Source organism: Marivivens donghaensis (assembly GCF_011806565.1).
Lineage (GTDB): Bacteria > Pseudomonadota > Alphaproteobacteria > Rhodobacterales > Rhodobacteraceae > Marivivens > Marivivens donghaensis_A.
On record NZ_JAATOP010000005.1, the window covers coordinates 223,762 to 281,432 of the forward strand.

Annotated in this window: 47 protein-coding genes (2 of these 47 only partly in view); 20 read left to right on the forward strand and 27 right to left on the reverse strand. The window is 62.8% G+C overall.

Annotation, left to right across the window (positions count from 1 at the left end):
• A protein-coding gene (bcp, locus tag HCZ30_RS09645; RefSeq protein WP_167638071.1) for a thioredoxin-dependent thiol peroxidase crosses the window boundary here: on the reverse strand, positions 1–280 show its 5' portion. The gene continues 194 nt to the left of window position 1, outside the view; the window shows 280 of its 474 coding nt (coding positions 1–280); it begins with the start codon at positions 278–280; its stop codon lies beyond the left edge, outside the window.
• Between the two features lie 93 nt (positions 281–373).
• Between bcp and HCZ30_RS09650 the strand changes: the two genes are divergently transcribed.
• The 5 genes from HCZ30_RS09650 to lpdA all read left to right on the forward strand — a co-directional run bounded on the left by HCZ30_RS09650 (position 374) and on the right by lpdA (position 8,201).
• Positions 374–3,682 (forward strand): DUF3971 domain-containing protein, encoded by a 3,309-nt coding sequence (locus tag HCZ30_RS09650; protein WP_167638072.1) that lies wholly within the window; start codon positions 374–376, stop codon positions 3,680–3,682.
• 9 nt (positions 3,683–3,691) lie between these two features.
• Positions 3,692–4,744, forward strand: a complete 1,053-nt coding sequence (gene queA, locus HCZ30_RS09655) for a tRNA preQ1(34) S-adenosylmethionine ribosyltransferase-isomerase QueA (RefSeq protein WP_167638073.1) — start codon at positions 3,692–3,694, stop codon at positions 4,742–4,744.
• A 115-nt stretch (positions 4,745–4,859) separates the two neighbouring features.
• Positions 4,860–6,116, forward strand: coding sequence for an MFS transporter (locus HCZ30_RS09660; protein ID WP_167638074.1), 1,257 nt, complete (start codon positions 4,860–4,862; stop codon positions 6,114–6,116).
• The gene (locus HCZ30_RS09665) at positions 6,113–6,679 is read left to right on the forward strand and encodes a DUF924 family protein (protein WP_167638075.1); all 567 of its coding nucleotides are present in this window, start codon (positions 6,113–6,115) and stop codon (positions 6,677–6,679) included. The genes HCZ30_RS09660 and HCZ30_RS09665 overlap by 4 nt, the downstream gene beginning before the upstream one ends.
• A gap of 124 nt (positions 6,680–6,803) precedes the next feature.
• Positions 6,804–8,201 (forward strand): dihydrolipoyl dehydrogenase, encoded by a 1,398-nt coding sequence (lpdA, locus tag HCZ30_RS09670; protein ID WP_167638076.1) that lies wholly within the window; start codon positions 6,804–6,806, stop codon positions 8,199–8,201.
• Between the two features lie 151 nt (positions 8,202–8,352).
• On the opposite strand, the gene HCZ30_RS09675 is transcribed toward lpdA, so the two are convergent.
• Positions 8,353–8,724 (reverse strand): rhodanese-like domain-containing protein, encoded by a 372-nt coding sequence (locus HCZ30_RS09675; protein WP_246212709.1) that lies wholly within the window; start codon positions 8,722–8,724, stop codon positions 8,353–8,355.
• Between the two features lie 182 nt (positions 8,725–8,906).
• Between HCZ30_RS09675 and uvrA the strand changes: the two genes are divergently transcribed.
• Together uvrA and HCZ30_RS09685 are read left to right on the forward strand one after the other, a co-directional pair.
• A complete protein-coding gene (uvrA, locus tag HCZ30_RS09680; protein ID WP_167638077.1) occupies positions 8,907–11,765 on the forward strand; it encodes an excinuclease ABC subunit UvrA in 2,859 nt (952 codons plus the stop codon).
• Positions 11,762–12,142: a DUF4260 family protein gene (locus tag HCZ30_RS09685; protein WP_167638078.1), complete on the forward strand. Its 381-nt coding sequence runs from the start codon at positions 11,762–11,764 to the stop codon at positions 12,140–12,142. Before uvrA ends, HCZ30_RS09685 begins: the two co-directional genes overlap by 4 nt.
• Positions 12,143–12,187: 45 nt before the next feature.
• Here the strand turns inward: HCZ30_RS09685 and HCZ30_RS16490 are convergent, their stop codons facing one another.
• The 6 genes from HCZ30_RS16490 to HCZ30_RS09715 all read right to left on the reverse strand — a co-directional run bounded on the left by HCZ30_RS16490 (position 12,188) and on the right by HCZ30_RS09715 (position 17,677).
• Complete coding sequence (locus HCZ30_RS16490) at positions 12,188–12,607, reverse strand: hypothetical protein (RefSeq protein ID WP_175581003.1); 420 nt, start codon at positions 12,605–12,607, stop codon at positions 12,188–12,190.
• A gap of 88 nt (positions 12,608–12,695) precedes the next feature.
• Positions 12,696–12,899, reverse strand: coding sequence for a YgaP family membrane protein (locus HCZ30_RS09695; protein ID WP_167638079.1), 204 nt, complete (start codon positions 12,897–12,899; stop codon positions 12,696–12,698).
• 65 nt (positions 12,900–12,964) lie between these two features.
• Positions 12,965–13,834 (reverse strand): 3-hydroxyisobutyrate dehydrogenase, encoded by an 870-nt coding sequence (mmsB, locus tag HCZ30_RS09700; protein ID WP_167638080.1) that lies wholly within the window; start codon positions 13,832–13,834, stop codon positions 12,965–12,967.
• 13 nt (positions 13,835–13,847) lie between these two features.
• On the reverse strand, positions 13,848–14,882 hold the full coding sequence (locus HCZ30_RS09705) for an enoyl-CoA hydratase/isomerase family protein (RefSeq protein WP_167638081.1): 1,035 nt from the start codon (positions 14,880–14,882) through the stop codon (positions 13,848–13,850).
• Complete coding sequence (locus HCZ30_RS09710) at positions 14,879–16,018, reverse strand: acyl-CoA dehydrogenase family protein (protein ID WP_167638082.1); 1,140 nt, start codon at positions 16,016–16,018, stop codon at positions 14,879–14,881. Before HCZ30_RS09710 ends, HCZ30_RS09705 begins: the two co-directional genes overlap by 4 nt.
• A gap of 159 nt (positions 16,019–16,177) precedes the next feature.
• Positions 16,178–17,677, reverse strand: a complete 1,500-nt coding sequence (locus tag HCZ30_RS09715; RefSeq protein ID WP_167638083.1) for a CoA-acylating methylmalonate-semialdehyde dehydrogenase — start codon at positions 17,675–17,677, stop codon at positions 16,178–16,180.
• Between the two features lie 111 nt (positions 17,678–17,788).
• Between HCZ30_RS09715 and HCZ30_RS09720 the strand changes: the two genes are divergently transcribed.
• The 3 genes from HCZ30_RS09720 (at position 17,789) to coaD (ending at position 19,712) form a co-directional block, all read left to right on the forward strand.
• Positions 17,789–18,667, forward strand: a complete 879-nt coding sequence (locus HCZ30_RS09720; protein WP_167638084.1) for a LysR family transcriptional regulator — start codon at positions 17,789–17,791, stop codon at positions 18,665–18,667.
• Between the two features lie 56 nt (positions 18,668–18,723).
• Entirely contained in the window at positions 18,724–19,158 is a 435-nt protein-coding gene (locus HCZ30_RS09725; protein ID WP_167638085.1) for a CBS domain-containing protein, read from the forward strand.
• 62 nt (positions 19,159–19,220) lie between these two features.
• Positions 19,221–19,712 (forward strand): pantetheine-phosphate adenylyltransferase, encoded by a 492-nt coding sequence (gene coaD / locus HCZ30_RS09730; RefSeq protein ID WP_167638086.1) that lies wholly within the window; start codon positions 19,221–19,223, stop codon positions 19,710–19,712.
• Here coaD and HCZ30_RS09735 read toward each other — a convergent pair.
• Complete coding sequence (locus HCZ30_RS09735; protein ID WP_348640371.1) at positions 19,709–20,341, reverse strand: MarC family protein; 633 nt, start codon at positions 20,339–20,341, stop codon at positions 19,709–19,711. The genes coaD and HCZ30_RS09735 overlap by 4 nt on opposite strands.
• A 158-nt stretch (positions 20,342–20,499) precedes the next feature.
• Here HCZ30_RS09735 and HCZ30_RS09740 point away from each other — a divergent pair, with 158 nt between their 5' ends.
• Positions 20,500–20,940 carry a GNAT family N-acetyltransferase gene (locus HCZ30_RS09740; protein ID WP_167638087.1) on the forward strand — a complete coding sequence of 147 codons (441 nt, stop codon included), beginning with the start codon at positions 20,500–20,502 and terminating at the stop codon, positions 20,938–20,940.
• 82 nt (positions 20,941–21,022) lie between these two features.
• Here the strand turns inward: HCZ30_RS09740 and HCZ30_RS09745 are convergent, their stop codons facing one another.
• The 3 genes from HCZ30_RS09745 to HCZ30_RS09755 form a co-directional block, all read right to left on the reverse strand.
• Positions 21,023–21,994 carry a formylglycine-generating enzyme family protein gene (locus tag HCZ30_RS09745; RefSeq protein WP_167638088.1) on the reverse strand — a complete coding sequence of 324 codons (972 nt, stop codon included), beginning with the start codon at positions 21,992–21,994 and terminating at the stop codon, positions 21,023–21,025.
• Between the two features lie 86 nt (positions 21,995–22,080).
• Complete coding sequence (locus HCZ30_RS09750; RefSeq protein WP_167638089.1) at positions 22,081–24,537, reverse strand: beta-glucosidase; 2,457 nt, start codon at positions 24,535–24,537, stop codon at positions 22,081–22,083.
• A 166-nt stretch (positions 24,538–24,703) separates the two neighbouring features.
• Entirely contained in the window at positions 24,704–27,010 is a 2,307-nt protein-coding gene (locus HCZ30_RS09755; protein WP_167638090.1) for an FdhF/YdeP family oxidoreductase, read from the reverse strand.
• A gap of 131 nt (positions 27,011–27,141) precedes the next feature.
• On the opposite strand from HCZ30_RS09755, the gene HCZ30_RS09760 reads away from it, so the two are divergent.
• From HCZ30_RS09760 to chrA, 8 genes are all read left to right on the forward strand, one after another.
• Positions 27,142–28,368: a putative DNA modification/repair radical SAM protein gene (locus HCZ30_RS09760; RefSeq protein WP_167638091.1), complete on the forward strand. Its 1,227-nt coding sequence runs from the start codon at positions 27,142–27,144 to the stop codon at positions 28,366–28,368.
• A complete protein-coding gene (locus HCZ30_RS09765) occupies positions 28,368–29,795 on the forward strand; it encodes a UdgX family uracil-DNA binding protein (protein ID WP_167638092.1) in 1,428 nt (475 codons plus the stop codon). The genes HCZ30_RS09760 and HCZ30_RS09765 overlap by 1 nt, the downstream gene beginning before the upstream one ends.
• A 105-nt stretch (positions 29,796–29,900) precedes the next feature.
• Positions 29,901–30,413: a 2Fe-2S iron-sulfur cluster-binding protein gene (locus HCZ30_RS09770; RefSeq protein ID WP_167638093.1), complete on the forward strand. Its 513-nt coding sequence runs from the start codon at positions 29,901–29,903 to the stop codon at positions 30,411–30,413.
• The gene (locus HCZ30_RS09775; RefSeq protein WP_167638094.1) at positions 30,410–31,429 is read left to right on the forward strand and encodes an FAD binding domain-containing protein; all 1,020 of its coding nucleotides are present in this window, start codon (positions 30,410–30,412) and stop codon (positions 31,427–31,429) included. The genes HCZ30_RS09770 and HCZ30_RS09775 overlap by 4 nt, the downstream gene beginning before the upstream one ends.
• Entirely contained in the window at positions 31,426–33,603 is a 2,178-nt protein-coding gene (locus HCZ30_RS09780; protein WP_167638095.1) for a xanthine dehydrogenase family protein molybdopterin-binding subunit, read from the forward strand. Before HCZ30_RS09775 ends, HCZ30_RS09780 begins: the two co-directional genes overlap by 4 nt.
• 77 nt (positions 33,604–33,680) lie before the next feature.
• A complete protein-coding gene (locus tag HCZ30_RS09785) occupies positions 33,681–34,181 on the forward strand; it encodes an MbcA/ParS/Xre antitoxin family protein (RefSeq protein ID WP_167638096.1) in 501 nt (166 codons plus the stop codon).
• Positions 34,181–34,855 (forward strand): RES family NAD+ phosphorylase, encoded by a 675-nt coding sequence (locus HCZ30_RS09790; RefSeq protein WP_167638097.1) that lies wholly within the window; start codon positions 34,181–34,183, stop codon positions 34,853–34,855. Before HCZ30_RS09785 ends, HCZ30_RS09790 begins: the two co-directional genes overlap by 1 nt.
• 63 nt (positions 34,856–34,918) lie before the next feature.
• Positions 34,919–36,205: a chromate efflux transporter gene (chrA, locus tag HCZ30_RS09795; RefSeq protein WP_175581008.1), complete on the forward strand. Its 1,287-nt coding sequence runs from the start codon at positions 34,919–34,921 to the stop codon at positions 36,203–36,205.
• A gap of 32 nt (positions 36,206–36,237) precedes the next feature.
• Here chrA and HCZ30_RS09800 read toward each other — a convergent pair whose 3' ends face one another.
• From HCZ30_RS09800 to HCZ30_RS09870, 15 genes are all read right to left on the reverse strand, one after another.
• A complete protein-coding gene (locus HCZ30_RS09800) occupies positions 36,238–38,304 on the reverse strand; it encodes a catalase (RefSeq protein ID WP_167638098.1) in 2,067 nt (688 codons plus the stop codon).
• Between the two features lie 98 nt (positions 38,305–38,402).
• On the reverse strand, positions 38,403–39,176 hold the full coding sequence (locus HCZ30_RS09805; protein WP_167638099.1) for an inositol monophosphatase family protein: 774 nt from the start codon (positions 39,174–39,176) through the stop codon (positions 38,403–38,405).
• Positions 39,176–40,180: a LacI family DNA-binding transcriptional regulator gene (locus tag HCZ30_RS09810; protein ID WP_167638100.1), complete on the reverse strand. Its 1,005-nt coding sequence runs from the start codon at positions 40,178–40,180 to the stop codon at positions 39,176–39,178. The genes HCZ30_RS09805 and HCZ30_RS09810 overlap by 1 nt, the downstream gene beginning before the upstream one ends.
• Complete coding sequence (locus HCZ30_RS09815; protein WP_167638101.1) at positions 40,177–41,616, reverse strand: glycerophosphodiester phosphodiesterase; 1,440 nt, start codon at positions 41,614–41,616, stop codon at positions 40,177–40,179. Before HCZ30_RS09815 ends, HCZ30_RS09810 begins: the two co-directional genes overlap by 4 nt.
• Positions 41,613–42,677, reverse strand: a complete 1,065-nt coding sequence (locus HCZ30_RS09820) for an ABC transporter ATP-binding protein (RefSeq protein ID WP_167638102.1) — start codon at positions 42,675–42,677, stop codon at positions 41,613–41,615. Before HCZ30_RS09820 ends, HCZ30_RS09815 begins: the two co-directional genes overlap by 4 nt.
• The gene (locus tag HCZ30_RS09825; RefSeq protein ID WP_167638103.1) at positions 42,677–43,501 is read right to left on the reverse strand and encodes a carbohydrate ABC transporter permease; all 825 of its coding nucleotides are present in this window, start codon (positions 43,499–43,501) and stop codon (positions 42,677–42,679) included. Before HCZ30_RS09825 ends, HCZ30_RS09820 begins: the two co-directional genes overlap by 1 nt.
• Position 43,502: 1 nt before the next feature.
• A complete protein-coding gene (locus tag HCZ30_RS09830) occupies positions 43,503–44,876 on the reverse strand; it encodes a carbohydrate ABC transporter permease (RefSeq protein WP_167638104.1) in 1,374 nt (457 codons plus the stop codon).
• The gene (locus tag HCZ30_RS09835; RefSeq protein ID WP_167638105.1) at positions 44,860–46,209 is read right to left on the reverse strand and encodes an extracellular solute-binding protein; all 1,350 of its coding nucleotides are present in this window, start codon (positions 46,207–46,209) and stop codon (positions 44,860–44,862) included. The genes HCZ30_RS09830 and HCZ30_RS09835 overlap by 17 nt, the downstream gene beginning before the upstream one ends.
• Positions 46,210–46,549: 340 nt before the next feature.
• Complete coding sequence (locus HCZ30_RS09840; protein ID WP_167638106.1) at positions 46,550–48,448, reverse strand: beta-galactosidase; 1,899 nt, start codon at positions 48,446–48,448, stop codon at positions 46,550–46,552.
• 11 nt (positions 48,449–48,459) lie between these two features.
• The gene (locus HCZ30_RS09845) at positions 48,460–50,037 is read right to left on the reverse strand and encodes a tryptophan 7-halogenase (RefSeq protein WP_167638107.1); all 1,578 of its coding nucleotides are present in this window, start codon (positions 50,035–50,037) and stop codon (positions 48,460–48,462) included.
• On the reverse strand, positions 50,013–51,377 hold the full coding sequence (locus HCZ30_RS09850) for an alpha-glucosidase/alpha-galactosidase (RefSeq protein WP_167638108.1): 1,365 nt from the start codon (positions 51,375–51,377) through the stop codon (positions 50,013–50,015). The genes HCZ30_RS09845 and HCZ30_RS09850 overlap by 25 nt, the downstream gene beginning before the upstream one ends.
• Positions 51,378–51,402: 25 nt before the next feature.
• Complete coding sequence (locus HCZ30_RS09855; RefSeq protein WP_167638109.1) at positions 51,403–53,019, reverse strand: ABC transporter ATP-binding protein; 1,617 nt, start codon at positions 53,017–53,019, stop codon at positions 51,403–51,405.
• Entirely contained in the window at positions 53,012–54,127 is a 1,116-nt protein-coding gene (locus HCZ30_RS09860; RefSeq protein WP_167638110.1) for an ABC transporter permease, read from the reverse strand. Before HCZ30_RS09860 ends, HCZ30_RS09855 begins: the two co-directional genes overlap by 8 nt.
• 10 nt (positions 54,128–54,137) lie before the next feature.
• A complete protein-coding gene (locus HCZ30_RS09865; RefSeq protein ID WP_167638111.1) occupies positions 54,138–55,160 on the reverse strand; it encodes an ABC transporter permease in 1,023 nt (340 codons plus the stop codon).
• Between the two features lie 78 nt (positions 55,161–55,238).
• Positions 55,239–57,263, reverse strand: a complete 2,025-nt coding sequence (locus HCZ30_RS09870) for an ABC transporter substrate-binding protein (RefSeq protein WP_167638112.1) — start codon at positions 57,261–57,263, stop codon at positions 55,239–55,241.
• A 124-nt stretch (positions 57,264–57,387) separates the two neighbouring features.
• Between HCZ30_RS09870 and HCZ30_RS09875 the strand changes: the two genes are divergently transcribed.
• Positions 57,388–57,671 carry the 5' portion of a helix-turn-helix domain-containing protein gene (locus HCZ30_RS09875; protein WP_167638113.1) on the forward strand. It continues 613 nt past the right edge of the window, so the window shows 284 of its 897 coding nt (coding positions 1–284); the start codon lies at positions 57,388–57,390; its stop codon lies off the right edge, out of view.

The following is a 57,671-nucleotide window of genomic DNA, read 5'->3' on the forward strand; positions in this document are numbered from 1 at the left end:
GCAGCGCGATTTTCAGCTCGTGCTTGGCGATGAACTTGTCGTGCTTTTTCACGGGGTCTTTCGACACGCCAAGGATGACGGCTCCGGCAGCGGCGAAATCATCCACCATGTCCGTAAAAGCGATGGCTTCCTTGGTGCAGCCGGGGGTGTCGTCCTTGGGGTAGAAATAGAGAACGACGGGTTTGCCTTGGTAGTCCGACAGGCTGACCGAACCGCCGCCGTCACGGGGCAGGGTGAAGTCGGGTGCCTGTTCGCCTTCGGCGGGGCGTTGATGGCTCATGGTAACCTCCGATTGCTTTTGATATTCGGCCACTTGCATGACAAAGTGCAGTTTAGGACAGGTCCGGCAAAGATAAAGGGGCCAAGGGGCAGGATGACAGGGAAAGACGTGGACGATGACATCGCGCCAGCGGCGGATGCTGTGTCCGAACCTGTGCGTCCCAAGTTCCGTAAGCTGCGGTTCGCCGTCCGTTCGTTTCTGATCATCCTCGCCATTCCCGTGGTATTTGCGCTGGTCGCCAGTGTCACGCTCGTGGGCCGCGAAGTGACCGCGCCGTCTTGGCTGCAAGCACGGCTGGAGAGCACGGCGGCAGAGATCCTCAGCGGCGGCACCCTGAAATTCGGCCAGATCAGGCTGGTGATCAGCGACGATCTGCACCCCCGTGTCCGGATGCGGAACGTGGTGCTGCGCGATGCGCAATCGACGGTGATTGCCCGCGTGCCTTCGGCGGATATCCTGATTTCCCCGCGCGGGCTGGTGCTGAAACGCGAGGTGCTGGTGCAGGAGGTCGTTCTGCGCTCCACCCAGATCGGGCTGCGGCGGCGCTCTGACGGTTCGGTGGCGCTGGCATTCGATGCGAGTGCGGAGCCTGCGGGCGAGGCGGCATCATTTATCGAATTGGTGGATCAGGCCGACGCGCTGCTGGCCCATCCGCTGCTCGAAGCGCTGGAGACCGTCCGCGCCGAGGGCGTCATCGTCAACTATGCCGACGCGCGGGCAGGGCGGAGCTGGACGCTCGACGGCGGCTCGGCGCTCTTGGACATGCGGGGCGAAGTGGCATCGCTGCGGGCGTCTGCATTCCTGCTGTCGGGGCGGTCCTATGCGACCCGCGTGGATATCAACGTCGACAGTCCGAAAAGCGGGCGGGCGGCGTCCATGGGCTTTACCGTGGTCGACGGCATGGCAGCGGACCTCGCCAGCCAGTCGCCCGCGCTGGGGTGGCTGTCGGTGCTGGATGCGCCCATCACCGCGTCCCTGAGGGGCAGCATCGACGATGACGGCAATCTGGGGCCTCTGTTCGCTTCAATCTCGGTCGAAGACGGCGCGATCCAGCCGTCTCCCGACACGAACCCGATCCCAATCGGCGCGGCAAAGACCTATCTGACATACGATCCCAAGGGCCAAGCTGTCCGCTTTACCCGTGTGGAGGCCGAAACGGGCTGGGGGGCGTTCACCGCCAGCGGGCAGGCGTATTTGCGCGGCGCGGATGCCGACGGCTGGCCGCAGGTGTTCGAAAGCCAGTTCACCGTCAACAACCTCAGCTTCAATCCCGGTGAGACCTACGACGAGCCGCTGACGTTCGAGCGTGCCTCTGCCGACTTCCGCCTGTCGCTGGAGCCGTTCCGCATCGACGTGGGGAATTATGCGCTGACGGTCCAAGGGCAGAACGTCTACGGGCGCGGACAGGTGCGGACGGGGCCGGACGGCTGGGAGGTGGACGCGGACCTCATGGGCGATAACGTCGACCCGATGCCGCTGCTGTCCTACTGGCCGGAGACGTTCAAACCCAACAACAAACGCTGGTTTACCGAGAACCTGCGCCAAGCGACCCTGCACGATATAGTCGTCGCGATGCGGTTCCACGCGGGAAAGAAGCCCGAGATCAGCACCAGCGGCAGTTTCTCGGACGCGGTGTTCACGCCGATGCCGTTTCTGCCCGTGATCGAGGACGCCACAGGGTTCTCGACGCTTTACGACCACTCGATGACACTGCGGCTGGACAAAGGCACCATGCGCGCGCCTCAGGGCGGCGATGTGGATGTGGCGGGGGCGGGGGTCACGATCCTCGACACCCGCGAACGTGTCCCGAACGCGCATATGGAGCTGTTCACAGAGAGCACCGTGACCGCCGCGCTGTCCGTCATCGACCTGCCGCCGATGCAGTTCCTGACCAAAGCGAACCAGCCCGTGACGATGGCGGACGGGCGTGCGCGGGTGAAGACGATCCTCGATATGCCGCTCATGCCGAACGTGCCGCCCGAGCTGGTGCGCTATTCGACGGACGCGGTGATCACCAACATGCGTTCGACCCACTTTGTCCCCGATCACACTGTGACGGCGGGGCGGGTGGATGTGCACGTCGATAACTCCGTGCTGCGGGTGTCGGGCGATGCCCGCGTGGGCGATGCACCGATGAGCGTGACGTGGAGCCGCGAACTCGGCCCAGATGCGCCGCGCCGCAGCCGTCTGGATGCTGACGTGACGCTGACGCGAGAGTCGCTGGCCGAGTTCAATATCGCGCTGCCCGATGATGCGGTGAGCGGGGAGGCGCGGGGGCGGCTCGGGATCGACCTGATCGACGGCGAGGCGCCGCGCTTTACGCTCGATACCAACATGGAAGGCGCGCGGGTCGCGATTGCGGGGATCGACTGGGTGAAACCTGCATCCTCCACCGGCAACCTGTCGATCAGCGGTGTGCTGAGTAACCCTGCGCGGATCGAAAGCATCGACATGACCGCACCGGGGCTGGAGGCGACGGGCTTCCTCACGCTGGGCGAGGGCGGTCTGCAATCAGCGGAGTTATCCCGCGTGCGGGTCGGCAACTGGCTCAATGCGCCCGTGACCATCATGCCGCGCGGGGCGGGGCAGTCGCCTGCCATCGCGCTCAAGGGCGGATCGCTCGATCTGCGGAGCGCGCGTTTCGGCGGCTCGGGCGATGGCGGCGGGCCGATCAGTGCGTTTCTGGATACGCTCGTGATTTCGGACAGCATCCGCGTCGATAACCTGCGCGGTGTCTTCGATACGGCAGATGGGCTGCGCGGCACGCTCGAAGGGGACGTGAACGGCCAAGCGCCGATCGTCGCCCAGATCCGCCCGAGCGCGAACGGCATTGCGCTGGAGATGAACGCCCAGAACGGCGGCGAGGTGCTGGCCGCTGCGGGGCTGATGAAGAATGCGTCGGGCGGGAATATGAACCTCTGGCTCGAAAGCGGACCCGACGAGGGCGTCTATGACGGGTCGTTCGAAATTACAGACCTGCGTGTGCAGGAAGCGCCCGCGCTGGCGGCGCTGCTGGATGCTGCGAGCATCATCGGGCTTCTGACGCAGCTTGATGGCCAAGGGCTCCTGTTTACAAACGTCGACGGCGAATTCCGCCTGACCCCCGACAGCTTCATCTTAGGCAGTCTGAGCGCTGTCGGACCGGGGCTTGGCATTTCGCTCGACGGGGTCTACACGCTCGCGACCGGAGCCATGGACTTTCAGGGCGTGGTTTCGCCGATCTATCTGATCAACGGCATCGGCTCGTTCCTGACACGGCGCGGCGAGGGGTTGATCGGGTTCAACTACAACCTCGGCGGAACCAAGGACGACATGACGATTATGGTGAACCCGCTGTCTATGTTCACCCCCGGCATGTTCCGAGAGATTTTCCGACGGCCTCCGCCTGATCTGAGCGAATAGGATGCGCCCGTGAAACTGAGTGATTTCGATTTCGACCTTCCCGAGGGGCTGATCGCCACGCGCCCTGCCAAGCCGCGCAGCTCCGCGCGTCTGCTGGTCGCCCGTGGAAGCGAAATCGAGGACAAGCGCGTCACCGACCTGCTGGACGTGCTGGAGGCGGGCGACCGACTGGTGCTGAACGACACACGGGTGATCCCCGCGCGTCTGTCGGGCACCCGTCACCGCGATAGCGCCCAAGGCCCCGTGCAGGCGCAGATCGAGGTTACGCTGCTGGAGCCGAAGGCGGATGGGACGTGGGGTGCTCTGCTCAAGCCGCTGAAGAAGGTGAAGGATGGGGAGGACATCGTGTTCTCGGACCGCCTGACCGCCACCGTTGTCAGCCGTGGCGAAGGGCAGGCCGCGATCCGTTTCAACCTGACGGGCGACGATTTCGACACAGCGCTCAACGAAGCGGGCGCGATGCCGCTGCCGCCCTATATCGCCGCCCTCCGTGCGCCCGATGCGCAGGACAAAGAGGACTACCAGACCGTCTGGGCCAAGAACACGGGCGCTGTTGCTGCGCCGACCGCCTCGCTCCATTTCGATGACGAACTGCTGGCCGCGCTGCGGGCCAAAGGCGTGGAGTTCACCTATGTGACGCTGCACGTGGGGGCAGGGACGTTTCTGCCGGTGAAGGTGGACGACATCTCGGAACACAAGATGCACTCCGAATGGGGGCAGGTGACCGAAGAGGCCGCCGCCCAGATCAACGCGACCAAAGCCGCTGGCGGGCGCGTCATTCCCGTGGGCACCACCGCGCTGCGCCTGATCGAAAGCGCCGCAACGGACGACGGCATCGCGCCGTGGGAAGGTCCGACCGATATTTTCATCACGCCCGGTTTCACGTTCCGCGTGGCCGATGCGCTGATGACCAACTTCCACCTGCCGAAATCCACGCTGATGATGCTGGTCTCGGCGCTGCTGGGCGTGAAGGAAATCCGCGCCGTCTACGATCACGCCGTCACAAACGGTTATCGTTTCTTCAGCTATGGTGACGCGTCGCTTTTGATTCCCAAAAGCTGATCAACACTCAGGTCTGTGCACGAGTGAACGTCGGTTTGCGGAGATTTCTGTCGCACACCCACTGGCCGCTGAAAACTTGTGCGCTATGCTCCTCGCGTAAATATAAGGGGACAGTATGTTTCAGGTACTGAACGCATCCTGGGCGCTTCTGCTCGGGATTTTCATGTTGATGCTCGGCAACGGTGTGCAAGGCACGCTGCTCGGTCTACGAGGCGAGGTCGAAGGCTTCTCGACCACGGAAATGTCGATCATCATCTCGGCATACTTCCTCGGCTTCCTGTTCGCATCCCGCATGGCGCCGCGCATGATCCAGCGCGTGGGCCACGTGCGCGTGTTCGCCGCATTGGGCTCGACGATCTCTGCGATCCTCATTCTGTACCCGACGCTGGCGGACCCGTGGGCATGGGCCGTTGGCCGCGTGATTATCGGTTTCTGCTTCTGCGGCGTGTATATCACCGCCGAAAGCTGGCTGAACGACAGCGCGACCAATGAGACCCGTGGCAAGGCGCTTTCGCTCTACATGATCATGCAGATGGGCGGCGTGGTCGCCGGTCAGTACGTGGTCGCGCTGGGCGATGTCGCGGGCTTCGTGCTGTTCGTCATTCCGTCGGTCCTCGTTTCGCTGGCCTTCGCGCCGATCCTTCTGTCGGTGCGTCCTGCGCCTGCGTTCGAGGTTGCCAAGCCGCTCACCGTGCGCGAGCTGATCAAGATCTCCCCGCTTTCCTGTGTCGGTATGTTTGCGCTGGGCGGCGTGTTTGCGGCGCAGTTCGGTATGACGGCGGTCTACGGTGTGAAGGTCGGCATGACCGTTCCGCAAATCTCGATCATGATCTCGACGATCTATATCGCGGCGCTGCTGCTCCAGTACCCCATCGGCCTGATTTCGGACCACATGGACCGCCGCTGGCTGATCGCGATCCTGTCGATGATCGGCGGGGCAGGTGCCTTCATCGGCGTTCTGACCGATAACTACTGGCTGGTCGTCGTTGCCGCTGTCGCGGCGGGTGGCACGTCGAACCCGCTTTACGCGCTGCTGATCGCCTACTGTAACGACTACCTCGCCCGCGAAGACATGGCGGGCGCTTCGGGTGGCCTTCTGTTCATCAACGGCGTGGGCGCGATTATCGGCCCGATCCTCGTGGGCTTCGTCATGGATAACGTCGGCCCCCAAGGCTACTGGGCCTATATCTCGGTCCTGCTGTTCGGCCTCGGCGTCTATGCAATCTGGCGTATGACCCAGCGCAGCACACCGAACCTCGAATCCGAAGACCAGAGCAACATGGCCTACGTCATGATGCAGACCGCAACGCCCGTGGCTGTCGAAGTCGCGCAGGAGGTCTGGGGACAGGCCGAAGAGGACGAAAACACATGAGCATGATCGACGATATTCTCGCCTACTGGATTGACGAACTTGGCCCCAAGGGATGGTACGCAGGCGGCGAGGAGATCGACGATGCCATCCGCGCGCGTTACCTGAGCACGTGGGAAGAGGCGCGCGCTGGCGGCCTTGGCCACTGGCTCACCGATGCGCGCGGCGCGCTGGCCTATATCATTCTGCTCGACCAGTTCCCCCGCAACATGTTCCGCGGCGATGCGCGCTCGTTCGAAATGGACCCCGTGGCCCGCTCGACCGCAAAGATGGCGATGGATCGCGGCTGGGACATGGAGATCGAGGGAGACGCCCGCCAGTTCTTCTATCTGCCGCTGATGCACTCGGAAAACCTCGTGGATCAGGACCGCTCGGTCGATCTGTTCTCCACGCGGATGGAGGGGGACGGGAACGTCGTCCACGCCAAAGCGCACCGCAAGATCATCCGCGACTTCGGCCGCTTTCCCTATCGCAATGACGCCTTGGGCCGCGAGAGCACACCCGAGGAACAGGCCTTTATGGACGACGGCGGATATGCCACGGTCGTCAAACAACTCAGCGCCTGACCGGAGGGCGTGACCGCGAAAAACTGCCTTGCACCACGTGAGAGGCAGCCATGAATTTGCGCGGGTGGATTGCCCTTCGGAAATAGTTTAACGTCAAACTAATTTGATTTCGGAGGAGATTCCAATGGCTGCCAAGAATTTCGACATGATCGTCATCGGTGCCGGACCGGGCGGTTATGTTGCCGCGATCCGCGGCGCACAGCTCGGCCTCAAGGTCGCCTGTGTGGAGCGTGAACACCTCGGCGGTATTTGTCTGAACTGGGGCTGCATCCCGACCAAGGCGCTGCTGCGTTCGTCGGAAGTGTTCCACCTGATGCACCGCGCCAAGGAATTCGGCCTCAAGGCAGAGAACATCGGCTACGACCTCGACGCTGTGGTCAAACGCTCGCGCGGCGTGGCCAAGCAGCTGTCGGGCGGCATCGGCCACCTGTTCAAGAAGAACAAGATCACCTCGATCATGGGCGACGCCAAGCTTTCGGGCAAAGGCAAAGTCACCGTCACCACCAAGGACGGCACCGAAGAGCTGACCGCGAAGAACATCGTTGTCGCTACCGGCGCCCGCGCCCGCGAACTGCCGGGTCTTGAGGCTGATGGCGATCTGGTCTGGACCTACAAGCACGCGCTCCAGCCGGTGCGTATGCCGAAAAAACTGCTCGTCATCGGTTCGGGCGCCATCGGCATCGAATTTGCCAGCTTCTACAGCACCCTCGGCGCCGACACGACCGTGGTCGAAGTCATGGACCGCATCCTGCCGGTTGAAGACGCCGAAATCGCGGCCTTCGCGAAAAAGCAGTTCGTAAAGCAGGGCCTGACCATCATGGAAAAGGCAGGCGTCAAGCAACTGGACCGCACCCCCGGTAAGGGCGTCGTCGCCCATATCGAAGTGAACGGCAAAATCGAGAAGCACGAATTCGACACCGTGATCTCGGCTGTCGGCATCGTCGGCAACGTCGAGGGCCTCGGCCTCGAAGACGCTGGCGTCAAGATCGACCGTACCCACGTTGTCACCGATGAATACTGCCGCACCGGCGTCGACGGCCTCTATGCCATCGGCGATATCGCGGGCGCACCGTGGCTGGCGCACAAAGCCTCGCACGAAGGCGTCATGGTCGCCGAACTGATCGCAGGCCAGCACGCCCACCCGATCAAGCCGAACACCATCGCGGGCTGCACCTACTGCCACCCGCAGGTCGCGTCCGTCGGCCTCACCGAAGAAAAAGCCAAAGCCGCCGGCTACGACATCAAGGTCGGCCGCTTCCCGTTCATCGGCAACGGCAAGGCGATCGCTCTGGGCGAGCCCGAAGGCATGGTCAAAACCGTGTTCGACGCGAAAACCGGTGAACTCCTCGGTGCGCACATGGTCGGCGCGGAAGTCACCGAACTGATCCAGGGTTATGTTGTGGGCCGCACGCTCGAGACCACCGAAGAAGACCTGATGAACACCGTCTTCCCGCACCCGACGTTGTCGGAAATGATGCACGAGTCGGTGCTCGACGCCTACGGCCGCGCGCTCCACTTCTAAGGCGCCCGCCGCTTCATTCTGATAAAAATACCTCGGGGACGTCCCGCAGGGACGGGGGCAGCGCCCCACTCCTCGAAAACAAACAAAGCCCCGCCATTGGCGGGGCTTTTCACTTGGGTCAACAGGGTCGCGTGAGTGGCGCGGGTATCTCTTAGCGGCGGACCGGACCGCCAGCCTGAGCCCAGTGGCCGAAACCACCGATGTTGTGGGCGTCGTATCCGAAGCCCTGAAGCGCCTGCACGGCCATACCGGCGCGGCCACCGGCGGCGCAGTAGACGGCAACCGGTTTGCCCGACTTGAACACGTCGAGGCACTCGGGGCTCGACGGGTTGGCCTTCATCTGAAGGGTGGCGAGCGGGACGTGCACAGCGCCCTCGGCCATGCCGGAGGCTTTGATTTCGCTGATGTCGCGCACGTCGATGACAACAACTTCGTCGGTCTTCGATTTCGCGATCGCGTCCTGAACGGTAACGCGGTTTGCAGGGGCAGCGGGGGTCATTGCGGAACGGAGCATCTGGAACATTTAAAACACCTGTCTGGCGAGCTTTGGTTGCTCTCATATATACATGCAAAAAACATAATGTAAAGATGTAATATGGATTTTACCGCAATTGGCAAATGTTCTATGAATGTTCGCAATTGGGAGTTGGAGAGTCGTCCAACAGCGCCTATCTATTGCAGCGCAGAATTCCGTAAGGGGGCAGAATGCCAGAACTCAAGCACATCGAGGTGCGTGGCGCCCGTGAGCATAACCTCAAGAACATCGACGTCGATATTCCGCGCGACGAACTCGTGGTGATTACGGGTCTGTCGGGTTCGGGCAAATCCTCGCTCGCGTTCGATACGATCTACGCCGAAGGGCAGCGCCGCTATGTCGAGTCGCTCTCGGCCTATGCGCGCCAGTTCCTCGATATGATGGAAAAGCCGGATGTGGACCACATCAGCGGCCTGTCGCCCGCGATCTCCATCGAGCAGAAGACCACGTCGAAGAACCCGCGCTCGACCGTCGGCACTGTGACCGAGATTTACGACTACCTGCGTCTGCTGTTCGCCCGCGTCGGCACGCCCTACAGCCCCGCCACCGGCCTACCCATCGAAGCGCAGCAGGTGCAGGACATGGTCGACCGCGTCGCTGCGATGGAGGAGGGCACCCGCGGGTACCTTCTCGCGCCGATCGTGCGTGACCGCAAAGGCGAATACCGCAAGGAAATGCTGGAACTGCGCAAGCAGGGCTTCCAGCGTGTGAAAGTCGACGGCACCTTCTATGAGCTGGACGAGCCGCCGACGCTCGACAAGAAATTCCGCCATGACATCGACGTTGTTGTCGACCGTATCGTCGTCCGCGAAGGGATTGAAACCCGCCTTGCGGACAGCTTCCGCACCGCGCTGGACCTCGCCGACGGCATCGCCATTCTGGAAACCGCGCCGAAAGAGGGCGAGCCGGAGCGTTTCACCTTCTCCGAGCGTTTCGCCTGTCCCGTGTCGGGTTTCACGATCCCCGAAATCGAACCGCGCCTCTTTTCGTTCAACGCGCCCTTCGGTGCCTGTCCGACCTGTGACGGCCTCGGCAAAGAGTTGTTCTTCGACGAACGCCTCGTGGTGCCTGACGTCACGCTGAAGGTGTCTGACGGTGCGATTGCGCCGTGGCGGAAGGGCAAGAGCCCGTATTTCCTGCAAACCATCGACGCGATGGCGAAGCACTACGGCTTCAAGAAATCGTCGCCGTGGAAGGACATCCCCGAGAAGGTGCAGCAGGTGTTCCTCTACGGCTCTGGCAAAGAGGAAATCCAGTTCCGCTACGACGAGGGTGGCCGCATCTATCAGGTGAAGCGTGCCTTCGAGGGCGTGATCCCGAACATGGAGCGCCGCTACCGCGAAACCGACTCCAACTGGATCCGCGAAGAGTTCGAGCAATACCAGAACAACCGTCCGTGCGGCGCCTGTGGCGGCTACCGTCTGCGCGAAGAAGCCCTGGCGGTGAAAATCGCGGGTCTGCACGTGGGTCAAGTGGTCGAGAAGTCGATCAAGGAAGCCCTCGCGTGGATCAACAGCGTGATGGACTCGCTCACCACCCAGAAGAAAGAGATCGCCCGCGCCATCGTCAAAGAGATCAGCGAGCGCCTCGGATTCCTCAACAACGTTGGCCTCGATTACCTGACCATGAGCCGCAACGCAGGCACGCTGTCGGGCGGTGAGAGCCAGCGTATCCGTCTGGCCTCGCAGATCGGTTCGGGTCTGACAGGCGTGCTTTACGTGCTCGACGAGCCGTCGATTGGTCTGCACCAGCGCGACAACGACCGCCTGCTGACCACGCTCAAGAACCTGCGCGATCAGGGTAACACGGTCATCGTGGTCGAACACGACGAGGATGCGATCCGCGAAGCCGACTATGTCTTCGACATCGGTCCGGGTGCGGGTGTCCACGGCGGTCAGGTGATCGCCCACGGCACGCCGCAGCAGATCGCCAAGCACAAGGACTCGATCACCGGCCAGTATCTGTCGGGCAAGCGCCGTATCGAGGTGCCGAGCATCCGCCGCGACGGCAACGGCAAGAAATTGACCGTGGTCAAAGCGGACGGCAACAACCTCAAGGACGTGACCGTCGACTTCCCGCTGGGCAAGTTCGTCTGCGTCGCGGGTGTGTCGGGCGGTGGTAAGTCCACGCTGACGATCGAAACGCTCTATAAAAACGCCGCGATGAAGCTGAACGGTGCGCGCGAAACGCCTGCGCACTGCGAAACCATCAAGGGCTTCGAGCACCTCGACAAGGTCATCGACATCGACCAGCGCCCGATTGGCCGGACTCCGCGGTCGAACCCCGCCACCTACACCGGTGCGTTCACCCCGATCCGCGAATGGTTCGCGGGCCTGCCCGAAGCGCAAGCGCGCGGCTACAAGCCGGGTCGTTTCAGCTTCAACGTCAAGGGCGGTCGCTGCGAGGCGTGTCAGGGTGACGGCGTCATCAAGATCGAGATGCACTTCCTGCCGGACGTCTATGTCGAGTGCGAAACCTGTAAGGGCAAGCGCTACAACCGCGAGACGCTGGAAATCCGCTTCAAGGGCAAGTCCATTGCCGACGTGCTGGATATGACCGTTGAAGAGGCGCAGGAGTTCTTCAAGGCGGTGCCGTCGATCCGCGAAAAGATGGACGCGCTGATGCGGGTGGGCCTTGGCTATATCAAGGTCGGCCAGCAGGCGACGACGCTTTCGGGCGGTGAGGCGCAGCGTGTGAAGCTGTCGAAGGAACTGTCGAAACGCTCGACGGGGCGGACGCTCTATATTCTCGACGAGCCGACCACGGGTCTGCATTTCGAGGACGTGCGTAAGCTGCTCGAAGTGCTGCACGAGCTGGTGGAGCAGGGGAACACGGTGGTGGTGATCGAGCATAACCTCGACGTCATCAAAACCGCCGACTGGATCATCGACATCGGGCCCGAGGGCGGTGATGGCGGCGGTCAAGTCGTGGCAACCGGAACGCCCGAACACGTCGCAACCGTTGAGGCATCGCACACAGGCCGCTACCTTGGACCCATGTTGGTTAACAAGGTAGAGGCTGCGGAGTGAACACGATCCTCTGGCAACGCATCGAAGGCGGCTTGGTATTTGCCGCCTCGATGTTCGCATTATTCTCGATCTGGACGCTGGGCAGCCTGCCGCCGTGGTGGTTGATGCTGCTGGTGTTCTTTTCGCCGGACTTGTCGTTCATCGGCTATCTGGCGGGGCCGAAGGTCGGGGCGGCGCTGTATAACATCGTCCACCTTTATGCGTTCGGCGTGATCATGGTGGTCATTGCGATCAGCGGCATCTGGGTCGCGCCGACTTTGCTGGTCTGGGGGCTTCTGATCCTCGGTCATGCCGGGTTCGACCGGATGTTCGGATACGGCCTGAAAGAGCCGAGCGGGTTCAACGAGACCCACCTCGGCCCCATCGGTCACAAATGAAAAAAGGCGCCCCGAGGGACGCCTTTGTCAGAACGAGGTAACTGGTTATTCTGCGTCTTCGAGGTTCGCGAGAACGTCGAGCAGGGCAACAACGGTGTAGGTCGTCGGGTCGATAATGATGACCTGATCACCGACAACCGCGTAACGCTCACCCGGTTCCAGTTCGGGCAGGTCGTAGTTTTCAACGTCGATCCACGTGAAGTCGTCACGGTCAATGTTGTCGCCAACTTCGTAGCCGGTCCACTCCTCGGTGGTCACGCCCTTCTTGGCTTGACCCGGGGGGACGCAGGCAGGATCGCGGTCAGCAAGGCCGGGCGGGCAATCGATGCCTGCGTGAGCGGCGCCGTTCCCGTTGTTGCCATGGCCGTTGCCATTGCCATTGCCGTTGCCGTTACCATTGCCGGCAAACGCACCACCGGCTGCGAGAGTCGCTACAGTAGCGATTGTCAGAACAGATTTCAGCATTTGTGTGCCTCCTTTGGTTGGGGAGACAACGCACAACATGGGAAATCGGTCCCACAAATATTTCACATCGGCGTCAGGCCGCGCGTGATCACTTTACTTTGCAGGTGTTGATGCCGAGCAGGCTGTAGGCGGGGCAGGTGCCGAGAGCGCCGGTCACGAGCAGCACGATGCCGACGATCAGCAGCACCCAGCCGAACGCGCCGACGGTGCCCGCAAAGAACAGGCCGATGAGTATGAGGCCAACGACCACGCGGATCATACGGTCGGTCTTACCTTCGTTTTGGGAAAACATGGCGAACTCCTATCCAAGTTTATGAATATGATAGCTCGCCACGCATGTCGGTGTAGTGATCCAGATCAAACGCGCCCGCGTTTTTCGAAGCGGGGCAGCATGGCGCTGAAGTCGGTGCCTTTGCCGTCCTCGTCCTCGACGAACGACTTGTAGAGCTGGTTCGCCAGCTGGCCCATCGGAGTGTCCGCATCCACGGCCTCGGCAGCCATCTGCGACAGGCCGAGGTCTTTGAGCATCAACTCCGACGCAAATCCGGGCTTGTAGCCGTTGTCTGCGGGCGATTGCGGGCCGACGCCGGGGGCGGGGCAATAGGCGTTCATCGTCCACGAATAGCCCGACGAGGTGCTGACCACATCGAACATCGCCTGACGGTCGAGGCCCAGTTTGTCGGCGAGCGCGAAGGCTTCGCAGGTGGCGATCATGGTGACGCCAAGGATCATGTTGTTGCAGATCTTCGCCGCCTGACCGTTGCCCGCAGGGCCGCAGTGGACGGCCTTCTGGCCCATGATGTCGAAGAGCGGCTTGGCGGTCTCGAACGCCGCATCCGAACCGCCAACCATAAAGGTGAGCGTCCCGCCAGCCGCGCCGCCGATGCCGCCCGACACCGGCGCATCCAGCGCGCCCAGACCCGCCGCTTCGGCAGCGGAGGCAACGTCGCGCGCGCTGGTCACGTCGACGGTGGAGCAGTCGATATGCACCGCGCCCTTGCGCATCGCGGGGTGGATTTCAGCGGCGACGGCGGACAGGATCTTGCCGTTCGGCAGCATGGTAATGACGGCATCCGCGCCGTCCACGGCTTCGGCGTTAGTCGCGGCCATGGTGATGCCGTCGGGGGTGGCGACAGGGTCGCAGCCGATGACCTCGTGGCCCGCGTCCATCAGGTTGCGCGCCATCGGGGCGCCCATATTGCCGAGGCCGATAAATGCGATCTTCATTGTGGTTCCCCTTTTAGAATTGCACGTTTTCGCCCGTCACGGGCAGCAGCATCTGTGTGACCTCGCCGCTGGGGAGCTGTTCCCAGCTGGCGTGCTTCCACGTCGGATTGCGGTCCTTGTCGATGATCGCGGCACGCACGCCTTCGACAAAATCGCCGAACTCTGCCGCGCGCGAGGTGAAGCGGTATTCCTGCTCCAGCGCATTATGAATGGTCGGGCGCATCCGCACGCGGTGGATGAGCTCCAGCGTGCAAGCCATTGAAAGCGGGGAGTTCCTGCTCAGAGCCTTCTGCGCGTGAGCGATGGCCTCGGGCGGGTCCGCAGAGATTGCGCGGAACACATCGCCGATGCGCTCGCCGCCGAAGACGCTGTCTATATCGGCCTGCCAGCCCTTGAGCCGCGCCTCACCAACGGGCTTTGCAGCGCGGTCGATGGCTTCCCAATCGCCAGTGTTTTCCAGCTCTGCGATGACGGCGGGCCAGTCGGCTTCGGGGATGTAGTAATCGGCAAAGCCCGCGTAGATCGCATCCGCCGCGCCCATTCGCTCGCCCGTCAGGCCGAGGAATTCGCCCAGCCGTCCGGGGGCCTGCGCCAGCAGCAGCGTGCCGCCCACATCAGGGATCAGGCCGATGCCGCATTCGGGCATGGACATCTGCGTGGTGTCGCCGACGATGCGGTGCGAGCCGTGACAGCCGACGCCTACGCCGCCGCCCATGACGAAGCCGTGCATGAAGGCGGCGACGGGTTTGGGAAACTCAAACAGCTTCGCGTTCATGCGGTATTCATCGCGCCAGAACTTCTGCGCGTGGTCGTAGATGCCCTTGATGCCGTCGTGGTAGATCGAGGCGATATCACCGCCCGCGCAGAACGCACGCTCGCCCTCGGCGTCGATGACTACCATTTTCACAGCGTCATCGTCGCGCCAAGCGTCGAGCGCGGCTTCGATCTCCAGACACATCGGGTAGGACAGTGCGTTGAGCGCCTTGGGGCGGGTCAAGGTGATGCGGCCGGTGTGGCCGATGATGCAGGTTTTGACGTCGTCGCTCATTTCGCCACCATGCTCCGCGCCGTGATGAGACGCATGATTTCGTTCGTGCCTTCGAGGATGCGGTGCACGCGCAGATCGCGGACGATCTTTTCGATGCCGTAGTCGGCGAGGTAGCCGTAGCCGCCGTGGAGTTGCAGGCATTCGTCCGCCACGCGGCTCGACACTTCGGTCACGAACGCCTTGGCCATCGCGCAGAATTTGGTCGCATCATGCGCGCCTTGGTCGAGCTTCCACGCGGCCTGCCGCAGGAACGTGCGGGCGGCCTGCATTTCGATCTCCATGTCCGCGAGTTTGAATTGCAGCGCTTGGAACTGGTCGAGCGATTGGCCGAAGGCTTTGCGCTCGTGCATGTACTGGACCGTCGCGTCCAGCGCGGCCTGCGCCCCGCCGAGCGAGCAGGCGGAGATGTTCAGGCGTCCGCCATCGAGCCCCGCCATCGCGTATTTGAAGCCTTGGCCTTCGTCGCCCAGCAAGTTACCGAGCGGCGCCTTTGCGGCGTCCATCTGCACTTGGCGCGTCGGCTGGGCTTTCCAGCCCATCTTCTTTTCCAGCCCGCCGAAGGACAGCCCCTCGGTCCCGTCATCGAGCACGATGGCCGAGATGCCGCGCGGGCCGTAATCGCCCGAGCGGGCCATGACGATGTAGGCGTCGGAATAACCACCGCCCGAGATAAACGCTTTCGTTCCAGTGAGTTGCCAGCCGTCGTTCACGTTATCAGCGCGGGTTTTCAGCGCCGCCGCGTCCGATCCGCTACCGGGTTCTGTGAGGCAGTAGGAGAACACGGTCTCCATGCTGATGGCCTTGTCCAGATAGCGCGCCTTGAGGTCGTCCGAGCCATAGGCGTCGATCATGCGGGCGCACATGTTGTGGATCGACAGGAACGCCGCGACGGACGGGCAAGCCATTGACAGAGCTTCGAAAACCAGCGTCGCATCAAGGCGCGACAGGCCCGTGCCGCCGGAGTCCTCCGATACATAGATGCCGCCGAAACCCAGCTCGGCAATGGTGGTCCAAAGGTCACGCGGGATGGTGCCGTCGGCTTCCCATTCCTGCGCGAACGGCGCGATATGTTCCTGCCCGAAGGCATGGGCCATATCGAAAATCGCGGACTGCTCTTCCGACAATGCGAAGTCCATGCTGCCTCCTCCCAAACGCATATGAACACTGGGGTTAGTAGAGTGGCTGCGGGGATGAAGTGCAAGGGGTAAATAAATGATTTCGCTAACATTTCATCCTTAGTACCCAACGAAAAAGGCCGCCCCGAAGGACGGCCTTTCGCGTGTATTCCGAAGGGCTTAGTCGAGCGCTTTGAAGTTGAGCGCAGCGCCTTCCTTGATGCCCGAGAACCAGCGCGCGGTGACGGTCTTGGTCTTCGTGTAGAAGCGCAGCGCGTCGGGGCCGTACTGGTTGAGGTCACCGAAGGCCGACTTCTTCCAGCCGCCGAAGGTGAAGTAGGACAGCGGAACGGGGATCGGGAAGTTGATGCCGACCATGCCCACGTTGACCTTGGCCGCGAAGTCGCGAGCGGTGTCGCCGTCTGCGGTGTAGATCGCGGTGCCGTTGCCGTACTGGTTCTTCATGATCAGATCGAGCGCTTCCTCGTAGGTGTCCTTGCGAACGGTCGAGAGGACGGGGCCGAAGATCTCTTCTTTGTAGATGTCCATCTCTTCGGTGACGTTGTCGAAGAGCGACGGACCGACGAAGAAGCCGTTCTCGTAACCTTGCAGCGAGAATTCGCGGCCGTCGATCACGAGCTCAGCGCCTTGCTCGACACCCGAGGTGACGAGGCCGTTGATGCGGGCCTTCGACTGCGGGGTGATGACCGGACCGTAGTCCACATCGTTGCCGCCGGTGTACGGGCCGACCTTGAGCGCTTCGATACGCGGGACCAGCTTTTCGATCAGGCGGTCAGCGGTTTCCTTGCCGACCGGAACAGCAACCGAAATCGCCATGCAGCGTTCGCCGGCAGCGCCGAAACCTGCACCGACCAGAGCGTCGGCAGCTTTGTCGAGGTCCGCGTCCGGCATGATGATCATGTGGTTCTTCGCACCGCCGAAGCACTGGGCGCGCTTACCGTTGGTCGCTGCGCGGCCGTAGATGTACTGGGCGATCGGGGTGGAGCCGACGAAGCCGACGCCTTGGATGGTTTCGTTGTCGAGGATGCCGTCAACGACTTCCTTGTCACCGTTCACAACCTGAAGGACGCCGTCCGGAAGACCGGCTTCTTTCAGGAGTTCAGCAAGACGCAGCGAGGTCGACGGGCAACGCTCGGACGGCTTGAGGATCATGGCGTTACCCGAAACGAGCGCAGGGGCCATTTTCCACAGCGGGATCATCGCAGGGAAGTTGAACGGGGTGATGCCCGCAACAACGCCGAGCGGCTGACGCATGGAATAGAGGTCGATGCCCGGACCGGCGTCGCCCATGAATTCGCCCTTCATCATCGCCGGAGCGCCCATGCAGACCTCGACGACTTCGAGACCACGCTGAACGTCGCCGCGACCATCGGGGAGGGTCTTGCCGTGTTCTTTGGAAACCAGCTCGGCCAGTTCGTCCATGTGCTCGTTGATGAGGTCACCGAACTTCATCATGACGCGTGCGCGGCGCTGCGGGTTGGTGGCAGCCCATGCGACCTGAGCCTTTTCGGCGTCGGCGATGGCAGCGTTCAGTTCGTCCTGCGAGGCGAGCGGCACCTGGCCGATGACTTCGCCGGTGGCGGGGTTGTAGACGTCCTGAAAGCGGCCCGAAGTGCCTTTGACGTGCTGGCCGTTAATCCAGTGGGTAAGTTCGGTCATGGTAATCCTCCCAGACGTTGAAACCTGATTTGGCCGCACATTAGTCTTGCGTTTTGTTCGGTGGAATAGAATGTTCATCAAAATGGTTTTGCATTTTTGCAAGGGGTGGGGATGAACTGGGATGACATGCGGGTGTTCCTCGCGGTTGCGCGGGCAGAGAGCCTTTCTGCCGCCGGGCCACTGGTCAAAATGGACCCTGCCACGGTGTCGCGGCGGATTGCACGGCTGGAGGAAGCGGTCGGCTCGCCGCTGTTCGTGAAATCACCGCAAGGCTATGCGCTGACCGATGCGGGCGCGCGGATGCGGGACCATGCGGTGCAGGCGGAGGCCGCGCTGTCGCTGGCGATGGACGAAGGGCAGGAGGCCGATCAGGGGCTTTCGGGCCAGATCCGCATCGGTGCGCCCGACGGCTGCGCGAACTTCCTGCTGCCCAAGGTCTGCGCTGACATCCAGCGCGATAATCCGGGGTTGGAGGTTCAGGTGCTGGCCCTTCCGCGGGTGGTCAACCTGTCCAAACGCGAAGCGGATATGGCGATCACCGTATCGCCGCCCGATGCGGGGCGTCTGACGGTGCAGCGGGTGACGGATTATCGCCTTCACCTCGCGATGCGCTCGGACATGGCCGCGCCTGACGGGATGGGCGGGCTGAAGGGGCTGCCTGTGGTCGGTTACATCCCCGATATGATCTTCGATAAGGAGCTCGACTATCTAGGCGATCTTGGCGGGGACGGCGTGCAGCTCGCCTCCAATTCGGTAGCGGTGCAGATGCAGATGCTCAGGCACGGCGGCGTAGGCTTTGTGCATGATTTCGCGCTGCCTTTTGCCCCCGAATTGCGACGCATTCTCATGGACGAGGTATCGCTCAAGCGCAGTTTCTATCTGGTCAGACATTCATCGGACCGCACATCGGACCGCCTCAACCGCTTCGCAAAGGCACTTTTAACGGGACTTAAGTTGGAAGTTGCCCGTCTGGAAGCTCTCGCCGCTTGACAGAAGCGTTTCTAGGGCGCGACGATTAGATGAAGGCAAGTGGAAGGAGGACCATCATGCTGGTTAATAGTATCCTGAATTCCAAGGACAAAGCAGGCATCATCTGGCTCGCGGCGGACGAGGTCGTGTCCAAGGCTGCCGAGCTAATGTCCCAAAACCGGATCGGCACCATCATCGTATCGAGCAACGGCGAAACCGCTGACGGCATCCTGTCGGAGCGTGATATCGTGCGCGAAATCGGCAAGCGCGGCCCGTCCGTGCTGGAAAGCCCGATCAGCGAGATCATGACCGCGAATCCGATCACCGCGACGGGCGATAAGTCCGCCGACGAAGTGCTCCAGATCATGACCGACAAACGTTTCCGCCACATGCCCGTCATGGCAGACGGCAAACTGGTCGGCCTCATCTCCATCGGTGACGTGGTCAAAGCCCGTCTGGCAGAGATCGCAATGGAGCGTGACGCGCTCGAAGGTATGGTGATGGGTCACTAACACCCCTTGCATTCCCGTGCGCAATATTGTTGCGTGCGGGCAATGCTGGCAGGGAGGGCCCTATGCGCATCGGATTATACCCAGGAACGTTCGACCCGATTACGAACGGACACATCGACATCATTCGCAGGGCTTGCACGCTCGTGGACCGTCTGGTGATCGGTGTTGCAATCAATGGGGACAAGGGCCCCTTGTTCAACCTCGAAGAGCGCGTGGACATGATCCGCGCAGAGGTCGCCGATATCGCGGCATCGACCGGCACAGAGATCGTTGCGCATCCGTTCGAAAACCTGCTGATCGACTGCGCCCGCGATGTGGGTGCGAACGTCATCGTGCGCGGTCTGCGGGCTGTGGCCGACTTCGAATACGAATTCCAGATGGTCGGCATGAACCGCGCGCTGGACGCCAGCGTGGAGACCGTCTTCCTGATGGCGGACGCGAAAAATCAGGCGATTGCGTCCAAGCTGGTCAAGGAAATCTGCCGTCTGGGCGGGGACGTGTCGGGCTTTGTGCCCGCTGCGGTGAAGGACGCGCTGGAGGCGCGCCTGCGCTAGAGGTTCGCGCCTATCACGCCGAGGCGGTCCAGCCCCGACAGCATCGCATCGACAGCCACAGCGGCGAGGATCATGCCCATCACGCGGCTGATGATGCTCGCCCCTGCGAGCCCGATGACTTTGTAGATCGGGTTGGCCAGCAGCATCATCACCAGCGCGAAACCGAGCACCACGGCCATGATGCCCGCCGTCATCACCTGATGGGCGACGGCGACCCGATCGTTGTCGGTGAGGATCACCACCGCCAGCATCGCACCCGGTGAGGCGATGGAGGGAATCGCCACGGGGAAAATGGCCCGCTGGCTGTTCGAGGTGATGGCGTTGATCTCCGCCTCGGGTTTGGCCTCACCGAAGATCATTTGCAGCGAAAAGAGCAGCAGCACCAGCCCGCCCGCGATCTGGAACGCGCCGAGCGAGAGGCCCAGAGCCTCCAGAACGATCTGGCCGACGAGGATGAAGAACAAGAGCACTCCAAACGCGGTCGCGATGGCCTTGAAGGCCACCTCGCGCCGCGCGGCAGCACTGAGGCCCACGGTCACGGCGAGAAACACCGGCAACGTGCCGATTGGGTCGATCACAACCCAGAGTGTAATGAATTCCTGTAGAATTTGTGCTTGCGTCAATATCACTGCCCTTTTCTTAAAAGATGCACCTGAAACGCCGGATTTCAACGGGTCAGTGGCCCGTTCGGTGAGGTATTTGCGTACCGATACAATTCATCGGTTTCGTGCGGCTCAGAGACGTGCAAATTTCCGCTCCGAAGAGATTTGACGAAGGGGAAATCGCGATGACATTGGCAATCCGTCCGCTCCGCGCGGAAGACGAAGCTGTCTGGCGCAAGCTGTGGAGCGAATATCTGGTGTTCTACGAGAGCGGCGTGACCGAGGAGGTCTATGCGGCTACCTTCAAGCGCCTGATCGACCCCGCGCGCACCCAGCAGAACGCGCTCGTGGCCGAGCAGGGCGGTGAGGTTATCGGCTTCGTCCATTACATCTACCACGCCCATAACTGGAAAGTGGAAGACGTCTGCTATCTGCAAGACCTCTACGTCAACGCCGATGTGCGCGGCACAGGCGCGGGCCGCGCGCTGATCGAGGCGGTCTATGCCGCTGCTGACGCCAATGGCACGCCGACGGTCTACTGGATGACGCAGGATTTCAACGAGAACGCCCGCAAGCTTTATGACCGGATCGGGCAGCTGACGCCGTTCATCAAGTATAGCCGGTAAAGTGTGGAGGGGCGCTGCCCCTCTTGGCCTGCGGCCAATTCACCCCGGGATATTTAAGGCACAAAGGTGAGGGGGCGCGGACCTAGAGGTCGGCGGCGACCCTGAACCCGCAGTTCGAGGTCGAGCTATCGGGGTCGTTCCGTGTCCGCGAGTGGACGTGGTAGCGGTCGCAATAGCTGACGTGGCACAGGAAAGAGCCCCCGCGCTGGATGCGGGGGTGGCCTTCGCTGGGGCCTTTGGGATTGCGTTCGGGGAATTTGGCGGGGGCTGCGCGGGGACCGTAGTAGTCCTGCACCCATTCCCAGACGTTGCCCGTCATGTTGTACATGCCGTAACCGTTGGGCTGGTATTCAGTCACGGGGCAGGTGCCGATGTAGCCGTCCTCTGCCGTGTTGGTATGGGGGAAATCGCCCTGCCATGTGTTCATGGCGTAGCCGCTGGAGGGGACGAGCTGATTGCCCCATGGGAATTTCATATTCTTGAGGCCGCCGCGGGCGGCGCGTTCCCATTCGGCCTCTGTCGGGAGGCGCATTCCGGCCCAAGTCGCGTAGGCGAGCGCGTCGTACCATGCGAGGTGGGTGGCGGGGTGATCGGCGCGGTCGTGCCACGAGGTTCCGGGGCCTTCGGGGGCTGCCCAGTACGCGCCATCGACGCGGCGCCACCATTCGAGGCCGACGGGGTGGTTCTGGAATTTGTCAGGTTCGGCGAGGAGGAGGTGGAAGACGAAGCTCCAGCCTTCGACCTCGGCCACTGTGCGGTAGCCTGTCTGTTGGGCGAAGACCGCGTATTCGGCGTTAGTGACGGAGGTGGGCGACATCAGGAAAGCGTCCACGTTCACCTTGCGGCGCGGGGCGTCGAGATCGTCGGGGTATGTGGATTTGCGTGCGCCCATCTCGAAGATACCGCCGGGGATTTTCCTCAGAGGCTCGCGGAGCTTGGTCTGCGTTTCCGCGCTGGCCTTGGGGACCGCAAGCGCGGCGGCGGTGTAGGGATCGGCGGGGTCGATGACGGAGGCGCGCTTGGCGCCGCAGCAGGCTTTGGCTTCGCTTGTCATCGCATCCTCCGGTCTGATCGGGCCGGAGGGGCAGCCCTCCGCGTTGGAAGGCTGCCGTAGCATGGATCGGGCGTTGCTGCCAGACGTCAGACGTGCAGCGTCTGGGCTGCGATCGTTACCGTGACCTCGTGGGCGATGTCAGCGGCCGAGGTCCCGATGCGCAGGGTGTAGTCGCCTGCGTCCACCTTCCACGTCTGGCTGTCCACATCGAAGTAGGCGAAGTCCCGCGGGGAGAGCGTAATCTTGGCCATGTCGGTCATGCCGCCTGCGAGGGCGAGCTTGGCGAAACCTTTGAGCTCCATCGCGGGGCGGTCCACCGAGGCGGTTTGCGGCGCGATGTAAAGCTGAACGACTTCGGAGCCCTTGCGCTCGCCCGTGTTGGTGACGGGCAGTGTGACGGAGCCTGCGCCTGTCTCGTCAAGCTCCGCGTCGGGCGTGCCGAGGCTGAAGGTCGTGTAGCTGAGGCCGAAGCCGAACGGGAAGAGCGGCGCGGGGCCGTCGCCGCTGTGGTGGCGGTAGCCGATTTCCAGCTTTTCGGTGTATTCGACACGGCCGTCCTCGCCCGGATAGGTGCGCTGCGGGGTGCCGCTGAAGGTGGGCGCATCGTCCAGTTTGACGGGGAAGGTCTGGGGAAGTTTGCCGCCGGGGCTGCGCTTGCCGAGGATCACGTCGGCGATGGCGTAGCCTGCCTCCTGACCGGGGTACCAGCATTCGAGAACCGCATCGACCTGATCGAGCCACGGCATTTCCACCGGACCGCCCGTTTGCAGCAGAACGATGGTTTTGTGCGCTTTGGCAGCGACGGCAGAAACCAGATCGTTCTGGATGCCGGGGAGGGTCATGTCTGGCAGATCCCAGCCTTCGGTGTCCCATTCGGCGGTGCGGCCCACGCAGACGATGGCGACATCGGCGGCGGCGGCGACTTCGACGGCTTCTTCGATGTCATCCATGCCCAGCACGCGGCCGACACCGACCTGATGCGCGTGGAAGAACAAATCGAAGTTCGGCTTGGTCGCGAATTCGAAGCGGATGTCGACGGTTTCGCCTTCCTTGACGGTGATGTCGGCGGTGACGGGATCGCAGCCTTCCTCAAAGAGGGTGCGGCCACGTTCCCAGCTATCCCATGCCTCGGCCATCAGCTTGTCGTTCAGGAACAAACGGCCCTTGCCGGTGCAGTGGAACCCAAAGCGGAAGGTGCCGTCACGCGGCGCGGTCCACGTGCCCGTGGTGCGGGACGAATGGTTGTGGGGATCGACGCCCTCGACAGGGGCGCTGCCGAAGTGTTCGAGGGCGGCGATCTCCTCGGTCTTGAACGGCTCGCCGTCCAGCGCGTCATTGGCGAACCATGCGCGGGTGAAGGTGCCTTCGATGATCGGCTCGAAACGGTCATTGCGGCAGCCTTGGGCAAAGGTGAGGGTCTCCTCGCCCAGTGCATCGACCAGACCGTCCCACGGAGAGACGCGGCGGTAAGCGTTGAGTTGCGCGGAGCCGCCGCCCATGACGCGGGCGGATTTGGCGTTCGGGCCGACGACGGCGATCTTCATCTCGCCTTCGAGCGGCAGCGCGCCGACGTTTTTCAGCAGAACGGCGGACTGCACGCCAGCTTCGCGGATGAGGGAGCGGGTCTCGTCGCGCTCGTTTTCGATCTCGGTGCGTTCGTCCATGTTATCGAGATCGCCGGTACGCTCCAGCAGGCGCAGCACGTTAAGCGCGGCAGCGCGGATCATCTCTGCGGGGACATCGCCGCTCTGGACGAGTTCGAGCAGCTTGTTACCGCGTACCAGCGCAGGGCCGGGCATTTCGAGGTCGAGGCCCGCAATCGCGCCTTCCTTGGTGGAACGCAGGCCGAACCAGTCGGACATGACGAGGCCATCAAAGCCCCAGTCATTGCGCAGCACTTCCGAGATCAGCCACTTGTTGTCGGCGGCATAGGTGCCGTTGATGCGGTTATAGGAGGTCATGACCGCCCAAGCGTTCGCTTGCTTGATCGCCATCTCGAACGGGACGAGGTACAGCTCGCGCAGAGTGCGTTCGTCCACGTCGGAGGAGTTCACCGTGCGGCGGATTTCGCTTTCGTTGGCGATGAAGTGCTTAAGCGTCGCGGCCACGCCCTGCGCCTGAAGGCCGGTCACATAGGCGGCGGCAAGGTAGCCGGTGAGGATAGGGTCCTCGGAATAGCATTCGAAGTTACGACCGTTGAGCGGGCCGCGCTGGATGTTGATCGTCGGCCCGAGGAGGACAGACGCGCCCTTTTCGCGGGTCTCAAGCGCGATGGCCGCGCCGACCTTTTCAACGAGCTCGGGGTTCCACGTCGCGCCGATGGCGATGCCTACGGGGAAAGCGGCGGAATGGGTGCCGCCGTTGAGGCTGCCGCCACCGCGCGCGCCGTTCGGGCCGTCGGTGACACGCAGAGCGCCGATGCCGAGGCGTTCGATCGCGCCGACGTTCCAGAAATCCTCGCCCGACATCAGGCTGATCTGTTCTTCCAGCGTCAGTTCATCTACCAGCCGCTCTGCGCGCGGCGTGCTGTTATGGGTTTTCATGATGATCTCCAGTCTCCTCCGCGGCGCATTCGAGGCGCGGCTTTGTCCACTAGTTATGGGGCGAGGGGGAACGGGTACAAGCGGGAAATCCGTCCAACATTCGCGCAATGCGCGTGCTGGACGAAAAGCGCCTACCGCAAACGTGCTGCGGTAGGCGCTGGGCGATTTAGATGACGATCTCGACGGGGGTGCCTTTGTAGGCGGGGGTCTGTGAGTTCTTTTCGTGATAGCCGAGGGGGACGAGAGGGTTCAGTTCGGGGTAGTATCCCGCCACGCATCCCGCAGGCAGATCATAGCCTGTCACCTTGAGACCCGTGACCGCACGGTAGTTTCCGTCTTCCACTGCACAGCGGAGCGTGACGCTCTGCCCTTCTTCCAGCCCGAGGCGCTCCATCTCGTCGCGGTTGATGAGGACGACCATGCGGGTGCCCTTGAGGCCCCGCAAACGATCAGAGAAGCCGTAGATCGTGGTGTTGAACTGGTCGTTGGAGCGGAGGGTTACGAGCGTCATCACTTTGTCGCCGTCGGGTTCCTGTCCCAGAGCAGACAAAGTGGTCGGCGCGGTAAACTCGGCCTTACCGCTGTCGGTCTTCCAATGGCGGTCCCGCGCTGGGTTGCCGCGATAGAACCCGCCCGGCTCGTGCAGGCGGTCGTTGAAGTCCGCGAAATCGTCGGGGAACGTCTGCGAGATCAGATCGCGGATCAGGTCGTAGTTCGCAGTCCAGTCGTCCCAGCGCAGATGCGGATTGGCGGGCAGGGTCGCCTTGGCCATGCGGGCGACAATCGCGGTTTCGGACAGAAGCTGTTCGCTCGGCGGTTCGGCCTGACCGATGGAGCCGTAGATGTGGGAGAACGTATCCTCCATCGAAATGGCCTGCGGGACGCCGTTCTGCATGTCCTTATCGGTGCGGCCCAGACAGGGGAGGATATAGCTGACCTTACCGGGGAAGAGGTGGGAGCGGTTCGGCTTCGTCGCGATATGCACGGTGACATCCAGCTTGGGCCAGAGAGCCTCCATCCGTTCACGGTCGGGCAGGGCGCGCAGGAGGTTGCCGCCGAGGGAGACCATCGCCTTTACCTTGCCGTCGATAATACCCTCACACGCATGGACGGCGTTCATGCCGTTCTCTGTCGGGGCGTCGATACCAAACAGCTCCTTGAGTTTATCGGCGGGCATATGGGCGGATTTCTCGCCGATACCCACAGTCCGCTGTCCCTGCACGTTGGAGTGCCCACGCACGGGGGAGATACCGGCGCCCAGACGGCCGATATTGCCGCGCATCAGCAGCAGGTTCACATACATGCCGAGGTTCAGCCAGCCGTTGACGTGCTGCGTCAGGCCCATGCCGTAGATGCCGATGACGTTCTTGGCGCTGATGTAGATATCGGCGGCCTCTTGGATCATGGCGCGGGTCAGGCCCGACTGCTTTTCGATCTGCTCCCACGTATAGCCCTGCACCGCGGCGATGGTGTCGTCGTAACCGTGGGTGTGCTCGCGCACGAAGTCATGGTCGATCACCTTGCCCGGATCGGCGGCTTCGGCATCCAGAACGCATTTGATGAGGCCGGTGAGCACGGCAATGTCACCACCCGGACGGACCTGGTAGTATTTGTCGGAGATCTGGGTGGGCTTGCCCACGGTCATCTGCACGGGGTTCTGGGGATCGGTGAACTCGATCAACCCGCGTTCGCGTAAGGGGTTGAAGGTGACGACCTTGCAGCCGCGCTTGACGGCTTTCTTCAGCACATGGAGGAAACGGGGGCTGTTGGTGCCGGTGTTCTGCCCGAAGAAGAAGATCGCATCGCAATGGTCGAAATCCTCAAGCGTGCAGGTGCCGACAGGGGTGCCGATGACGTTCTTGAGGTTCACCGACGTCGTCTCGTGACACATGTTCGACGACTGCGGCAGGTTCTGGTGGCCCATAGCGCGGGCGTAGAGGGCATAGAGGTAGGACGCCTCAAGGCCCGCATGACCCGAAGCGTAGAAAACGGCGGACTTCGGATCATCCAGAGCGTTGAGGGACGCACCGATCTCCTCGAACGCGGTATCCCATGACACAGGCACATAGCGGTCGGAGCCCGCGTCATAGCGCAGGGGATGCGTCAGGCGGCCCGCTTTCTCCAGATCGTGGTCATGCCAGTCCCGCAGATCGCTCACGGTATGGCCGGCAAAGAACTTTGGCCCCGCACGGTGGCTGTCCAGCTCCCACAGGGTCGCCTTCGCGCCGTTCTCGCAGAACTCCACAGGGCCGGCGTCCTTGGGCTTGGCCCACGCGCAGGAGGAACACATGACGCCCTTGGGCTTGTTCAGGCCCGCAAGCACTTTCACTGCGACAGGGGAGCTCTTTTCCTCCGCAAAGATCCGCGAAACGCCCTTGAGCGACCCCCACCCACCAGCGGGGCCATGATCGTAGGGGGTATCCTTATCCTGCTCGGTGGCGGAATGGCGCGGGTCGTTCAGCGGGGATGTCATGGCAATGCTCTGGTCTTGGAAAAACTCGTACACCAACGGATGCCTGACGGATCGGTTCCGTGGAATTTTCATCACGCTCTTGGGATTGCGTAAATCTTGCGCGGTATGCGGTGAGAACATATAGTGAACGAATGGCAAGAAAATCACTGTTGGAAAAGCTCGAGATTCTGGCGGACGCGGCGAAATACGACGCATCCTGCGCATCATCGGGTGGGCAGAAACGCAATTCGAAAGACGGCAGGGGCCTTGGATCATCCGGCGGCGCGGGCATCTGTCACGCCTATGCGCCTGACGGGCGGTGTATCTCGCTGCTGAAGATCCTGATGACGAACTTCTGCATCTACGACTGCGCCTACTGCGTGAACCGCGTGTCGTCGCGGGTCGAGCGCGCACGCTTCACCGTCGAAGAGGTCGTCCACCTGACCATCGAATTCTACCGCCGCAATTACATCGAAGGGCTGTTCCTGTCGTCGGGCATCATCAAATCGCCAGACGACACGATGGCGGACATGGTGCGGATCGCGCGTACCCTGCGCGAGCAGGAGAACTTTCGCGGGTATATCCATCTGAAGACCATCCCCGACGCCTCGCCTGATTTGATCGACGAAGCGGGGCGCTGGGCGGACCGTCTGTCGATCAACGTGGAGCTTCCGACGGAGAAGGGCCTCACCGACTATGCGCCCGAAAAGTCCGCCTCCGAGATCAAGCAGGCGATGGCTTTCGTGAAGACCCAAGGCGAAGCGGCAAAGGAAAAGACGTTTCGCGGTCGAAAAGCAAAACGGTTCGCGCCTGCGGGCCAGTCCACGCAGATGATCGTCGGTGCGGACGGCGCGAATGACGCGTCGATCCTGACGAATGCCTCGACGCTCTATTCGGGTTACGGGCTGCGGCGGGTGTATTACTCGGCGTTCTCGCCCATCCCCGATGCGGCCAAAATGCTGCCCCTGATCCGCCCGCCGCTCCAGCGTGAACACAGGCTCTATCAGGCGGACTGGCTGATGCGGTTCTACGGCTTCGATGCCAAGGAGATCGCGCCGAAAACGGGGATGCTGGACCTTGAGGTCGATCCCAAACTCGCGTGGGCGCTGGGCCACCGCGAACAGTTTCCCGTCGATGTGAACCGCGCAACAAAGGAGATGCTGCTGCGCGTGCCGGGGTTCGGAACACGCTCCGTGCAGCGGATCATCGCGGCGCGCAAGCACCGGACCCTGCGGTACGAAGACCTGCTGGCCATCGGGTGCGTTCTCAAACACGCGCAGCCGTTCATCACCCTGCCGGGGTGGACGCCGCGGATGCTGGATGCGGAAAACCTGCGGGCCAAATTCGCGCCTGCGCCCGAACAACTGAGCCTCTTCTGATGCGGACGGTGTCGCTTCGACGGATCGGTACCGTTGCCGCGTGGCGCAAGGAGGCGCGGATGCTCGCGCTGCAAGGCGTCAGGGCAGAGGATGTGCTGTGGCGCGTGGGCGAGGGCGGGGGCGATCTGTTCGGCTCCTCGGGCGCCGCGCCCGTCGGCCAGCCGATCGAACTGCGGCTGCATAAGGACGCGATTTCCTGCCTTGAGACGGCGCTCTATCACAGTGATCCCGAACGGTTTGCGCGGGGCTACGCGCTGATCCTGCGGCTGGCGAAGGGAGAGGTGCGCTGGGGCGACCGCTCTGACGCGATGCTCAACAAGGTGCTGCATCAGGAGAGGGCCGTGCGCCGCGACGTCCACAAGATGCACGCTTTCGTTCGGTTCCGCGAGGTGACGCCCCAAGGCGCCAACCGCCGCGCCTTTGCCGCGTGGTTCGAACCCGAACATCCCATCGTGGAAAAGGCGGTGCCGTTCTTTGCCAAACGCTTTGGCGATATGGACTGGATCATCAAGACGCCGACCATTACGGCGCGTTTCGAAAAGGGTGATCTGTTGTTGGAAGAAACCCGCGATCTGACCCCGCCGCCCGAGGACGCGACCGAAGATCTGTGGCGCGCCTATTTCGCCAACATCTTCAATCCCGCCCGCCTGATGGTGAGCGCGATGACCTCGGAGATGCCCAAGAAATACTGGAAGAACCTGCCCGAAGCGCGGCTGATCCCCGAACTGATCCGCACCGCGCCCGCCCGCGCGATCGCTATGCAGGAGGCCATGCCCACCATCCCGCCGCAGCGCGCGGCCAAGATCACCGAGACCCTGCGCAAACCCGAAGGCATGGGCGATCTGACGCTGGAGACGCTGAAGCCCGCGCTCGACGCCTGCCGCCGTTGTCCCATCGGCTGCCACGCGACCCAAGGCGTTGCGGGCGCGGGGCGGCGCGATGCGCGGCTGATGGTCGTTGGCGAACAACCGGGCGATCAGGAGGATCTGGCGGGCCGTCCCTTCGTCGGGCCAGCAGGGCAGAAGTTCGACGCCTGTGCGCAGGTCGCGGGGCTGGACCGCAAGGATGCATATGTGACCAACGCGGTGAAACACTTCAAATTCGAGCCGCGCGGCAAGCGGCGCCTCCACTCCCGCCCCAACAATTCGGAGATCGACCACTGCAAATGGTGGCTCGATTTCGAACGGCAGGAGGTGAAGCCCGACCTGATCGTCGCGATGGGCGCCACCGCTGCCTATGCGCTCACTGGATCGGGCGACAGGCTGCTGGCGCGGCGGGGCAAAATCGAACGCGGGGCGGACGGGGCCAACGTGCTGATCACGCTCCACCCCTCGTATTTGCTCCGCATCCCCGACCCCGCGCGGCAGGCGAAGGCGGAGCGTCAGCTCTCCGCCGACCTGCGGCAGGCTATGGACTGGTTTGGATAATCCTTCGGGAACAATCATGAATTGATCGGGTTTTCTTCCGAACGCATGTCGGCTCGCGCCTATTTCGACGCGCCGGCGACTGCCAGCATTCTCGGAAGGTTTCTCATGGATATTCGAATGACGGTTAACGGCGAGGAGCGGTCACTGGACCTCGATCCCCGCACGTCCCTGCTCGACGCGCTACGCGATGATCTGCGCCTCACAGGCACCAAGAAAGGCTGCGACCACGGCCAGTGCGGCGCTTGTACGGTGCTGGTCAATGGCCGCCGCATCAACTCGTGTCTGACGCTGGCTGCGATGCACGATGGCGATGAAATCACCACGATCGAAGGGCTCGGCGCAGAGGATAACCTGAACGAGCTTCAGGCCGCATTCGTTGAGTGTGACGGCTTCCAATGCGGGTATTGCACCCCCGGTCAGATCATGTCTGCCACGGGTATGTTGAACGAGGCCGCCGAGGGAATGCCCTCCCATGTCAGCGCCGATCTGAACGACGGGGTGGACCTGTCGGACGCGGAAATTGCCGAACGCATGAGTGGCAACCTCTGCCGTTGTTCGGCCTATCCGTTCATCCGCAAGGCGATCAGCAGCGTCGCCACGAAGGAGGCCGCGGAATGAAGCCGTTCGAATATGTCCGCGTCAACGATCTGATTTCCGCCGCCGGTGCGCTGGATGAAAAGTCCGAAATTATCGCGGGCGGCACCAACCTTCTCGATTTGATGAAACTTCAGGTGATGGCCCCCGATAAGGTGGTCGACATCACCCGCATTCCCGGCCTCGACAAGATCGAACCCAAGGGTGAGGGCCTGCGCATCGGAACGCTGGTGAAGAACGCCGATCTGGCCGCCGATCCGCGCATTCGCACGGGCTATCCGGTGCTGTCACGTGCGCTGCTGGCGGGCGCGTCTGGCCAGATCCGCAACAAGGCGACCACTGGCGGCAACCTGCTGCAACGCACGCGCTGCCCCTATTTCTATGACCCCGAGATGGCCTGCAACAAACGCGAGCCGGGTGCCGGATGTTCGGCCAAGGGCGGCGTATCGCGTATGCTCGCGATCCTAGGCACCTCAGAGGACTGCCGCGCCGCGCATCCGTCGGACATGGCCGTGGCGCTGCGGGCGCTGAACGCGATGATCGAAATCCGCCGCAAGAACGGCGACACCTATCAGCTCGCGATGGACGATTTCTACCGCCTTCCGGGAGATCGGCCGGACATCGAGACGAACCTCAAAGACGGCGAGATCATCACCGCTGTCATCCTGCCAAGACCCGTCATCGGCGTGCAGAGCTACCGCAAAATCCGCGACCGCGCCTCCTATGCCTTTGCCCTCGTGTCGGTCGCTGCGGTCGCGACGGTCGAACACGGGCTGATCCAGAACGCCTCTGTTGCGTTCGGCGGCATCGGTGCGCGGCCTTGGGCGGACCTCGACGTGAACGCCTTCCTCAACGGCAAAGAACCCAGCGCGGAGCTCTTTGGCGAGGCGGCTGATCTGTTGCTTACCGCCGCGATCACCGACGAGGGCAATGCCTTTAAAACCACAATGACCCGCCGCGCGCTGATCGCCGTCATGTCCGAAGTCACGGGCCTGCGCGAAGCATCCGTCGGCTCCGACCGCGTGGGAGAAATCGCATGAACAAGCATCTGAAAATGGACGCCCCGCAGCCGCGCGTGCTGGACGAAACCCGTCAGGGAATCCTCGGCAAGGGCATATCCCGCACCGAAGGCCCGAAGAAAGTCAGCGGCAGCGCGACCTATGCGGGCGATAACCACCCCGACGGCATGGCGCACGGCGTTCTGCTGCGAGCGGGCATCACCAAGGGCAAGGTCACGGGTTTTGACGAGAGCGCGGCGCAGAAGATCGACGGTTACGTCGGTCTGTTCCATGGCCCGAAATTCATCCGCAACAACGCGCAGGGCATGGCCGACGAGGCCCCCGTGCAGCCCGATTGCGAGGTGCATTACCACAGCCAGCCCATCGGTCTAGTCGTCGCCGAAACCTTCGAAGCGGCCCGCGATGCGGCGCTGGCGATCAAGGTCAGCTATGACGAAGAAGGCGCGCTGGTCGATCCGAAATCCGCTCCGCAAGAGGATCAGGGCGGTCCCGACGTTGGCGATCTGGAGGCCGATATGGGCCGCGCCGATGTGACCGTGGACGAGATTTACACCACCGAAGCGCAGGTCTCTGCCGCGATGGAGCTGCACGGATCGGTCGCGCAGTGGAACGACGGCAAGCTGCTGCTGCAAAGCAGTCTGCAAATGCTGAAGTTCAACCGCAATGAAATCGCGGACTCGCTGGGGATTGACCCCGAGAACGTCCGCATCCTCGCGCCCTATGTGGGCGGCGGTTTCGGCTCCAAGCTGGGGATCGGCGCGGATGCGGTTTCGGCGGCGATTGCAGCGCGCGATCTGGGCCGTCCCGTGCGCGTCATCATGCCTCGCCAGACCGTGTTCGACGCGGTGCTGCGCCGTACGGAGACAGAGCAGCGCGTGCGGCTCGGTGCGCGCTCTGACGGGACGATCACCAGCATCGGCCACGACGATCTGGTGTCCAACCTCGAAGGCGAGGGCTTTGCGGAGCCGACGTCGCAGGCGAGCCAGTTCCTCTACGCCGCGCCGAACCGCAAGATGCAGCAGACGGTGTCGCGCAATCACCGCACGCCGTCAGGCTCTGTCCGTGCACCGGGTGAGGCGGTCGGGATGCTCGGCCTTGAGGTCGCGATGGACGAACTGGCCGAGCGGCTGGGGATGTGTCCGGTGAAACTGCGCCTCCAGAATGTGCCCGAGCGTGACCCCGACAGCGGCGTGCCGTTCACCGCGCATTCGTTGACAGAGGCGCTGAAACGCGGCGCACAGGAGTTCGGCTGGAAGGACCGCAAGGCCAACGGCGCCCGCCGCGAGGGCGAATGGCTGATCGGCATGGGCGTCGCCTCGGCGGCCCGCAAGAACATGCTGCTGCCCGCCAAAGCCCGCGTGACGCTCGACGGCGACAAGGCCGTGGTGGAGACCGATATGACCGACATCGGCACCGGCTCCTACACGATTTTCGCGCAGATCACGGCGGAGGCTTTGGGTTTGCCGATCGAGAACGTCGAAGTGCGACTGGCCGACACTGACTATCCCGAAGCGTCCGGCTCCGGCGGCTCTTTCGGTGCGAGTTCAACGGGTTCCGCCGTGTTCCTCGCGTGTCAGTCGATCCGCGAAGAGATCGCGGCGAAGTGCGGCGCTAATGACTTCACCCTCAAGGACGGTCAGGTGACCGCGGGCGGCAAGACCACCGCGCTGAGCGACCTGCTGGACGCGCCGCTCTCGGCCGTGGGGGAGATCGAAAAGGGCCAGACGTCCGAAGATCACTTGTCCTCGGGCTTTGGTGCGCACTTCGCCGAGGTCGCCGTGAACGAGGTCAGCGGCGAGGTCCGCGTACGCCGTATGCTCGGCGTGTTCGGCGCGGGGCGTATCCTGAACGAGAAAACCGCGAAGTCGCAGCTCGTCGGCGGGATGATCTGGGGCATCGGCGCGGCGCTGACCGAAGAGGCCGCGCACGACCCGCGCACCGGCCACATCATCACCCGCGATCTGGCGAATTATCACGTCGCCTCGCACGCCGATGTGCCCGAGCAGATCGACACTATCCTGCTGGAGGAACGCGACGATTATGCGAACCCCATTCAGGCCAAGGGTGTCGGCGAGCTGGGTATCTCGGGTGCAGGTGCTGCGGTTCTGAACGCGATCTACAACGCTTGTGGTGTCCGCGTTCGCAGCTTCCCCGCCACGCCTGACAAGGTGATGGCAGGTCTGGACGCCATGTGAAACGGCGAGGCGGCCTCCGTAGGGTTGATTTGTCCAATATTGGACATTATATTCAACCTTGAACAAAGGAGGCCGCCATGCAGCTTGTCCAATTCCCGCAATCGGGTCCGCTTTATGCGTTCCAGACAATCCAGAAAGACGACCGCGCACGTGTGAGCGGGCCGTCTTTGCGCACGTTCAGGAACATCGCGGACGAATGGAGCCTGAGTGAGCGCGACCGTATCGCGATCCTCGGCGAGCCGGGGCGGTCCACCTATCACCTCTGGATGAAGAAAGCGGGCGAGGGCGCAGCGCTGTCGTTGCCGCTCGATACGCTGCTGCGGCTGTCGGGCGTGCTCGGCATCTACAAATCTCTCGCGATCCTGTTTTCGGACCCCGCGCAGGGCCACGTCTGGCTGCAAAACCCGCATCAGGGCACGGTGTTCAACGGTGCTTCGCCGCTGAGTTTTGTCATCGACGGCGGGCAGGACGGCATCCTGACCGTGCGCCGCTACCTCGACGCATGGCGCGGCGGTCACATGGGCCACGGCGCGGAAGATTTCGAACCCGTGGGCGAAGACGACGTGGTCTTTGTCTGATGGATGCTCACGGCTTTCCGCTGGTCGCGGCGCCCGAGGGCACATCGCGGCTCGTCCCCTCCCGATTTCCGCCCGTGTCCGCATTCGAGCGCGTTGCTGCGGTGGACGATCTGGAAACGGTGATGGAGCTTGAGGGCTGGACCAACGACCGCCTGACCGCGCACCGATTGTCGATGCTCGACCAGAGCGAATGGGTCTACGGCCGTCCCAATGCCAGCGTCGTCATGGCCGCGTTCATGCACGGCTCGCGCACGGGGATGCGGTTTTCGGGAACGGACCTCGGCGCGTGGTATTGCTCGACCGAGCTGATGACCGCCGTGCTGGAAGTTGCCAATGGAATGCGCAAGGAAATCGCGGTCAGCGGGGTGGCACGGCTGACGTCGGAGTACCGCCAGTACACCGCCGATCTGGCGGGCGATTACGTGGATGTCAGCGGCGATCCCAGTTTTTCCGATCCGTCCGAGGCGACCTATCCCAAGGGGCAGGCGCTCGGCCACGCGGTGCGGTTTGGCGAGGACGCCTCGGGCATCCGCTACGACAGTGCGCGGCGCAAGGGCCATGACAACTGGGTCTGCTATCGCCCGACCCATGTGCGGAACGTCACGCAAGCCGACCATTTCGAAATCGACGTGCCGCCCACGGGCAAGGTCGTGGTGCGCAAACTTTCGGACTGAAACGACTTCAAACAGTCACAGAGCTAGGCCATTGTGCGGCAACCGATTTTCCGAAGGCTGCGCATGTCCGACAAATTCCCCACCTTAGGCGAAGCTACCCGCGTCTGGGCCAAGATCGCCGCGCTCAGCTTTGGCGGGCCTGCGGGTCAGATGGCGGTAATGCACCGCATCCTCGTCGATGAAAAACGCTGGCTCGGGGAGCAGCGGTTCCTGCACGCGCTGAATTTCTGCATGTTGCTGCCGGGACCGGAGGCGCAGCAGCTCGTCACCTACGTCGGCTGGCTGATGCACGGGGTGCGCGGCGGGCTCATCGCGGGGCTGCTGTTCATCCTGCCGGGGATGCTGTCGATCCTCGCGCTGAGTGTCGTCTATGTCCTTTACGGCGATGTCGCTTGGGTAAGCGCGGTGTTCTTCGGGCTGAAAGCGGCGGTGCTGGCAATCGTCGTGCAGGCAGTGATCCGGCTTGCGGGGCGGGCGTTGAAAACGTGGCTCATGCGCGGGCTGGCGGTGGCGTCGTTCGTCGGCATCTTCGCCCTCGGGCTACCGTTCCCGCTGATCATATTGGCGGCTGCGCTGGTCGGCTGGATCGCGGTGAGGGGCGGCGCGTCAGAGGAGGAGGCCTTGGCCGACACCTCTCTGCTCGCTGATATCGAGGTGACACCCGAACGCAAATCCGCCACGTTTCGCGCGGGTTGGGCGGCGCTGGCGGCGTGGCTGGTGCCTGTGCTCGCCATCGTGCTTTTGGCCCCCGAAAGCGTGCTGTCCGAGATCGCCACGTTCTTTTCCACCCTCGCCATGATGACCTTCGGCGGAGCCTACGCGGCGCTCGCTTGGGTCGCGCAGGACGGGGTCGGGGTCTATGGCTGGCTGACCGCCTCGCAGATGGTGGACGGGCTTGGGCTCGCGGAAACCACCCCCGGACCGCTGATTATGGTGCTGCAATTCGTGGGCTTTCTGGCAGGCTACCGCGAGGGGCTATCGGTCGCGATCATCGGCGCGCTGCTGACCACTTGGGTGACGTTTGCGCCCTGTTTTGTCTGGATATTCTTCGGCGCACCGTTCATGGAACGCCTCCGCACGAACCGCCGCCTCCAAGGCGCGCTGAAGGCCGTCACCTCAGCCGTCGTGGGTGTCATCATGAACATCGCGATCTGGTTTGCGGTGCATGTCATCTGGGCCGAGGTCGGCGTGTCCCGCACCGGAATGCCAGTGCCTGACCTGTCCAGCATCAAATGGGACGCAGCGGCGCTTTGCGTTCTTGCGGGCGTCATGGTGCTGGGTCTGAAATGGGGGATCGGGCGGGTGCTGCTCGTCTGCGCGGCCTGCGGGCTGGCTCTCAGCATGGTGTGAGGCCGCCCCGATAACGGAGCGGCCCTGATCGTTTACGCGAGGGTGCGGACCTTCGGTTCGCGGTCCCAATACCGTAGCTTCGCCGCCTCGATAAAGCCGTCGAGGTCGGTGATGCCGCCATCCTTTTCGACGTTGGCGGCGTCCAGCAGCGCGTGTGCGCCGTTGGTGTGGCCGATCGCCTTGAGGTGCGCGAACGCCTGCATGACATAGGTCACGGCGGCGCTGTCCATCGACAGTTTCTTCGCGCTCTCTTCGTTCAGGATCACCGCAATCGCGTCAAAGATCACGGACGGCGTGCCAGCCAACTGCCCGTCGGCGTCCATCTTACCGCCCTTGAGTTTGATATTCGCGACCTGCGGCGCGACGACCATCGCGGTGCCGCCAGCAGCCTTCACGGCGTCGATCATCGCTTCGACCTCGGCCTTGTCCGAACCTTCGGCAATGAGAATGCCGACCTTGCGGCCCTCCAGCGTGGCGTTCCAGTTTTTCTGGATCGACAGCGCGGGCGAGGGGTCGAGGTCCACGGGCTTCTTGAACGGCTCGGCTGCCTTGGGAAGCTTCATGCCGAGGCCGTCAGCCACGCGCTTTGCCAGTTCTTCGGACACCAGTTGCAGGTGCGTCAGGACACGTTCGCGGATGTGCGGCAGTTCGACCTTGGACAACTCGAAGGTGATCGCGGTCGCGATGTGAGCGCGTTCGTTATCGGTCTGCGAGTTCCAGAACATGCGCGGCTGGCTGTAGTGATCGCCGAAGCTTTCATCCCGCACGCGCAGCTTCTGCGAGCCGTCGTTGCCCAGTTCTGAGTTGTCCTCGTAGGTGTGATACTCGGTGCCGGTCGCGCGGGGGCCAGCGTCCTCGCCCGCTTCATCGAGGCTGTTCGGCTCGTAGTTGGCGCGGCCTTTGGGGACATGCGTCTGCATCAGGCCGTCACGCTGCATATTGTGGAACGGGCAGCGCGGTGCGTTGATCGGGATCTGGTGGAAGTTCGTCGTGCCCAGACGCGATTTCTGCGTGTCGAGGTAGGAGAACAGTCGCCCCTGAAGCAGCGGGTCGTTGGTAAAGTCGATGCCCGGCACCACGTTCGACGGCAGGAACGCGGCCTGCTCGACCTCGGCAAAGTAGTTGTCGGGGTTCCGGTCCAGCACCATGCGGCCGACGATGCGGACGGGCGCGATTTCTTCGGGCACCAGTTTGGTCGCATCAAGGACGGAGTAGGGCAGTTCCTCGGCCAGCTCGTCAGAGATCACCTGCACGCCCAGATCCCACTCGGGGTAGTCGCCGTTCATGATCGCTTCGAACAGGTCGCGGCGGTGCATGTCGTTGTCGGCAGACTGCGCGGCGAGGCTTTCGTCCCAGACATAGGACTGCACGCCCAGCTTCGGCTTCCAGTGGAATTTGACGAAGGACGATTTGCCCTCAGCATTTACGAGGCGGAAGGTGTGGACGCCGAAGCCCTCCATCATCCGCAGCGAACGCGGGATGCCGCGGTCGGACATCGCCCACATGACGGTGTGCAGGCTTTCGGGCATCAGGCTGACGAAATCCCAGAACGTGTCATGCGCCGATGCGGCCTGCGGATAGCCGCGGTCGGCCTCCATTTTGACCGAGTGGATGAGGTCGGGGAACTTGATCGCGTCCTGAATGAAGAACACGGGAATGTCGTTGCCGACGAGATCCCAGTTGCCTTCGTCGGTGTAGAACTTCACGGCAAAGCCGCGCACATCGCGCGGGGTGTCCACGCTACCCGCGCCTCCTGCAACGGTCGAAAAACGCGCGAATAGTTCGGTTTTCTTGCCCTTTTCGGCAAAGAGCGACGCTTTGGACAGTTCAGGGATCGGGTCGGTGCATTCGAAATAGCCGTGCGCGGCAGAGCCTCGGGCGTGGACGATGCGTTCGGGAATGCGTTCGTGGTCGAAGTGGAAGATCTTTTCGCGGAGCACGAAATCTTCGAGCAGGGTCGGGCCGAGCGATCCGGCTTTGAGGCTATTCTGGTTGTCGGAAATCGGAACGCCGTGGTTGGTGGTGAGCGTGTCGGTGCCTTTGGCTGCGTATTGGTGCAGTTCGCCACCATTGCCGGTGGTCGGTTTGCGGTCGGCCATGGGAAACTCCTGAGGGAAAACGGGTGAAGCGCGGCGCGTGCCGCAGGGAATGCACGAACCAACGTGCCGCGCCCGTCTTCGTTCCTCAGGTTGTCCGACTATTCCGCTGCTGCGATCACGTCTTTGAGCGCATCCGCCACGCCCGCCGCGCAGGCCAGCACGGGCGCCGGGCGGTCGAGCGGGTGGGGGATGTGATAGCCGCCCGCTTCGGACACCATCAGCAGACCTGCCGCGCAGTCCCACGGGGACAGGACAGGCTCCACAAAGCCGAGGTAGTGACCTGCCGCCGTGTGCGCGAGGCTCAGTGCAGCAGAGCCGTTGCGCTGGAAATTGCCACCCGACGACAAAATACCATGCACGAGGCGGCTGATCTTGTCCGCGTCGCCCGAGCCGATGGCGGTCAGCCCTTCGGTCATGCTGGTCGCCTTCGACGCGGTGAGCCTGCGGTCGTCCTGCCATGCGCCGCGTCCTTTGGCAGCATGGTAAAGGCGGCCCGCGCAGGGCTCCGCAATCCAGCCCGCCATGATGTCGTCGCCGCGCACGACCGCGACCGAGATCGACCAGCTGCGCAGCCCGTGCAGATAGGGCGCTGTGCCGTCGATGGGGTCGATAATCCAGCGCCAACCGCTCGTGCCTGCTTGCAGACCGTGTTCCTCGCCCAGCATACCGTCATTCGGAAAGGCTTTGGCCAGACCATCGCGGATCAGGGTTTCGACGTTGCGGTCGGCCTCGCTCACGAGGTCCTGCGCGTTCTTTTTGGTGTCGATGGTCAGCGTTTCGCGGCGGTTGAAATAGTCCAGCGCCATAACAGCGGCGTCACGCACAATAGCGCCGCCCAGTTCGATCCGGGCGGTCAGGTCTTGGTCGTTCATCATGTTCTCCGGGTGGAGCCGCGACGGACCGGCGTCACGCCGATCCGGATCAGGCGTCCGGTTGTTTCAGGCGCGGCGATCCGTTCCGCCAGCGCATCGAGGCAGGCGCGGGTGAGCGCCTGGGGGTCCTGCCTGAGAGTGGTGAGGTCGTAGGCGGGCCATGCCGCCTCGTTGATGTCATCGCAGCCGACGAGCGCCATCAGGTCCGGCACCGAATGCCCCGCGCGGCGCAGCCCGTCGATAAAGCCGAGCGCGAAGAAGTCGTTGGCACAATGCGCGCCGTCGACCTCAAGCCCTTGGGACAGAAAATCCTCCGCCGCCTCGATGCCGCCCGCGTGGTTCTGGGCGGTGCCGTAGGCCATCCCGACAAGCTCCATTCCGAGGGTTTCGACCTCGTCAAGGAACGCATCGCGGCGCGCGCCGATGGTAAACGAATTGCGGCGCTGACCCGCGTAAAGGATGCGCTTGCAGCCAATGTCGTGCAGCTCCTGCGCGGCCAATCGGCCCGCAAGGTCGGTGTCCTGCATCACCCGCGCGGTGCGTTCGCCCACGGGGGCCTTGTTGACCAGCACGAGCGGCACGCCGTAGCGGGCGCATTCGTCGGCGATCTCGGCGGGGGGCGTGTCAGAGGTCACGATCGCGCCGGAGACGTTATAATTCAGCATCATGTCGATGACGGTCTTGGTGCTGTCGCCTTCGCTCCATGGCAGGAGGAACGGGCGATAACCGTCGGCCACGAGGCCGCGCGCAAGCAGATCGACCGTCACAGCGCGGAACGAGTGGTCCATGTCGGACACCACCAGCGCCACGAGCTTGGATGGCTGGGCGGAGTTCAGGCTGCGGGCCAGATGGTTGACGCGGTAGCCGAGCTTGTCGGCGGCCTCCATCACCTTGGCGCGGGTCTCGCCCGACACGCTGGCGCCGTCGGTGAAGGTGCGGCTGACGGCAGATCGCGAAACGCCCGCCAGCGCGGCCACATCGGCCGCAGTGGGTGGTCGCTTCATGCCATCTGTTCCTTGAGCGCCGCGAGCAGCATATCCGCACGGTCGAGGTTGATCATCTCGGGCCGCCATTTGGCGATCTGCACGAAAACCTCCGGATCGGAGCCGAAATATTGCAGCATCGGGCGGATACCGTGTTCGCGGCAGAGGGGGGCTTCGACCTCCCAATCCTTGACCTGGATTTCGCAGATCTGCGGTTGGAGCTGTTCGACCATCCGCTCGAAACTGCCGTGGTGGACGATGTTCGACTTGATGTTGCAGTCCTTCGACAACGCCCTCATGTCCAGCAGGATCTGCGGGTTCGGCGACCAGAAGAAACAGTCGTCCAAAAAGTCATGGGCGGCCACGAAATCGAGCAGTTTTTGCGGGTCTACCGATTTGTTTTCGATGTAGATTTTCTTGCCGTGCTGTTTGGCGAGCGCAATGGATTCCGACAGATGCGGGATGCGTTCGTGGTGCCAGTGCGGGTCTTTCCAACTGCCCGCATCAAGGTCCTTGAGCGCCTCGCGGGTGTTGTCCGTGATCTTGCCGCTGCCCGAGGTCGTGCGGTCCAGCGTGTCGTCGTGGAGGACCATGATCTCTCCATCCGCGGTTTCGCGCACGTCGAGTTCCAGCCAGTCGCAGCCGAAATCAAACGTCAGATGGGCCGAAGCCATCGTGTTCTCGGGCGCGATATGGTTGATGCCGCGATGGCAGACGACCTCGATACCGGTGTCGGGGATGGAATGGAAACCGCCCATCAGTTCGGGATTGTCGGTGCAGATGCCGAGCACGGGCAGCTTCACCAGATCGGCCAGCACGTCGGGGCGTTCCTCGTGCCAGAGGACGATGCCCAGCCCGCGCTCCTGCGCCCGAGCGATCAGATCGGGCGTCACGAGGTCCTGCGGGCGGTCCGAGGCGTGTTCCCAGCACAGGTGAATGATGTCGGCGTAGGTGGCACGGGCGCGCTCGAACGGGTCTTCACCCGCGCGGACAAGCACGGACACGGGGTAGGGGCAGCTGTTGTCGATGAGCAGTTTCGCCTCGGTATCGTCGAAGGCACCGAGCACGGCGTTGTCGACAACATTTGCCAGTAGCAGGGCCACTGATGGCGCGCCGGAACCCTTGGCCTTGAGGTCCAGATAGAGCGACTGACCGCGCTCGCGGGCCTGTTCGATTGTCTGGTTGAGGTCCGGCAGATCGGGCAGTAGGTCGTGCAGTTCGTCGCGCGAATGGTCGGCCAGCGTGATGCCGTTCTGCACGGGATCGTGGCTGACAAGCGGGACGCCGTCGGACGACAGCCAGACGTCGATTTCCCACATCTCCGACCCGAGATCGGCGGCGAAGTCATAGGCTTTGGGCGTGCCTTCCTTGGCGTGGGCCGAGGCGCCGCGGTGCGCGATGCACAGCGGGCGGCCGTCGGCGCGGCGGGGGAAGGGGAACTTGAGGCTAGGTCTCATAAAGTCTGGCCGTCCATATCGAAAGCAAGCATTCGGTCTACGTCTACGCCCCATGTTACCTCATCGCCCACGCCCACGTCATCACGTACGGGCTGGACAGATCGCAGCACCACGCCGGGTGCGGCTTCAACGTCGAACAGCATCTCGCGGCCCTGCGGTTCGACGAACACGATGCGGCCCGATGCTTGCGCCGTGCCAGTGCTGCCGAAGTGTTCGGGGCGCAGCCCGAGCGAAATGCGCTGCCCCGCAGGCAGATCCCGCAGACGGGACGGGAGCGGCAGGAACAGCCCCTGATCCATCGCGAAACGGCCTTCGGTCGCGGTGTGACCTTCGAGGAAGGTGATCGGCGGATTACCCAAGAAACCCGCGACGAATTTGTTCACAGGATTGCGGTACATCTCGGTCGGGCTGGCGATCTGGAGGATCTCGCCCTTGTCCATGATCGCCACGCGGTCGCACATCGACATCGCTTCAACCTGATCGTGGGTCACGAGGATCGCGGTGATGCCTGTCTCGAGCTGGATGCGGCGGATTTCCGAGCGCATCTCGAGCCGCAGTTTCGCATCAAGGTTCGCCAGCGGCTCGTCGAGGAGCAGCACGTCAGGCTTGCGCACCAAGGCGCGGGCGAGCGCCACGCGCTGCTGCTGACCGCCCGAAAGCTGCGCGGGGCGGCGTTCGAGCAGGTTCTCGATATGGATCAGTTCGGCAATCGCGCGCACTTCGCGGGCGATTTCGGACTTGGACGGGCGCGGTTTCTGCACCGTGAGCGGGAAGGCGATGTTTTCCTCGACCGTTAGGTGCGGATAGAGCGCGTAGTTCTGGAACACGACGCCGACGTTGCGCTTTTGCGAGGGCAGGTCGGACACGTCGCGGTCGCCGAACATGATGCGCCCGCCATCGGCGCGGTAGATGCCGCAGATCGAGAACAGCGTGGTGGACTTGCCGCACCCCGACGGGCCGAGAAGGGCGAGCATCTCGCCGTCTTCGACAGTGAGGTCGAGGCCCTCGATTACCGGCGTGCCGTCAAAGCATTTGGTGAAATTCTGGAGTTGTAGTCGCATTAGCCCTTGGTGCCTCCGCCGAAGATGTTCATGAGCCGGTTCTGGAAAAGCACAAAGAGGATGATGACCGGCAAAGTGTAGAAAACGCCTACGGATTTGAAAAGATTGAAGTCATAGCCGAGCTGGTCGGCCTGAACGAGTTCATTGAGGAACACCGAAAGGACTTCCATGTCTGACCCCGGTGCCAGAATGCGCGGCAGGAGGTATTCGCCCCAGCCGTCGAGGAATGCAAAGACCGACAGTGCCACGAGGCCCGGTTTGACCTGCGGCAGGATCAGGCGGCGGAAGACCGTCAGGCGCGATGCCCCGTCTTGGACGCCAGCCATTTCGATCTCCCACGGGACGGCGTCATAGAAGCCCTTCATGATCCAGATGCCGAAGGGCAGCATGAGCGAACCTTTGACGAGGATCACGCCGATCATGGTGTTGTAGAGGCCCGTGAACTTCAGAACGAAGAACACGCCGATCAGCAGGGTTACCGCCGGAAAGGCGTGCATGACCATGATCCCCGCGAGGAAGAACCGGCGGAACGGCAGGTTCAGACGCGAGACCGCATAGCCCGCCAGCGAAGAGATCGGCACCACGATCACGATGATCGACACGGCGAGGATCAGGCTGTTGCCGGCGGCTTTCCACACATTGCCGACGACACTCGGGTCCCAGAGGAACCGCCAGTGCGCGAGCGTGAAGCGGTCGGGCCACAGCTCTCCCGGAGGGGCGTCGGTGAAGGTGTCGAGGATCAGGAACCCGTACATGACCGCGATCGGCAGGCTGACGATGGTCAGAAGGATGATCAGCGGGAAAATTGCGAAATTCTTGGTCATATCAGAGCTCGATCTTCGGGCGGCTGACAAGTTCGCCGAACTTGAACAGGCGCAGGTAGATGATCGACAACACCAGTCCGACGACGACAAGCACGAGCGCCATCGCAGCGCCGAGGCCGTATTGCAGGTTGCCGGTGTAGTTCGACAGCGCGGTGGTGAATGCCTCCAGCGCCCAGACGGTTGTCGTACGACCTGGCCCGCCGTTGGTGGTCAGCCAGATCTGTTCGTAGGACGACAGAAGCGATAGTGTCTGGTAGCTGGTCACAAACAGGATGGGCCAGCGCATCTGCGGCAGGATGATGCGCCGCACCTGCTGCCAACGGTTCGCGCCGTCGACCTCGGATGCCCAGAGCTGCTGCATCGGAATGGCGCGCAGCGCGCCCGAGAACAGGATCAGGCCGAAGGACGCGCCGATGAAACCGTTGAGCGAAATCATCGTCATCCATGCGGTCACCACGGACCCCTTCATGTAGTTGAAGGACGGCAGGCCAAACTGCTCGGCCACGATGGGCAGAAAACCGTCCTCCCACGTGAACCACTTCCACATGATCGCATAGAGTACGAGCGGCGTGATGCGGGGCAGGAGCCAGAGTGTGGAATAGAAGCTGGTGACAGGCTTGGGCGTGTAGAACAGCACGATGGCGAGGAAGAGCCCGAGGCCGACGTTGAACAGGCCCAGAGTCGCCGCAACGTAGAGTGCGGTGTTCCCGATCAGGCGCAGCGTCTCTTTCTGCGTGGCGAGCCGTTCGAAGTTCGCCGTGGTGAAACGTGCACCCGTATACGAGCGGTCGACAATCCACGCGATGGTGTCCGAAGACACATCGGGCGCGACATCGGCAAGCTGCGCGGTCAGCGCCTCGGGGTTGTCGAAGCGGGTGTTGAGAACGCTTGTCTCGAAATACTCGGCGGTCTGGGTCAGCTCGCGCGGACGGCGCGGGGCATTGGGCAGGCCGCGCAATTCGCGAGAAAAGGCGCGCGGGTCGTCAAAGCTCTCTCCGGCAAAGCGGTCCGCGATCTCTGACAGGAAATCGGGGTCGACGCCGCCTTCGGTCGCGCGGGCGATGCCTGCTTCGTCGATTGTGATGCTGACGCTCGCGATGGCGGTCGCGTCATCCTCGGTCAGGCCCTGATCGCCCAACTGGCGCAGCAGGTTCGGCGTGACCACGTATTGGCCGCGCCCGATGCCGGTGGAGGTCGACAGGTCGGTGAAAGCAAAGATGCCGGTCAGGACGACGGGCGCAAAGAAAAAGAGGGTCAGGAGGAAAAGTGCAGGGGCGAGAAGCGCCAGTCCCAGCCCCGAAATACGGGGGCGGCGGCGGTCGGAGCGGCGCGATTTGCGCGCCACTCCGGTGTTCAGGTCAGCGGATGATGACATCGTCGCCCAGAGCCTGCTTGACGGTGGTCTCGACCTCGGCAACCGCATCGTCAACCGACGAAACGCCGGTCCAGGCGGCTTCCAGACCGTCGAACATCGCGGTCCAGTAAACGCCGAAGTCGGAGTTGTTCGGGATCGCGTTGGTGCTCGGTGCGAGGCGCTCCGATGCAGCCGCCAGCCAGCGGTTCTCGGCGTAGAGCGGTACAGTGGTCTCGTCTTCCGAAATCGCGAGGTGGGCGGATTTCACCGCGTGCAGCGCGTTGATTTCGGGGGTCGATGCTTTGGCGATCAGTTCCGCTGCGATCACCGCTTCGTCTTCCGACGCGGCCGAGGTCACAAGGTAGACCAGCGGGTGCGTGATCGAGTTGGCGCGGCCTGCGTCGTTGCCAGCGGGGATCAGCGAATACTGAACGGTGTTGAAGAAGTCCTCCAAACCGAACTGGTTGGTCCACTGGGCGTAGTGCCACGTGCCGCCATGCCATGCACCGTAGTTGCCCGAGGCGGCGTTCTGGTGCCAGACGTCCCATTCGCTGCCGAGGTGTGTGCCCGAGACGACGCCCATTTCGGTCGCATCGACGAAGAACTGGTACATGCCCTTGAGCGCAGCGGTATCGACGACCAGCTTGCCGCTGTCCTCGTCCGACATTTCGCCGCCGAAGGACTGGTAGAACTGCCAGTAGTCGGGGCCGTTCGACACGCGCGGAGCAAAGCCCATGTTGGCGTCCAGAACGCCTTCGTCCTGCATCTTCTTTACGGCGTCGAGCATGTCGTAGAGCGTGAACTCGCCGCTTTCGATACGCTCAGGCAGGCTGTCGATTTCGTCCGAAGACCAGCCGATGGCTTCGAGAGCGGGGATCGACCAGTACATGACGCGCGCTTCGGCGTCCTGCGGAATGCCCCAGATCTGGCCATTGAACGAGGCCACGTCGATCAGGTTGGGGTAGATGGTGTTCAGCGGGTAGCTGTCGAAGAACACGTAGTCTTCGATCGGAACGATGAGGCCCGCTTCGGACCACGGACCGATGTCCTCGTGACCTGAGACGATGATATCAGGCGCGTTGTCGGCTTCGGAGGCGAGGGTGAAGGCTTGCTTGAAATCGTCCCAACCGGTCCAAGCCTGCGATTCAACCGTGATGGTCAGCTCTTCGCCGCGCACGGCGGCTTCGCGTTCCATCTGGTCGGCGGCCATTTCGATGGCTTCCCAGCGGTAGGTGGCGTTGTCCCCGGAACCACCGGCCCAAACGGTGATGGTGTAATCTTCAGCAGCGGCGCCAAATGCGACGCTGGACAGAAGCGCGGCGGTCAGAGCCGTGCGAGTGGCAGTAAAAGTCATGAAGTCTGTTCCTGGCAAATCAATCTGTGCGGTGATCGTTGCACACGTGTGCAAATCCTGTCTACCACGCAGGCGATGACACCCACGCAACACCCACGTAACGGTTGTATGACGGGTTTTTCGACTGGATTTCGCAACTGCGGCGGAAATCGTTTGGCCTAATTCAATGCTTTGCGGGAATAAATGCTGCGTCTGCGCTGGATGATATTGCGGTGCAGCGAGGCGTTTTCGGGTGTCACAATCGGAGCCGTCCGAAAACTTTTTTCGCATGAGAGATGCGGATTTCTCCTCGCTCCGGCCGATTGCTGCACAGCGGCAGAATCGGCCCAAGGGTGAGTCGTCAGAGTTTCTCGATGTGAACGCCGCAGCCGTCGATGGTCAGGCCGCGATGCGTGACGGGGGCGGGGTTGTAGTTGAACCAGATCCGGTGCCCCTGCGTGTCACGGCGGCGGAGGCCGTCGGGCAGCGTTTCGGTCACAATTCCGGCGGCTTTAGCGGCGTCCGACAGGATGTGATGGCAGGCCGCATCGTCGGGCCAGCCAGCGAGGTAACGCAGGTTCCCGCCGACCACGGCGGGCATCCCGTCTTCGGTCTTCAGTAGGACATCGGCGCTCTCCAGTTCTTCGAACCAGCGCTTGAAATGACCTCCACCGTGCAACGAAACGGTGGCACTTGGCGGCAGGCTCTCGACCCGCGCCACGGTGCAATCAAGCCCCGCAAGGTCCGGCGGCAGAGGTGTCGGGATCGCGAAATCGGGCGTTTTGGAGTTGGTGCGGGGGCCAACCAGCACGATCCCCTCATGCGCGGTGATGGCAGCCTTCAGGCTGTCAGGCAGGGTGAACATCGCAGGCACCAGCGCCAGCTTGTAGTCCCCCAGCGCACCCGTATCGGGCGGCAGTATATCCACGTCGATCCCAAGCCGCCGCAGCCCGCGATAAAGGTCGAAGACGATCTGGTAATAGCTGAAATCGCGGCCCTGCGGCTGCGTCTCCCATGCCCACGCGCTTGCATAGTCAAACACGATGGCGGCTTGCCCCTTGGCGCAGCCCGCGTCCTCGCCCAGCTGAGCGATTTCGGCGGCGACCTGCGTGGCTTCGGCCAGCGCCGGCGCGGGCGCGCTGTCGGGGCGGAGGAGACCTGCGTGCATCTGTTCCTGCGCGAACGGAGCCTGCCGCCAGCGGAAATAACTCACGACCTCGGCCCCGTGGGCAAAGGCTTCCCACGCCCAGAGCCGCGGCATCCCAGCAAGCGGCGCGGGGTTCCACGGTGCCCAGTTCACAGGGCCGGGTTGCTGCTCCATCACCCACCAACGCCCGCGCCCGACAGCGCGGTAGAGGTCGTGGTGGAAGCCCTGCAAATCGGGATCGCCGGTACGAAGGTGGTGGATTTTGTGCGCGTCAGACGCCTGCACTTTCTGCGACAGGAATCCGATCGGGTAGCTGTCCCAGCTTGCCACATCGAGGTCCGCGCCGACTTTGAAGTGATCGAAGCTGATCTCGAACCCCATGTAATTATGGATCAGCGGCGCATCGGTGTGGCGGCGCAGGATGTCGGTCTGGACCTTGTTGAACTCCGCCACCTGATCCGAGGCGAAGCGGCGGAAGTCCATCACATGCGCGGGGTTGGGTTCCGTCACCGTAAGGTTCGGCAGCGCGATCTCGTCAAAGCTCGCGTATTCCATCGACCAGAACACGTTGCCCCACGCGCGGTTCAGGGCCTGAGGGGACTGGTATTTGCGGGCCAGCCAGTCGCGGAACTGGACCAGCGCGACGGGCGAGTAGGACACCGTCGTATCATGGCAGGCGTATTCGTTATCGGTTTGCCACGCGGCGACATGGGGGTTCTTGCCGTAGCGCTCTGCCAGTTTGGCGGTGATGCGGGCGCAGTCTTCGCGGTAGCCGTGGTGGGCGAAATCGTAGTGGCGGCGCGAGCCGAAGCCGCGCGGGCGGCCCTGCGCATCGACGGCGTACATGTCGGGATGCTTGGTCCCCATCCAGCGCGGCGGCGTGGCGGTGGGGGTGCACATGACGATCTTCAGCCCCGCAGCGCCGAGCGTATCCACAGCGCGGTCCAGCCAGTCCAGATCGTAGGTGCCTTCCTCCGGCTCCATCCGCGACCACGCGAATTCGGCGATGCGGACCCATTTGATGCCTGCCTCGGCCATGCGGGCGGCGTCTTCGGCCCAGATCTCTTCGGGCCAGTGTTCGGGGTAATAACAAACGCCGATGCTGCGCGTCATGGCAGATCCTTTCAGTGGGCGGCCCGCAGCCGCGACAGATATTCTTTGTGGCTTAATGCTTTGGACGCAGCGGTTTTCGCCTGCTGCGTCAGGTAATCGGTGGTGTCGCGGGCAAAGGCGCGGAGCCGTTTGTCGCGGTCCATCGCGGCGCGGGCGGCCTGTTTGTTCAAAAGGCCGAGCCCGTCGAGGACGGGGAGGTGCAGGAGTTCCTCCACATGCGGCAGGCCGCCGAGGTTGTTGGTAAAGTCGCTGGCGTCTGGCATTTTGCGCGACCACCGTTCCAGCCGCTCGCGGGTCTGGGGCAGGATGAAATCCTCCGCCACATCGGTCCAGAACGGGGTGTCGCGGCGCTCGCTGACGTAGTGCAGGTTGATGAAATCGCGGAAGTCGTCGACCTGTCCGGCGATGGCGTGGTTGTAGGCGTCGCGGCCCTTGGCTCCCGAAAAGTCCGCCAGATGGCGGCGGGCGAACAGCATCAGTTGCACCAGTGTGCCGTGGATCGAGGTCGCCTCCAGCGGTTCGAGGAACGATCCTGCCAGACCGATGGCGAGGACATTGCCGCGCCAGACTTCGGAAAGGCGGCCCGCGTCGATTTTGATGTCGTTGCGGGGTTCGATCTTGCGCCCAAGGATCGCTTCGATCTCGGCCTGCGCCTCTTCGGGCGTCGTGTGGCGGTCGGAGTAGACGTAGCCGCAGCCCATTCGCTCTGCCGTCGGGATCTGCCACATCCAGCCCGAGCCTTGCGCCCATGCGTGTGTGTAGTTCGGAATTTCGCCGTCGCCGTCGCCGTCGCCGTGGTCCAGCCAGAACGGCATAGCACGGTTGACGGGCAGGGCGTCCGCATAGCTGACCCACTCGGCGCCCATTTCCTGCCCGATGAGGGCGCGGCGGAAACCTGTGGCGTCGATGAAGAAATCACCCCTCAGGGTGTCGCCGTTGTCCAGCCGCAACGCGGTGATATCGCCTGTTTCAGGATGCCGGTCCGCGCCTTCGACAATGGCGTCGACAGCGGCGATGCCGTCCGCTTTGCTCCGCAGCCACGCGCCGACCTTGGCTTGGTCAAAATGGTAGGCGTGGTGGAACTGGCTGACGGCGACGGTGCGTCCGTTCACCTCTGCCACGGGCGCTTTGCCCTTGGCCATGAGGGCGGCAAAGATATGCGGATCGGTGACGGGACGGCCTGCGGCGACGCAGTAATTGTCGATCCACATGCCGCCGTTCGGCACCTTGTCGGCGAGGAAATACACATCGTCGATCGGCCCGTCATAGACGTGGCCCTTCCGCCGCCAGTCGCGGTGGCGGATGCCGAATTTTATGGTGGCGTCGGTCTTGGCGAGGAACTCGGCCTCGTCCAGTCCCAACGATTGCAGCAGCCCGCGAAAGATCGCCGTGGTGCCTTCGCCGACCCCGATGGTGGGGATTTTGGAGCTTTCGACCAGCGTGATGGCAAGCGGCAGGGTCTGCCGCTTCGCCTCTGCCTGAAGGATGAGCGCCGCAAGCCATCCGGCGGTGCCGCCGCCGGTGATGATGATCGACTTGGGGTCTGCGGCGCTCGTCATATAGCTCAGGCTTTCTGTTCGTGGATCCACGACGGCAGCCACTCGCCGTGCGCTTCCATCAACTCGTCCATCAGTTCCCAGATCTGGTCGAGGTCGAGTTCGGCGCCGGTGTGCGGGTCCATCATCGCTGCATGGTAGATGTGATCGCGGCGTTCTTCCAAGAGGGCAGCGACGGTCAATTCCTGCACGTTCACGTTCGAGCGCATGATCGCGGCCAGTTGCGGCGGCACGTTGGAAACGCGGGTCGGCTGGATGCCGTTGCGGTCCACGAGGCACGGCACCTCGACCGCGCAGCCGTGCGGCAGCGCCGGAATGTAGTCGGCGTTGCTGACGTTGCCGTAGATGACCGACGGCTCGCCCGTCCAGACCGAGTTGATGATCTGCGAGGCATATTCGACCGAGTTCGGGACTTCGATCTTGTCGGCTTCCTTGTATTTGTCGAGCGTGTCCTTCCAGCGGTCGATCTGTTCGATGCAGCGCTTGGGGTACTCGTCCAGCGGGATGCCGAAGCGTTCGATCAGATCCTCGCGACCTTCCTTGATGAACCACGGGGTGTATTCGGCGAAGTGCTCGGAGCTTTCGGTCGCGAAGTAGCCCGTCTTCTTCATCATCTCGTAGCGCACCTTGTTCGGGCAGCGCTTGTTCCACGAGCTTTCGGGGCGGGGATAGGTGCCTTCGGCGTAGCCCTTCTGGAGGTCGGGATAGAGGTCGCGGTAGCTGCCGTCCTCCATGATTTCCTCGAACTTGAGGAAGAAGGCGACGTGGTTGATGCCTGCCGACAGGTAGCGGATTTTGTCGTCCGCGATCTGGAGGTCGGACGCCAGTTCGTGCGCCGTGCCCTGAACCGAATGGCAGAGGCCAACCTGTTTGATCTGCGGGTATTTCTTGGCAATCGCCCATGTGTTGATCGCCATCGGGTTCACGTACTGGAGCATCAGCGCGTCGGGGCAGACGTCCAGCATGTCCTCGCAAATCGCCCAGAGGTGCGGGACGGTGCGCAGGCCGCGCATGATGCCGCCCACGCCGAGCGTGTCCGCAATGGTCTGGCGGAGGCCGTATTTCTTCGGCACTTCGAAGTCGGTGATGGTGCAGGGATCATAGCCGCCGATCTGGAAGGCGACGACGACGAAATCCGCGCCGTCCAGCGCCTCGCGGCGGTCGGTGTGCAGCGAATGGGTCGCGGGCACGCCGAGCGAGGAGACGAGTTTGTTGAACACGATCTCGGATTCTTCGAGCCGTTCGCGGTTGATATCCATCAGCGCCACGTGGGCGTTCTTGAGCGCGGGACGCTGGAGCACGTCGCCGATGATGTTCTTCATAAAGACGGACGAACCTGCGCCGATGAAAGCGATTTTCGGTGAACCGGTCATTGGGGAAATCCTTATTCTGGCCGCGTCAGGCGGCGACAACATTGAACGCGGCATCCACGAGGCGCTGCGTGTATTCGGTCTGGGGGTTTTCGAGAACGTCGAGCGTCGGGCCTGCTTCGACCATCCGGCCGTTCTGCATGACGATGACGTTGTGGCAGAGAGCCTTGACCACTTTCAGGTCGTGGCTGATGAACATGTAACTCAGGTCGTGACGCACGCGCAGGTCTCGCAGCAGGTCGATGATCTGCGCCTGAATGGACAGGTCGAGCGCGGAAGTCGGCTCGTCCAGCAGGATGAATTCGGGCTTGAGGATCAGCGCCCGCGCAATCGCGATCCGCTGGCGCTGGCCGCCCGAAAATTCGTGGGGGAAGCGGGTCATCGCGTCTGCGTCCATCTGGACCTCGTGCAATGCCTCGCGCACCAGTTCTTCGCGTTCTTTGGCCGAACTGCCGATGCCGTTGACGATCAGCCCTTCTTCGAGGATCTGCCGCACGATCATCCGCGGGTTCAGCGACGAGAACGGGTCTTGGTACACGACCTGGATCTTGGTGCGGAGCGGGCGCATCTGCGAACGGGTCAGATTGTCGATCCGCTGGCCTTCGAACAGCACCTCGCCGCGGGCGTGGGCGGCTCCAAGGCCGATCATCGCCATGCCGAGCGTGGTCTTGCCCGAGCCGCTTTCACCCACGATGCCCAGCGTTTCGCCCTTGCGGATCATCGCGGTGATGTCGTTCACGGCGACCAGCTCGTGGGTCTTACGGGTGAACATGCCGCCAGTCTTGATCTCGAACACCACGCGCATGTCGTTGGCCTGCATCAGCGGGCCTGCGCTTTCGGGCAGCGGTTCGGGACGGCCCTTGGGCTCGGAAGCCAGAAGGTGCCGCGTGTAGGGGTGCTGCGGGTTGGCGAAGACCTCAGCGGTGTTGCCGCGCTCGACGATTTCGCCGTAGCGCATGACCACCACGCGGTCGGAGGTTTTCTCGACCACCGTCAGATCGTGGGTGATCAGGATGACCGCCATCCCGTGCGTATCCTGAAGCTGTTTGAGCAGCGACAGGATTTCCGCCTGAACGGTCACGTCGAGCGCGGTTGTCGGCTCGTCCGCGATCAGCAGGTCGGGCTTGTTCGCCAGTGCCATCGCGATCATCACGCGCTGACGCTGCCCGCCGGACATTTCGTGCGGGTACTGGTTCAGGCGCATTTCGGGGCTCGGCAGCTGCACTTCCTTGAAAAGTTGCAGCACCTCCTTGCGGGCTTCCTTTTTCGAGACGTTGCGGTGGGTGAGGATGATCTCCGCCACCTGATCGCCGACCTTGTAGATCGGGTTCAGCGAGGTTAGCGGCTCTTGGAAGATCATGGAGATCTTGTTGCCGCGGATCTTCTGCATCTCGACCTCGGGCAAAGCGGTGAGGTCCTGTCCGTCGAATGTGATCTTGCTTGCGGGATCGAGGCGGGCGTTGTCGGCCAGCATGGACATGATCGCCCGCGCCGTCACCGATTTGCCCGAGCCGCTTTCGCCGACCACGGCCAGCGTCTCGCCGCGTTTGATGTCGTAGGACACGCCGCGCACGGCTTTGACTGTGCCTGTCACGGTTTTGAACGTGACCGCGACGTCTTTGATATCGAGGAGTGTGTCAGTCATTGGAATACGGGTCCATTGCGTCGCGCATACCGTCGCCGAAGGCGTTGAAGGCAAGCACGGAGATGACGATCATGCCGACGGGAGCCATCAGCCACGGCGCGGCGGCGAACGACTGGAAGTCGCGCACTTGGTTCAGCATGGTGCCCCAGCTGACCATCGGGGCCTGAACGCCCACGCCGAGGAATGACAGGAAGCTTTCGAGCAGGATGACTTCGGGCAGCTGGTAGGTCGCCCAGACGATCATGTGCGACGAGGTGTTGGGCACAATGTGGCGGGTGAGGATGCGGCTGTCTTTGGCGCCCACAGCCTCTGCCGCGCGGACGTAATCCATCGTGCGGATAGAGATCACCTTGCCCCGTAGTTCCCGCGACAGGTCCGCCCAGCGAAGGAGGACTAGGATCGCGGCGAACATGATGAAGATGGTCATAGGCTCGGCCCTGCGCGGCAGAACGGCCACCAGCGCGAGGTAGAGCGGCAGGTCGGGGAAGCTTTTGACGAACTCCACGATCCGCTGCACGATCAGGTCGAACGTCCCGCCGAAGTAGCCCGAGGCGACGCCGACAGCCGTGCCGATCACCAGCGCGGCGGCGGTCACGAGGACGCCCATCAGCAGCGTCACGCGGGTGCCCCAGACCATGCGGGAGAACACGTCGCGCCCCAGCGAGTCCGTGCCGAGCAGGTGGAACGGCGTGCCGTCCGCCGTGCCGAAAAGGTGCGTGTCGAACGTCAGGCCGAGGAACGTCCACTCGGTGCCTTCGACGAACAGCGACAGATCGCGGCGCAGTTCGGGATCGGGGGCAAAGGTGATCTCGTACGTCACGGGGTCCATTTCCTCGCCCCAGCCCATCACGTAGGGGCGGGTCAGGCCGCCGTCCGGCGCGATGATGTGGATGCCCTGCGGCGGCTGGTAGATCGCGGTGCGGTCCTTGGTCTCCACACCATAGGGCGCGATGAAGCCCGCGAAGACGGCCATGATGATCACGATCATCGCGGCGATCAGGCCCACCATGCCGTAGCGGTTACGGACAAAGCGGCGGCGGACGAGTTGCCAGTAGCTGAGGCCGTTGCTGGCCTGTACTTCTTCGGCGTTCATTGTCTGGTCGGTCATGGTGTCCCCCTCACGCACGCGACAGGGTGGCACGGCGCACCCGCGGGTCGATGAGCGCCAGAAGGAGGTCGGCAAACAGGTTGCCGAGGACGAGCAGCACCGCGACCATCATGAAGATCGCTGCGACCACATACATGTCGCGGTCGGCAACGGAACTGAGGATCAGCGGGCCGACGGTCGGAATGCCGAGGACGATCGCAATCTCGATCTCGCCCTTGATCATGTAATCGAAACGGGTGCCGAGGTTCATCACCACAGGGTGCAGCGCGTTCGGAACAGCGTGCTTGAACAGCACCTTGCGCTTGGACAGACCCTTGGCGCGGGCGGTCTCCACGTACTGCATGTTCAGCGTATCGAGCAGGTTCCCCCGCATCATGCGTGTGGTGTACGCCTGACCGGCCCAGATCGACACGAGCAGCACGGGCCAGACGTGTTTGAGGAAGTCCCAGAACTTGGCCAGCGACCAGTGGTCTTGCAGGATGTACTGGGCCGAATTGACGGCGCCGATGTAGGGCGAGTGCCAGACAAAGGCGAGAAGATAGAGGATGACGAGCGAAATCACGAACTTCGGGATCACGATGCCGAGGAAGGCAATGACCGTCGCGACGTTGTCGCCCAGTTTGTATTGGTTCGTCGCGGCATAGATGCCTAGCAGCACGCCGATCACCTGCGACAGGATCACGGTGGAAATCGCCAGAAGCAGGGTGCGCGGAAGTCGGACGCCGATGACCTCGGTCACTGGGCGGTTGTGGCGGAAGGACATGCCGAAATCGAAGTCGGTCACGATGTCCTTGACCCAGACGAGGTACTGGATGGCAACTGGCTGATCGAGGCCCAGACGTTCGCGCATGGCGGTCGCCTGCGGCAGAAGCTCGTCATAGGATTTGCCCGTTTGCGCCTGCGTTGCGGACATCCAGCGGTCCACGTAGTCTCCGGGCACGGCCTGAATGATGAGAAACGAGACGATAGAAATTGCGATAAGCAAAGGGATGGTCGCGGCGAGCCGCTTCAATAGGAAACCGAGTAGGTCCATCACGTAGTCCTGACGAGCATAGCGGTGGGCTTTGTGGTTCGGCCCCCGAAGAGGCCGAACCGTCGGGTGGGATGCAGCCTATTCGTAAACAGCCACGGTTCCCGGGAGGATTTCCTCCATCTGCTGGTCGGCAGGCACCCAGAGGCGCTCGCGGATCACAGCATCTTCTGCCCATTCATACATGAACACAGGCGTGCCAGGGTGTGCGTTCTGGACACGCTTGTTGACCAGAAGCGCAGCAGGCACCTGAACCAGACCGATGTTATAGAGGTTCTCGGTCAGGAGTTGCTCCATCTCGTTGGCCAGTTCGGTCTGCTTTCCGGCGTCGTCGGTCGCGCTCATTTCGCTAGTGATCGCGGTCAGACGCTCTTCGAACGGCAGGCTGTCACGTCCATCGGGGCCCGACAGGTGGAACGGCGGGCAGATGTCCGAAACGGGCAGGTTGCCACAGGTTTCTCGGGTCGGAAGCACAAAGTTCGCACGTTGCAGGATCGCGCTGAAGTCGCCCGCGTTGCGCATCGGGTCAAAGCTGGTTTCGTCCACGGTCTTGGGCAGAACGCGGATACCAACCTCGGCCAGTTGCGAGGTCACGGCGTCCATCTGCTTGCGGTCGTCGGTACGCTGCGGCTTGTAGGTCATGTCGATGACCAGATCCTCACCGGTGCCCGGCATGTTCAGAACGCCGTTGCCGTCGGTATCCTCAAGACCCAGACCTGCGAGCAGTTCCTTGGCCTTGTCCTGATCGAACGGCGTGTAGACCGAATAGGCGGGGTCATAGTACGGCGAGCCCGAAGCGAAGCCGCCGATGTATGGGTAGGCGAACGGACCGCGGGCCAGTGCCTGACCGACCGCATCACGGTCAATCGCGTGGCTGAGCGCCTGACGGAACGGAAGCTCGCGGAAGAGACCGCGCAGTTCCTGCTCGTACGGGTCGTCGGTCATGTTCTGGGCAAAGTTCAACTCGATCCGCCACGACAGGGTGCGCGGGCCGAACTTGGCCGAAACCGGCGAGTTCTCGTCCTGACTCTGCTTCAGCGCCTCAACGAAGTTGCCCGGATTTTCCATGTTCGACCAGTCACCGGTGCCTGCAACGGCCTGCGTGGTGCGGTCATCCCATGTGGTCAGCTTGAAGTGCATCTCGTTGATGTACGGAAGCTGGTTACCCTCGCTGTCGACTTTGAAATAGTAGGGGTTGCGACGCAGAATGACGAGCTCGTCCGGCTTGTGCTCGACCGGAACCCACGCGCCCATGACGGGGATCGGCACCGCATCGGCAGGCATCGCGTTCAGATAGTCGTCGTAGTTCATGTCCGCGTTGTAGTCGGGGTGGAAGTCCTTGAGCACATGGCTCGGACCGGGGCAGCCCTGAATATAGGCGAGGCCCTCGACCACGGTGTTCGACTGTGCGGTCGGGAAAACGAACTTGAAGGTGTAATCGTCGATGACTTCGAGCGACGCGCCGCCGCCGAAGGCGTCCTTGGAAATGCGCGAATTGATGTCCGCGTTCTGCACGTTGTCGTCATACCAGAACGCGATGTCCTCGGTATCGAACGGATCGCCGTCCGACCACTTCGCACCCTCGACGAGGTGCATGGTCAGTTCGGTCATGTCGTCGTTCCATTCCCAGCTCTTGGCGAGGTTCGGAAGCGGACCGGTCTGCTCTTCGGGGCGGACCTGCCAACGCGGACCCTGACGCACGAGGCATTCCTGCGTGGCCATGTTGATGCCGCCCCAGCCCTGATGCTGACCGGCAAGGATGTTCCAGCCCTCGGGGCGGCCACCGATCACGTGGCGGAACACGCCGCCGTATTCACCGATACCGGCCGACATCGCGCCTGCCTGCATGACGAGCGGTTCTGCTGGCAACCGGTCCTCCACCGGCGGCAGCGCACCGCTTTCCACGAGCGCGTCGAGGAACGGGGCCTGATGGTACTCGGGTAGCGCTTCATAGGTCCACAGATCGTCACGGCCGATCAGATCGTATTCCAGACCGGCGAGGCTCTGCTCTTCCGGCATGGGATCCGCTATCGAAGTTCCCGCATAAAGTGCAGCCGCGCAAACTCCGACGGCGAGTAAGCTCGCAAGCTTTCTCGAATCTTTCATTGATAGTCTCCTCCCTAAAGGTCCTTTCATGTGGCCGTAGATCGGTGTCGGAGACTTCCTGAAAATGGCTGTGTGTTTCCGGAAAACTGTGCCATTCTAGAAAAAGAGTTTGAGTTGAGTGGCCATGAACAAGTTCCGACCGACCGATGTCGCCGACGTTGTCCCGTATTCCGAACAGCACGACCGCGAGCGGATGCCGGCGGCAAACGAGTTCATGATCGAGCGGCACGTGCCCGACCTTTTCGACACGCCGTTTCACCATCACACCTCGGTCGAGATCAACTTTCTCGAAGGATGCGACATGGTCTATTCGTTCGCCGGAGTTCCGGTGAAAATCATGCGCGACGAGCTGACGATTTTCTGGGGCGCGCAGCCGCATATGGTCAAGGATGTGATCGGTAAGGGGCG

Coding starts and splice junctions, on each gene's coding strand:
- HCZ30_RS09830 (WP_167638104.1), bottom strand. CDS start 44,876: ATGTCATCATCCGCTGACCTGAACACCGGAGTGGCGCGCAAATCGCGC.
- HCZ30_RS09870 (WP_167638112.1), bottom strand. CDS start 57,263: ATGAAAGATTCGAGAAAGCTTGCGAGCTTACTCGCCGTCGGAGTTTGC.
- HCZ30_RS09805 (WP_167638099.1), bottom strand. CDS start 39,176: ATGAACGACCAAGACCTGACCGCCCGGATCGAACTGGGCGGCGCTATT.
- HCZ30_RS09745 (WP_167638088.1), bottom strand. CDS start 21,994: ATGACAAGCGAAGCCAAAGCCTGCTGCGGCGCCAAGCGCGCCTCCGTC.
- HCZ30_RS09710 (WP_167638082.1), bottom strand. CDS start 16,018: ATGGACTTCGCATTGTCGGAAGAGCAGTCCGCGATTTTCGATATGGCC.
- HCZ30_RS09705 (WP_167638081.1), bottom strand. CDS start 14,882: ATGAGCGACGACGTCAAAACCTGCATCATCGGCCACACCGGCCGCATC.
- HCZ30_RS09750 (WP_167638089.1), bottom strand. CDS start 24,537: ATGAAAACCCATAACAGCACGCCGCGCGCAGAGCGGCTGGTAGATGAA.
- HCZ30_RS09860 (WP_167638110.1), bottom strand. CDS start 54,127: ATGACCGACCAGACAATGAACGCCGAAGAAGTACAGGCCAGCAACGGC.
- HCZ30_RS09810 (WP_167638100.1), bottom strand. CDS start 40,180: ATGAAGCGACCACCCACTGCGGCCGATGTGGCCGCGCTGGCGGGCGTT.
- HCZ30_RS09820 (WP_167638102.1), bottom strand. CDS start 42,677: ATGCGACTACAACTCCAGAATTTCACCAAATGCTTTGACGGCACGCCG.
- HCZ30_RS09660 (WP_167638074.1), top strand. CDS start 4,860: ATGTTTCAGGTACTGAACGCATCCTGGGCGCTTCTGCTCGGGATTTTC.
- HCZ30_RS09790 (WP_167638097.1), top strand. CDS start 34,181: ATGGATGCTCACGGCTTTCCGCTGGTCGCGGCGCCCGAGGGCACATCG.
- coaD (WP_167638086.1), top strand. CDS start 19,221: ATGCGCATCGGATTATACCCAGGAACGTTCGACCCGATTACGAACGGA.
- HCZ30_RS16490 (WP_175581003.1), bottom strand. CDS start 12,607: ATGCTGAAATCTGTTCTGACAATCGCTACTGTAGCGACTCTCGCAGCC.
- HCZ30_RS09780 (WP_167638095.1), top strand. CDS start 31,426: ATGAACAAGCATCTGAAAATGGACGCCCCGCAGCCGCGCGTGCTGGAC.
- HCZ30_RS09825 (WP_167638103.1), bottom strand. CDS start 43,501: ATGACCAAGAATTTCGCAATTTTCCCGCTGATCATCCTTCTGACCATC.
- HCZ30_RS09665 (WP_167638075.1), top strand. CDS start 6,113: ATGAGCATGATCGACGATATTCTCGCCTACTGGATTGACGAACTTGGC.
- HCZ30_RS09800 (WP_167638098.1), bottom strand. CDS start 38,304: ATGGCCGACCGCAAACCGACCACCGGCAATGGTGGCGAACTGCACCAA.
- HCZ30_RS09675 (WP_246212709.1), bottom strand. CDS start 8,724: ATGTTCCAGATGCTCCGTTCCGCAATGACCCCCGCTGCCCCTGCAAAC.
- HCZ30_RS09755 (WP_167638090.1), bottom strand. CDS start 27,010: ATGACATCCCCGCTGAACGACCCGCGCCATTCCGCCACCGAGCAGGAT.
- HCZ30_RS09775 (WP_167638094.1), top strand. CDS start 30,410: ATGAAGCCGTTCGAATATGTCCGCGTCAACGATCTGATTTCCGCCGCC.
- HCZ30_RS09765 (WP_167638092.1), top strand. CDS start 28,368: ATGCGGACGGTGTCGCTTCGACGGATCGGTACCGTTGCCGCGTGGCGC.
- HCZ30_RS09695 (WP_167638079.1), bottom strand. CDS start 12,899: ATGTTTTCCCAAAACGAAGGTAAGACCGACCGTATGATCCGCGTGGTC.
- lpdA (WP_167638076.1), top strand. CDS start 6,804: ATGGCTGCCAAGAATTTCGACATGATCGTCATCGGTGCCGGACCGGGC.
- HCZ30_RS09715 (WP_167638083.1), bottom strand. CDS start 17,677: ATGACCGAACTTACCCACTGGATTAACGGCCAGCACGTCAAAGGCACT.
- HCZ30_RS09725 (WP_167638085.1), top strand. CDS start 18,724: ATGCTGGTTAATAGTATCCTGAATTCCAAGGACAAAGCAGGCATCATC.
- chrA (WP_175581008.1), top strand. CDS start 34,919: ATGTCCGACAAATTCCCCACCTTAGGCGAAGCTACCCGCGTCTGGGCC.
- HCZ30_RS09835 (WP_167638105.1), bottom strand. CDS start 46,209: ATGACTTTTACTGCCACTCGCACGGCTCTGACCGCCGCGCTTCTGTCC.
- HCZ30_RS09865 (WP_167638111.1), bottom strand. CDS start 55,160: ATGGACCTACTCGGTTTCCTATTGAAGCGGCTCGCCGCGACCATCCCT.
- uvrA (WP_167638077.1), top strand. CDS start 8,907: ATGCCAGAACTCAAGCACATCGAGGTGCGTGGCGCCCGTGAGCATAAC.
- HCZ30_RS09650 (WP_167638072.1), top strand. CDS start 374: ATGACAGGGAAAGACGTGGACGATGACATCGCGCCAGCGGCGGATGCT.
- HCZ30_RS09770 (WP_167638093.1), top strand. CDS start 29,901: ATGGATATTCGAATGACGGTTAACGGCGAGGAGCGGTCACTGGACCTC.
- HCZ30_RS09720 (WP_167638084.1), top strand. CDS start 17,789: ATGAACTGGGATGACATGCGGGTGTTCCTCGCGGTTGCGCGGGCAGAG.
- mmsB (WP_167638080.1), bottom strand. CDS start 13,834: ATGAAGATCGCATTTATCGGCCTCGGCAATATGGGCGCCCCGATGGCG.
- HCZ30_RS09855 (WP_167638109.1), bottom strand. CDS start 53,019: ATGACTGACACACTCCTCGATATCAAAGACGTCGCGGTCACGTTCAAA.
- HCZ30_RS09815 (WP_167638101.1), bottom strand. CDS start 41,616: ATGAGACCTAGCCTCAAGTTCCCCTTCCCCCGCCGCGCCGACGGCCGC.
- HCZ30_RS09850 (WP_167638108.1), bottom strand. CDS start 51,377: ATGACCGGTTCACCGAAAATCGCTTTCATCGGCGCAGGTTCGTCCGTC.
- HCZ30_RS09760 (WP_167638091.1), top strand. CDS start 27,142: ATGGCAAGAAAATCACTGTTGGAAAAGCTCGAGATTCTGGCGGACGCG.
- HCZ30_RS09840 (WP_167638106.1), bottom strand. CDS start 48,448: ATGACGCGCAGCATCGGCGTTTGTTATTACCCCGAACACTGGCCCGAA.
- HCZ30_RS09785 (WP_167638096.1), top strand. CDS start 33,681: ATGCAGCTTGTCCAATTCCCGCAATCGGGTCCGCTTTATGCGTTCCAG.
- HCZ30_RS09740 (WP_167638087.1), top strand. CDS start 20,500: ATGACATTGGCAATCCGTCCGCTCCGCGCGGAAGACGAAGCTGTCTGG.